Genomic DNA, 54,543 nt, shown 5'->3' with positions numbered 1-54,543 from the left:
CAGGGCGACCCGCTCGGCGCCGTGCTTCTCCCGCGCATAGCGGGCCGCGATGGCGGCGTGGTTGAACAGGCAGAAGCCCATGGACCGGGTCCGCTCGGCGTGGTGGCCGGGCGGGCGCATCGCCACGAAGGCGTTGCGGCACTCGCCGGCCATGACCGCGTCGAGGGCGTGGGTCGCCCCCCCGATCGCCCTCAGAGTCGCTTCCAGGCTGCCGGGAGACAGGATCGTGTCGGCATCGATCCCGACCATCCCGTGCTCCGGCACGGCGGCGACCAGCGCGTCGACGTAGTCCCGGGGATGCGCCAGCGTGGCGACCTCGACATCCGCACGCGGCGCCGCCACCCGCACCAGACCCACGAAGCGCTCGTCTTCCAGGGCGCGCTCGATCGCCCGCATCCGCGCCGGCCGCTCCGGATGCCCCTCCGGCACTTCGTGGTCGAAACTCGCGGGATGGCTCACGTAGAGGGTGGTCACGACGGTCGCTCCCGGATGCGGTCCTGTCGCGCGCCTGCAACAGGAGCCGGCAATGTGCCATGGGCGGAACGCGCGGACTACGGCGGGGTGCCCGCCCTGGTTATAGTTGATCAAATCTTCCGCGGGACGAGACTCGACCGGGCGGTACGCCCGAGCTCCGGAAGCTGTCCGAGGAAAGCCGCATGCGCACCATTCCGTTCATCGCTTGCGCCATGCTGCTCGCGGGCTGCACCTTCAAAGCCGTGCCGGACCCGAAAGTCTCGGCCCGCGATACGGAGTTCATGGCGCTCGTCCCCGAGGCCGAGCTCGACCCGCTCTTCGCCCGCTATCAGGTCAGCGATCCGACCGGGCAGCCCCCGGGCACGATCGTCGTGGAGACCAAGGAGCGCCAGCTCTACCTCGTCCTGCCGGACGGCAAGGCGATCCGCTACGGCGTGTCGGTGGGCGACGAGGCCTATGGCTGGACCGGCACCGCCACGGTCGACCGCAAGGCGGAATGGCCGGCCTGGAATCCGCCGGCCGAGATGATCAAGCGCTGGCCGCACGTCCACGCGATGCAGGGCGGCCCGATGAACCCGCTCGGCGCCCGCGCCCTCTACCTGTCGGATCACGGCAAGGACACGCTCTACCGGATCCACGGCACCAACGAGCCGGAGAAGATCGGGCGAGCGGTCTCCTCGGGCTGCATCCGCATGCGCAACATCGACGTGGTGGACCTGTTCAACCGCGTGCCCGTGGGGGCCACGGTCATCGTCCGGTAACGCAAAGGGTCAACGTCCCAATAAGCCTGCTTGCTCGGTCCGTGTTTACCTGAACTTCCGTTCAGATCTTGCCGTTAACTTCCGGCAGGGGTGCCGTCCCGTAAGTTCACATCACACCGGGACAAGCACCGACCACAGCAAAGGTCGGAGGAGCAGGCAGCCATGACCATGATCTCCGTTCAACAGTTCTGCAACCATGCCGTTTCCACCGGCACGATCAGCGACGAGGACCTCCTGGTCCTCAAGCGCGAGGTCCTGCCGGAGGGGATCATGAGCCGCGACGAGGCCGACATGCTGATCGCCCTGGAGCGGGCGGTGATCGCCTCCGACGCCTTCGCGGACTTCCTGGTCGCGTCGGTGGTCGACTTCGCCGTGTGGGGCCTGCGCCCGACCGGCTATATCGACCGCGAGGTCGCCGCCTGGCTCGCCGGCTCGCTCACCGGCCGCGACGGCCCGAGCCCGGTCGGCGCCCGGATCGCCATGGAGATCGTTCGCGAGGCGCAGGGCAGCGCCGAGGCCCTGATGGCCTTCGCGCTGGATGCCAACCGCTGGACCCGCGAGGCGAACCCGGCTCCGCGCATCACCTTCGCGTTGGCGGCTTGACCCTCAGACCAACGCGCAGCTTCCGTCTTCGGCGCAACTGATCTATCGGGACAGTCAAGCCGGTGTGCAATCCGGCGATCTCGAAAGCGATGCGCCAGCGATGTTCGATAAGATCCTGATCGCCAACCGGGGCGAGATCGCCTGCCGGGTCATCAAGACCGCCCGGAAGATGGGCATCAGGACGGTCGCGGTCTATTCGGACGCCGACCGCGACGCGGTCCACGTCGCCATGGCCGACGAGGCGGTCCATATCGGCCCCGCAGCCGCGGCGCAGTCCTATCTGGTCATCGAGAAGATCGTCGAGGCCTGCCGCCAGACCGGCGCCCAGGCGGTCCATCCCGGCTACGGCTTCCTGTCCGAGCGCGAGGCCTTCCCGAAGGCGCTGGAAGCCGCCGGCATCGTGTTCATCGGCCCCAATCCCGGCGCCATCGCCGCCATGGGCGACAAGATCGAATCCAAGAAGGCGGCCGCGGCCGCCAACGTCTCCACCGTCCCGGGCTTCCTCGGCGTGATCGAGAGCCCCGAGCACGCCGTCGAGATCGCCGACGGCATCGGCTACCCGGTGATGATCAAGGCCTCGGCCGGCGGCGGCGGCAAGGGCATGCGCATCGCCCATTCCTCAGGCGAGGTCGCGGAGGGCTTCGCCCGCGCCAAGTCGGAGGCGTCCTCGTCCTTCGGCGACGACCGCGTGTTCGTGGAGAAGTTCATCACCGACCCGCGGCATATCGAGATCCAGGTGATCGGCGATAAGCACGGCCACGTGATCTATCTCGGCGAGCGCGAGTGCTCGATCCAGCGCCGCAATCAGAAGGTGATCGAGGAGGCGCCGTCGCCGCTGCTCGATCCCGAGACCCGCCGGAAGATGGGCGAGCAGGCGGTCGCCCTGGCCAAGGCGGTGAACTACGATTCCGCCGGGACGGTGGAGTTCGTCGCCGGCCAGGACAAGTCGTTCTACTTCCTCGAGATGAACACCCGGCTCCAGGTCGAGCATCCGGTCACCGAGATGATCACCGGCCTCGACCTCGTCGAGCTGATGATTCGGGTCGCGGCCGGCGAGACGCTGCCGCTGACGCAGGAGCAGGTGAAGCTCGACGGCTGGGCGGTGGAGAGCCGTGTCTACGCCGAGGACCCGACCCGCAACTTCCTGCCCTCGATCGGCCGGCTCACCACCTACCGGCCGCCCGAGGAGGGCCGGCAGGGCACCGCGATCGTGCGCAACGATACCGGCGTGGAGGAGGGCGGCGAGATCGCGATCCACTACGATCCGATGATCGCCAAGCTGGTGACCTGGGCGCCGACCCGCGCCGAGGCGATCACCGCGCAGGGCGACGCGCTGGACGCCTTCGCGATCGACGGCATCCGCCACAACATCCCGTTCCTCTCGGCGCTGATGGCCCATCCGCGCTGGCAGGCGGGCGAGCTCTCCACCGGCTTCATCGCCGAGGAGTTCCCGAACGGCTTCGTCGCCCCGGAGCCCGCGGGTGCGGTGGCGATCCGGATGATGGCCGCGGCGGCGGCGATCGATCACAAGCTCAACCAGCGCAAGCGCGGGATCTCCGGGCAGATGCGCGCGCCCGGCCTGTTCGCCTTCGAGCGCGACCGCGTCGTGATCCTGGCCGGCCAATCCTATCCCGTGACCATCGAGCCCGAGGGCGAGGACCTGACCGTCACCCGGGACGACGGCACGGCGCTGACGGTGGCGAGCGCGTGGCGCCCGGGCGAGCCGGTCTGGATCGGCACGATCGGCTCCGAGCGCGTCGCCATCCAGGTGCGCGGCCTGCTGAACGGCGTGTTCCTGCAGCATGCCGGCGCGGCGGCCGAGGCCCGGGTCTTCACCCGCCGCGAGGCCGAGCTCGCCGCCCTGATGCCGGTCAAGGAGCAGGCCGGCTCGGGCAAGCAGGTGCTCTGCCCGATGCCGGGTCTCGTGAAGCAGATCCTGGTGACCGAGGGCCAGGAGGTGAAGAACGGCGAGCCGATCGCGGTGGTCGAGGCGATGAAGATGGAGAACATGCTCCGCGCCGAGCGCGACGCGACGGTCGCAAAGATCCACGCCAAGGAAGGCGACAGCCTTGCGGTCGACGCGGTGATCCTGGAGTTTGCTTGAAGGTTCTTTCGCCCCCGCGTCGTCATGACTGCCGCATCCAACGAGCAGACGAAGCTGTTGGCGACCGCCATCAACAACGTGGCGGTCTCCTTCGTCGTGATCGGCTTTGTGACGCCGGTGGTCGCAGTGAGCTTCGGTGGGCCAGCGGGCGTTATCCAGCGCGTTGAGAACGTAGTCTTCGCCTTCGCCTGGCTTTGCACCGGTTTCGTACTACATTGGACGGTGAGGCAGATTCTGCGGGGGATCAAGCCATGAGCGCCGACTGGCTTTTCGTCACATTCGTGATCCCGGCGGTGGCCATCATCGTCGCCTACGCGGCGATGCGTGCAAACGAATGGTCCATTCAGCGCGACGAGCGCAATTCCGGGAAGTGAGTCACCGGCGCGGCCGCTAATTGTAGCTGCATGCCCCTCTACTTCGCCTACGGCGCGAACATGGATGCCGCCGCGATGGCGCTGCGCTGCCCGGTCTCGCGGCTGATCGGCGGTGGGCGGCTGCCGGGGCACCGGTTCATCATCATGCGCGAGGGCTATGCCTCGGTGGTGCGGGATCCCGCCCGCGCCGTCCACGGCGTCCTGTGGGAGCTGGCACTCGACGACATACCGGCGCTGGATCGCTACGAGGGCGTCGCCGGCGGCCTCTACGCCAAGGCGACGCTGCCCGTGACCACCGCCCGCGGGGTCAAGCGCGCCCTGATCTATCTCGGCCGGTCCGCAGCGCCTGGCCGGCCGCGGCCGGGCTACCTCGACGCCGTGGTGGCGGCCGCGCACGCCGTCCAACTACCACCCGCCTATATCCGCGAAATCGGTCGTTGGATGCGCGGCCCGCCCGCCTGAACCGCCGGCAACTGGTACGCAACCTGCTTGCTCGCGATCGACCGGGGCGACACCAACACCATGAGCCCCGGCCAGCTGTCGTGATTGCGCAGCGTGCCCTTCGGTCAACGGCGATCGGCGGCCGCGTGCGGGGAGAGGTTCGCATGTCCTATCTGGCGCCCGCCGATTTCGTGAAGAAGGCCGTCGATGCCGGTGAATCGAAGGTCTTCATGGCCACCAAAGACACCTTCATCCGGGCCTATATGGCCGGCGCGATCCTGGCGCTGGCCGCCGCCTTCGCGGTGACCATCAACCAGACCACCGGCCAGCCGCTGGTCGGGGCGCTGCTGTTCCCGGTCGGCTTCTCGATGCTGTACCTGCTGGGCTACGACCTGTTCACCGGCGTCTGCGTGCTCACGCCGCTCGCCCTGATCGACAAGCGCCCGGGCGTCACCGTGGCCGGTGTCGCCCGCAACTGGGCGCTGGTGTTCTTCGGCAACTTCGCCGGCGCGCTCACCACCGCCTTGATGATGGCGATCGTCTTCACCTTCGGCTTCGCTACCGAGCCGAACGCGGTCGGCAAGGCGATCGCCGGCATCGGCGAGGCGCGCACCCTCGGCTACGAGAAGTACGGCGCCGCCGGCATGCTCACCCTCTTCGTGCGCGCCATGATGTGCAACTGGATGGTCTCCACCGGCGTCATCGGCGCGATGCTGTCCACCTCGGTGCCTGGCAAGGTGATCGCCATGTGGATGCCGATCACGGTGTTCTTCTTCATGACCTTCGAGCACTCGGTCGTGAACATGTTCCTGTTCCCGTCGGCGATCCTGATGGGCGGCCACCTGACCGTCATGGATTACCTGCTGTGGAACGAGATCCCGACACTGCTCGGCAACATCGTCGGCGGCCTCGCCTTCACCGGCCTGATGCTCTACTCGACCCACGTCCGCACCGGCCAGACGCGCTCGGCCCCCGTGGGCGCCGGTGTCCGTCGCCCGATGGCGGCCGAGTGAGGCTTGCGAGTGAGGCTTGACGGCCCGCGCCTCGGCGCGGGCCTGTTTCGAGGCGGTGCCGATCCGATGAGCGCGACGCGCACCGTTTCCGTGATCGTCAAGGGGCGCGTCCAGGGCGTGTCCTACCGGGCCTGGACCCAAGCCGAGGCGCGCTCCCGCGGCCTGTCGGGCTTCGTGCGCAACCGTGACGACGGCTCCGTCGAGGCCGTGTTCAGCGGGCCGCCGGAGGCCGTCGATCAGGTCGTGGCCCAGTGCTGGTCGGGCCCGCCCGGCGCCCGTGTTTCCGACGTCACCGTGCAGGAGGGCGGCGATCCGCCGGCATCGGACCGCTTCGAAATCCTGCGGGGCTGATCCCGTCGGACCGTTACCGGAAGACAATTCGGGCGGGTTCTGTCGCGAGGGCAGGACTGGTAAGGCCCACGGGCCGCTTCCCGCCGCTGGCCGCTCCCGAGATCATGACCGACCTGACCACAGGCAGCGCCGCCTTCTCGCCCCTCGATATCGGGGCGCTGGCGTATTTTATCCTGGCCTGGGTGGCGTACGGCCTCTCGGTGGGTCGCCTGCGCGGACGGATGGTTTCCCTCAGCCAGATCATGAACGTCCACCGCTCCAACTGGGCCCGGCAGGTCATCGGCCGCGACAACCGGGTGGTCGACACGCAGATCAACGCCTCGCTGCAGAACGGGACCGCCTTCTTCGCCTCCACCTCGCTGATCGCGCTCGGATCGGTGCTGACCCTGTCGCGCTCCGGCGACGACGTGCTCAACCTGTTCGCGACGCTGCCGTTCGGGACCGTTGTGAACCGCACCACCTGGGAGCTGAAGGTCGCCGGTCTGGCTCTGGTGTTCGTCTACGCCTTCTTCAAATTCGCCTGGTCTTACCGACTGTTCAATTACGCGGCGATCCTGCTCGGCGCCGTGCCGCCGAAGGGCTCGGGCGCGAGCGAAACGGAGATGCTGCGCGCCGTCCGCCGGGTCGCGGCGATGAACGTGAGTGCCGGCCGGCACTTCGCCCGCGGGCAGCGGGCGTTCTTCTTCGCGCTCGCCTATCTCGGCTGGTTCATCAGCCCGTATGTGCTGATCGCCTCGACAACGGCCGTCGTCGTCATCATGTGGCGTCGACAGTTCGCCTCGGAGATCCGCAAGGCGCTGCTGGAGGCCGGTGAAGGGCCGCACGAGGGTCCGCTCCTGGCCCCCGCCGAGGAGGCACGGACATGACCACGAACAAGGCGGACGAGGCGGCGATCGAGGAGACCCTGCTGGGCCTCGTGGCCGAGCGCGGGGCCGGCAAGACCATCTGCCCGTCCGAGGTCGCCCGCGCTTTGGGCGGCCCGCATCCGGATGGATGGGGACCTCTGATGCAGCCGGTGCGGCGGGTCGCGGTGCGGCTCGCCCATGCCGGCCGGGTCGCGATCCTGCGCAAGGGCAAGCCGGTCGACCCGGACGATTTCCGCGGGATCTACCGGCTGGCGCTGCCGGGTGAGGCCGCCGGCTCGGGCCCAGGCAGCCAATCCGGCGTGTAGCCGGCGAGCCGGTAGGCCACGAGGCCGATCCATTCCTTCACGGCCAGATCGAGCTGCAGCAGCCCGTCGGAGGCGAAGCCGTGGAACCGTGCGATGTCGCCCCAGCCGCGGGTCCGGTAATCGACAGGGTAAGCATCGACCGTGAAGCCGGCCTGCCGGAAGCATCCGACTGCCCGGGGCATGTGCCAGGCGGATGTGACCAGCAGCCAGCGCTCGCCCGGCTTCGGCTGGACCAGGGCGGCCGAGAAGAGCGCATTCTCGTAGGTGTTGCGGGAGCGGTTCTCCAGGATCAGCCGCGTTCGCGGCAGACCGATGACGTCGGCTTGGCGGCTGACGATGTCGGCCTCCGCGATGCCGCCGCCGACGAAGCCGCTTCCGCCCGAGAAGACCAACCGGGCCTTGGGGAAACGTCTGGCCAGGTCGGCGAAATAGATCGGCCGCTCGCCGGCATCGTTGACAATGACCTGATCGCGTGACTCGGACAAACCAGCCTCGATGCCGCCGCCGAGCACGATGATCCCCACCGGGGCCGGCCCGTCTGTCGGGTAGGGCTCGAAGCGCTGCTCCAGGGGCAGCAGGGCGATCTCCGACACGGGCGCCAAGCCGCCGAGCGCAAGCCCGAGCAGGCCGAAACCGGCCAGCCCGAAACCGAGGCGGCGCAGGCGCGTCGCGGCCAGCAACAGCAGCCCGGCCAGTGCCGAGAAGATGAAGAAGTTCGACGGGGTGATCAGGAAGTAGATCACCTTCGAGAGCGTGAAGAACACGCCTCAGGCCGGCTTCGTCTCGGCCTCGAACCGGGCCAGGGCCGCGGCATCCGGCGGCAGCAGGCTGGCAAGGCTCTCGCCCTTCTCGACCTCGCGCTGGATCCACAGGTCCAGGCGCTGCTGCTCGACCGCCTCCAGGGCGACCCGCTCGGCGAGGTCGCTGGGCAGCGCGACGATCCCGCCGGATCCGCAGACGACGATATCGCCGGGATGGATGGCGGCGCCGCCGCAGGAGATAGGCTCCTGCGCGCCGACCAGGGCCAGGGTGTCGCTTCCGGCCTCCGGCGCGCACCAGACCGGCAGCCCGACTGCATCCGGCAGGGCGCCGTCTGTGACGAGACCGGCCACGCCGCGCTGGGCGAGCCGCGCCGCGACGATCGCCCCGAAGGGCAGGGCCAGGCCGGAGGCGGCCGCATCGATCATCAGGACCGCGCCCTCCGGAACCGCATCGATCGCGGCGGCGAGGTCGCCGGCGGCGTCGTTGCGGGCCGGGATCATCCGCAGGGTGTAGGCGGGGCCGATGGCGCTGCCGCCGCGACCGGATAGGCCGCGGGGGCTGAACGCCTTCACGCCGGCCCGCATCAGCGCCCGGGCCAGGCTGGCCGGTGTCACGGCGGAGAGCGCGTCGCGCAGGGTCGGATCGATCGCCATCAGGGTCTCCGTGGAAGGCTGGCGCCGGACGGATCGGCGAATCCGCTCAAGGTGGATCGCAGGGACACGCCGGCAAGGCCGAGCTCAGACTCAGGCGATCGGTTCGCCGAGCGCCCGAGCGGCTCCGGGCCGGGCGGCGATCCGCTCGTACCAGCGGCGCAGGGCCGGGCGCTCGACGCGCTCGGCCGGAAGATTCAGCCACCGATGCGCCGCGCAGCCGAGGGCGATGTCGGCGATGCCGAAGGTTTGACCGACCATGTAATCCCGGTCGGACAGATGCGCCTCAAGGATCGCCGCGAAGGCCTCCGTGCGCTTCAGCGAGGCGGCGATCACGGTCTGGTCCGGGTTGGCCGACCGGTAGAGTTGCCAGAAAGCCTCGCGCATGGCGGGGGTGAAGCTGGTGGACTGCCAATCGAGCCACTGCTCAATAAGGGCGCGCGCCCGCGGATCGGTCGGCAGCGCGAGGGCGGGCGCGGTGGCCGCGAGGTAGCGCAGGATGGCGTTCGACTCCCAAAGCACGAACCCATCTTCCTCCAAGGTCGGGACCAGCCCGTTCGGGTTCATGGCGCGGTAGGCGGGATCCGCGACGATGCCGTGCGCGCCGCCCGCATCGATCCGCTCGTAGGCGAGCCCGGCCTCGTCCAGCGCCCAGACCGCCTTCTGCACGTTCACCGAGGTCAGCCGGCCCCAGAGCTTGCGCATCGTCACCAGAAACTCTCCGTCATGCCTTCGGTGGATAGGCGTGCTCGCACCCGCCCGGATCGGTCACCCGCGTCTCGCCCTCTGCGTCGCTCAGGTAAGCGGGTCCGACCGGCACCTTGCCGTGGCCGCCGGGGATGTCGAGCACGTAGGTCGGCTGCGCCAGGCCGGAGAGGCGGCCGCGCAGGGCGCGCATCAGGTCCTGCCCCTGGGTCAGGCTGGTGCGCAGATGGCCGGTGCCGGGCGCGAGGTCGCCGTGATGCAGATAGTAAGGCTTGATCCGGTTCTCCACGAAGGCCCGCATCAATGCTTCCAGGGTCGTGGCGTCGTCGTTGACCCCGCGCAGCAGCACCGACTGGCTGACCATCGGGATCCCGGCATCGACCAGCCGGGCGCAGGCCGCCCTGGCGGCCGGGGTGAACTCGCGCGGGTGGTTGGCGTGCAGGGCCACGAACACCGCGCGCCCGAATGTCTTGAGCGCCAGCACCAGGTCGTCGCCGACGAGATCGGGCTTCACAACCGGCACGCGGGTGTGGAACCGCATCACCCGGACGTGCTCGATCTCAGCCAGACGCTTGGCGATGATTCCGAGCCGCCGGGCCGAGAGCGCGAACGGGTCGCCGCCTGTGACGACGACCTCCCAGATCCGCGGATCCCGGGCGATGTAGGCCAGGGCACCGTCGAGCTCGGCCTCGGTCAGCGAGCCGAGCCCGTCCGGCCCGACCATCTCCCGGCGGAAGCAGAAGCGGCAATAGACCGGGCAGATGTGCAGCGGCTTCAGCAGAACCCGGTCTGGGTAGCGGTGGACGATCCCCACCACCGGAGCGTGAGCCGCGTCGCCGATCGGGTCGGCCCGCTCCTCCGGCGCGACGACGCTTTCCGCGATCCGCGGGACGAACTGCCGGGCGATCGGGTCGGTCGGATCCTCCGGGTCGATCAACTCGGCCATGTCGGGGGTGACTGAGACGGCGTAGCGGGCCAGCACATCGTGCAGCGCGTCCGCCTCGGGGCCGGACAGCAACCCGGCCGCCGCGAGATCGGCGGCGCTGCGCAGGGTGCGGTTCACGGCAGGGTCTCCGCCACCGGCGTCCAGATGACGTCGTCGATCCGGTTCGCGCCGCAGGCCAGCATGGCCAGGCGATCGAATCCGAGGGCAATGCCCGAAGCGTCGGGCATCACCGCCAAGGCTTCGAAGAAATCCTCGTCGATCGGATACGCTTCGCGGTAAACGCGCAGCTTCACCGCCATCTCCACTTCGAAACGCGCGCGCAATGTGACCGGATCGGTCAATTCGCCGAAGGCATTGGCGAGTTCGACCCCGCAGGCATAGAGCTCGAACCGCTCGGCCACCCGCGGATCGCCCGGGGCCGGCCGCGCCAAAGCCGCTTCGCTGATCGGGTACTCGCACAGGATCGTCGGCCGCCCGATGCCGAGATGCGGCTCGATTCGCGCCACCAGCACCCGGGAGAACAGGTCGGCCCAGGTGTCGTCCGGCGCGACCCGCAGGCCAGCCTGCGCTACGGCGGCGGCAAGGCCGTCGCGGTCGGTCTCGCCGGGGGGCGATACAGTGGCGAGCAGGTCGATGCCGGCGAAGTGCGTGAACGCTTCGGCCAGCGTCAGCCGCTCGGGCTCGGCATACGGGTCGGCTTCCCGGCCCCGATAGGTGAAGCGCCGGGCGCCGGCGGTGTCGGCGGCGAGCGCCAGCAGGTCGGCGCAATCGGCCATCAGGTCCGTGTAGGGCACCCCGGCCCGGTACCATTCCAGCATGGTGAATTCCGGATGGTGCAGCGGCCCGCGCTCGCGGTTGCGGAACACCCGGGCGATGCTGAGCAACCGGGTCTCGCCGGCCGCCAGCAGCTTCTTGCACGCGAATTCCGGTGAGGTGTGCAGGTAGAGCGGCGTCCGCACACCGCTCGCGCCGATCGCCTCCGTGGCGAAGGCCGAGAGATGCGCCTCGTTGCCCGGCGATACCTGCAGGCAGGCGGTCTCGGCCTCCACGAAGTCGCGCGCGGCGAACCAGGCTCGGAACGCGGCCAGGATACGGTTGCGCAGGAGCAGGCGCGGGCGCCGGTCGGCGTGGCGATCGGGCGACCACCAGGGGGAGGCGGCTGCGGTCAAAGCTCGGCACCCGGGCGGCCGAGCAAGACTCGACGGGCGTGGCTTCGGGCGTGCAAGGCAATCCTGAGCGTCGTCATCGCGCGATCCTGACAGGCTCCCGGTCGGACTTGCCGAATTCCCGCGCCGCGTCATTCGCGAGCCGATGTGCAACTATCATAGCTTGGTCGAGCGTGCGCACCGCGCACACGCGTCCCGGTTGATGGCCGCCGGCTGGCAACGGCGCCGCAGATGCGATAGTGGCGGGGCCTGAGATCCCGTGCACGCGCTTGGCGCGTGCCGACCCGCCTTGTCAATGCAGGACGCAATTCCGTGAAGGTGATCGCCTCAACGCTCCGTAAGGGCAACGTCGTCGATAAGGACGGCAAGCTCTACGTGATCCTGTTCGCCGAGAATATCCATCCCGGCAAGGGCACCCCGGTGACCCAGCTCGACATGCGCCGGATCACGGACGGCGTGAAGGTGTCGGAGCGCTACCGCACCACCGAGCAGGTCGAGCGGGCCTTCGTGGAGGATCGCGAGCATACCTTCCTGTACAGCGACGGCGAAGGGTTCCACTTCATGAATCCCGAGAGCTACGAGCAGGTCGCAGTGCCGGCGGACGTGGTCGGCGATGCCGCCCCCTACCTCCAGGAAGGCATGGCCGTGATGCTGGCGAGCCATAACGGCGTGCCGCTGACCATCGAGCTGCCCCAGCGCGTGACGCTGGAAGTCGCCGAGACCGAGCCGGTGCTCAAGGGGCAAACCGCCTCCTCGTCCTACAAGCCGGCCACGCTGTCGAACGGCGTGCGCACCACCGTCCCCCCGCACATCGCCGCCGGTACCCGGGTGGTCGTGATGACGGCGGACGGCGCCTACGTCGAGCGCGCCAAGGATTAGTTTTTTGCGGTTTCTCGCCGTGGGACGGCAGTCGCGTGTGCGAGAAACCCCTTTCCATCCGTGCCCCTATCCTGAGGTGATTGGGTTGGAGGCCGCAGGGCTGTCGCCGCGTTTTCCGACCCAATGCCTCACCGCGGCATCCGTGCCGCCGCCTCGAGCGCCCCATAGCATCCCTGGGATAGGGCCTGCGCCCGCAGCCGCTCTTGCGGGCTGAACGGCCGACCATCCTCCCGGAACAGATCCTCCTTGAGCAGCGCCTCGGAGGTGCAGCGGGCCGCGATCCGGCAGAGCGGCGGCTCACCTCCGGTGCGGGTGCAGATCGTCACGTAATCGGCTCGGAACGCCCGCAGACCGGCAAGCGGGTTCGGGCCGGCCAAGGTGACGAGGCCGGTGAGCATCCCGAGCAGCACCGGCTGGTGGACGAGGTACACGACGAGGCTGTGCCGCCCGGCGAAGGTTGCCGCGCGTGAAAGCGCCGAACGCGGCGCCCAAGCGCCGAGGCAAGAGCCCGCCAGACGGGTCAGCCCGAGCCGCCCGAGGACGATCCCCGACAGGACGAACCCGAACCACGGGAATAGCGGCACGTAATCGTTGGTCCGTGGCGTCCCGGCGCCGAGGCCGAGGAAATACAGGATCGGGGCATCGAGCGAAGGCGCGTGCACCAGCAGGGGCGCTGCGAAAACGGCCGCGGCGGCGAGCGCCGTCACCGGCACCGGCGCGAACAGGAACGGCAGGCCGAGCACGCTCGCGACCGCGATGCAGTGCAGGATCCCAAAGAACACGTAAGCGTCGGGGAAGGCGAACCAAGTCCCGAGGGTGACCAGCAGCGCCGCACCGCCGATCCGGGCAAGCCGCAGCAGGGTCGGCTGCAGGCGGATGCCGCGCCCGTTCATCAGCGCCAGCCCGACGCCGACCAGCGTCAGGAACGTGCCGGCGATCGCCTCGGCCGCCCGATGCCCCGCCGCCGTCAGGGCGTAGTTCTCCGCGGTCAGCCGCAGATACCCGAGATCCCAAAGCGTGTGGTAGGCCGCCATCGCCAGGAGCGCGGCCGCCCGCACCGCATCGATGATCGGCAGGCGGCGATGCGTGGCAGCCGGGGCGGCGCGAGATGCATTGGTCGACATGCGACCGGCTCAAACCACGCCGACGCCCAGGGCGCCACCATCACGAGGGTCGGCGGCAGTGACGATATCCGCGGATCGGCGGCCCTCTCGAAAACGTGAAGCTCATCACGCACCGGTCGCGAAAACCTGATTGGACGCGGTCGCAGCGGCCATCCAAACGGCGCGATCGGCGTCAAAACGCCTTTACCCGGCCCGCCTGCGACCGATCGACTGTTGCGGGCCTGCCTCCCCCGGGGAAGATTGCAACTCGGCAAGGCTCCCATGCCGGTCATATGGGCTTTCCGGGAATCAGGACTTCGTTAATCTTGCTGTGAGAGCGCGCGGCGTGATTCGGTGTAGGTTGCTCGGCCATGTCTGACGAACGCGGATCCGGGCCGGAGAACCCCAATCGGATTGAGGATCCCCGGGGCACCGAGGCGGCGCAGGACGAGGCGCTCGATCTCGTCGAGGTCTCCGGCCGCATCAAGTGGTTCGACGTGTCCAAAGGATTCGGCTTCATCGTTCCCGATGACGGCGCCCCCGATATCCTGCTGCATGTCACCTGCCTGCGGCGCGATGGCTTCCAGGCCGCCAGCGAAGGCGCCCGCATCGTCGTGGAGGCGGTGGAGCGTCCGCGGGGCTGGCAGGCGTTCCGGGTGCTGTCGCTCGACCAGTCGGCGGCCGTGCACCCATCCGAGATGCCGATGCCGCGCACCCATGTCTCGGTCACGCCGACCAGCGGCCTGGAAACGGCGGTGGTGAAGTGGTTCAACCGGCTGCGCGGCTTCGGCTTCCTCACCCGCGGCGACGGCACACCCGACATCTTCGTGCACATGGAGACCCTGCGCCGCTACGGCATCGCCGAGCTGAAGCCCGGCGATGCGGTGCTGGTGCGTTACGGCGACGGCTCCAAGGGCGTCATGGCTGCCGAAATCCGGCTGATCGACGGGGCGCTTCCGACCTCGCACTGACGGCCCGGTCCGAACGCGCTATCTGCTTCCGCACCGGGCGCCCCGCCTGCACGCGTTTCCCCTGACGCGCTTCCCAAAGAGGCATGAGCCCGTGAGAGCCCTATCCCGCGTCGCGCAGGCGGCAGCCATTGCCTGCCTGATCCTGACCGTACCGGCCGCCGTTCCTTCCGTCTCCGCGCAAACGGCCGCGCGGGAGAGCGTGGCCGAGACCGAGCCGCTCAGCATCGTCACCAAGGCCGGCCCGAAGCGGTTCGAGGTCGAGGTCATGCGCGACGATGCCGGCCGCTCCCGGGGCTTGATGTTTCGCCGGCACATGGCCGCCGATCACGGCATGCTGTTCGATTTCGAGCGCACCGAACCGGTGACGATGTGGATGAAAAACACCTACCTGCCGCTCGACATGGTGTTCATCCGCCCGGACGGCGTCGTGAGCCGGATCGCGGCCGATACCGAGCCGCTTTCGACCGCGATCATCCCATCGGGGAGCCCGGTTTCGGCCGTGCTCGAACTCAATGCCGGCACGGCGGCCAAGCTCGGGATACAGGCCGGGGACCGGGTCGAGCACCCCTTGTTCAAGCCGCGCTGAGTCGGCCCGAATTTTTGCGAACGCAGCGGGAACAATCGCCTTGACCCCTGCCATCTTCCGCGCCAATGTTCCGGCATTGTTCCGGTGCTTCGGAATGCCGGCGCAGCGCGGAGGACCCGATGAGCGACGTGGCCGATGCCGAGCTGTTCGGCAATAACGACTGGTCGGTGAGCGCAGACGGGCTCGAGCACCGCGACACCGGCTATTTCATCAGCCGGGATGCCGTGGCGGCGCGGCGGGCCGAGGGCCTGTGGGACTGGCCGTTGCAGATGGCTGAGAAGAGCTGGTGCCGGCCGAGCCTGTTTCGCGAGGCGTTCCTGAGCGCCCTGGAGCAATTCGGGATCGCCCGGGATGCCGGCCTGACCCGCTCCTTCGCTTTAGGCTACGGCATCCGAGCGGTGGAAGCGCCAGTAGCGGACACCTTCGTCACCCTGGCCGATTTGATCAAGCCCCGCTCCGCCCCGGTGACGGCTCGCGTCATGGCCTCACGCCCGGCTCGTGCGCTCGCTGCGGCGGGCGCCTGAGGTGTCCGGTCATTTGACCGCGACTGTCTTCGCCGGATAGCCCTCTTCGCGCGATCGCGGGAGAGATGATCATGGCGAATGCTGATAATGCCGGGCTCGACGGGCTGATCACGTCACCGCTTTCGCGGCGCGGCTTCGTGATGACCAGCCTGATCAGCGGCTTGACGGCGGCGACAACCAGCGTCGAGGCCCAGGTGATCCACACCGAGGCGGCCGGCATCGAGGCCGGCGAGGTGAAGATCCCGGCTGCCGATGGCCCGATGCCGGCCTACCGGGCGGTGCCGGAGGGCGCGGGGCCGTTCCCGATCGTTCTGGTGATCGAGGAGATTTTCGGGGTCCACGAATACATCAAGGACATCTGCCGGCGGCTCGCCAAGGCCGGTTACTGCGCGGTCGCGCCCGAGCTCTATGCCCGGCAGGGCGATCTCTCGACCATGACCGATCCCAAAGTCATCATCCGCGACGTCATCTCCAAGACGCCGGACGCGCAGTGGATCGGCGATCTCGACGCCACCGCCGCCTGGGCGGCTTCGGCGGCGAAGGGCGATCCCGGGCGGCTCGGCGTGATGGGCTGGTGCCGGGGCGGGCGGGACGTATGGCTCTACGCGGCGCATCGTCGCGATCTGAAGGCGGCTGTCGCCTGGTACGGCCCGATCGGCGGCGAGCGGACCGACATCCAGTTGCGCACCGCGGGCGATGTGGCGGCCGAGATCAACGCGCCCCTGCTCGGCCTCTACGGCGGAGCCGATACGGGTATCCCGCCGGCTTCCGTCGAGGAGGCCCGGGACAAGGCGCAGCAGGCGGGCAGGAGCGTCGAACTGGTGATCTACCCGGATGCGCCGCATGGTTTCCACGCGGATTACCGCCCGAGCTACCGCAAGGACGCCGCCGAGGACGGTTGGAATCGGGCGCTCGCCTTCCTGAAAGCCCACGGCGTCGGCTGAACCAACGGGTCTCCGCCGTCTTGGCAGGATGTTCCTGAGTCGCTGTGCTTCCCAGGACACGGCCACAACTTACCGAATATGCAAGGGTTACGGGAGGATCTGTGCCTGCGCGGGTCCGGCCGGACGCTGCGATCGGGATATTGAACCGATCGACGCGACCGCCGTTCAGCCCCTGTAGAGTGTCCCGGCCCATGAGCGATTCGGTACAGCCCGGACGGAAGCCCGTGATTCTCGTCGTGGAAGACCAGCCCGACGAGCGCTTCCTCGCGGCTACGCTCCTGGAGGATACCGGCTTCACGGTGATCGAGGCCGAGACGGCCGACCGCGCGCTCGCCATCCTCAAGGACCGGGCCGACGAGGTCAGCGTCGTGTTCTCGGATGTCCGCACGCCCGGACCGATCGGGGGCTTCGAGCTGGCCCGGATTATCGGCGTGACCTGGCCGCGGGTGCGGGTGTTACTCACGTCGGGCGATGCGGGAGACCAGCCGAGCGACCTGCGCATGTCGGCGACCTTCATCCCGAAGCCCTGGCGCGCCGAGGATATCCTGGCCTGGGTCGAGCAGGCCGCGGGGCGTCCCTCGGGCACGACCGGTCCGGCGGTGATCGGGCCGGGAGGTAAATTAATGACTCCGGGCTTGGAAACCTGAGGCCAACTCCGGGTTGTACGCCACTCCCGGAGCGCACGGCGCCCGGTCCCGTGCAACGCCGTCGGCCCCGAAGAAACACCATGCGCATCGTCGCTGCCAATTACGCCGAGTCTCTCCGACGCCGTCCTTGGGACGATACGCCCGAGGTCCAAGTCGTCGACACCTTGAGCGACGAGTTGCGCGCCCATTACGGCGCAACGGGCGACGAGGTGCCGGACGAGATCCTGGCCCTGGCATTGCGCCTCGACCGGACGGAGGCCGAGCGAGCCTTCGCCGCCTGACCGATCGACACGAGTCGCCAAGGCGGGGGAATCTGCTATTCAGCGGGCCCTGACCTGCCGACGCATCGCGTCCCTCAGTCGAGCCCCCCATGCGTCTCAATGTACTTCGCGGATCGCTTGCCGCTGGCCTGATCCTGGCACTGGCCGGAACCCAGGTCGCGCAGGCCGCCGCCCCGCCGCCCCAGCCGGCCGAGGGCCCCGGCAGCGTCGGCGACCGCAAGGCAACGATCGTGAAGCGCCTGCTCGGGCGGGGGAGCGCGACCACCTTCGCGTTCCATGCAAGTGGTGCCGCACCCGAGGCGGGGCGACCCGTGGCGGTGTTTCTGCACGGCTGGGGCGTGGTCAATCCGCAGAGCTATGGCGGCTGGATCGACCACCTGACCCGCCAGGGCTGGCTCGTGCTCTATCCCCGCTTCCAGGATGTGAACCGGACCCGGCCGGCCGACGCGCCCGGGATCGCCGAGGGCCTAGTCAAGGCCGCGCTCGCCGACCTTGCGGCCGACATCGATGCCAAGCCCGATCTCGGCCGCGTCGCGGTGATCGGCCATCTCGCCGGCGCGCCCATCGCCTTCGACATGGCCGCCGACGCCAGGTCGCGGGGGCTGCCAGTCCCGAAGCTGATCTTCGCGGCGGCGCCGGGCGGCATCGCCAGCGGGCCGAAATCCCGCGGCATCGCGCTCACCGAACTGTCCGGCATCGACCCGTCCACGCTGATCATCACTATGGTCGGCGACAAGGATACGCGGGCAGCCGACCTCGCGGCGAAACGATTGCTGCGCGAGGCCAGTGCCGTCCCCATCGAGCGCAAGCTGTTCGTCCGCGCCCTCTCGGACGATCACGGCTTCCCGGCGCTCACGGCGACTCTGGCGGCGCCCGCCGGCACCGACACCGGCTATGATGGCGGCGCGATCAAGCCGGGTCCGGAACCGAAGGAGGCGGCCAAGGACGCTCCGAAGCCGCCGCCGTTCCGCTGGTCGGCCGACATGGCACTCACCGGCGAGCAGCAGACCCTGGTGTCCCAGATCAACGTCGCTCGCGTCGACGCGCTGGATTACCTTGGCTTCTGGAAGACCTTCGACATCGCAGCGGCGGCGGCCTTCGCCGGGTCCGACGCGAATGCGATGAAGAACAACCCGCGGCTCGCCGATATGGAGCGCTGGAGCGACGGCTGGCCGGTGAAGCGGCTCGCGGTCGAGACTCCCCGCCTCGCGCCGGCGGTCCAGGCCGGGACCCCGGCGGCGGCGGCGCGCAAGCGCTGACCCGACGCAGTACCGGCCTTTCCCTTGGCGTAGGGCTTGCTAGTCTCGCCGTGTTCGACACGGGGGATCAGCCCATGCCCGAGTTCGTCGCCAGCCTGCTCGCCGCAGCGGCCTTCTGCCTGACGTTGCTGGCGCTGAATGCACTGACGCGGCTTCTGATCCAGGCGCATGGTGCGCCGCCGGATCTCGGCGAATCCGGCTTCCTGCAAATCGGCGGCGCTCTCGTGGTCGCCAGGGCCGCCTATCGCCGAGCGCCCCACCGCCAGCTCGACTAGAGTATCGTCCCGAAAGGTGGTTTCCGGCTTTCGGGACGATCCAAAACCAACGACCTAGCGCAAGAAATCGCCGAAGGCGCGCGGTCCGTTCCCGGTCGGGATGGTCGCCAGCACCTTGAGCGTGCGCGCGTCGAGAACGCTCAGCGTGTTGTCGCCCCAGTTGGCGACGTAGAGCCGGCCTTCGCCATCCGCCGCGATGCCCTCGGGGTGATCGCCGACATCGATGTCGGCGATCGGCTTGAGGGTGGTGAGGTCGAAGGCCGTGACGCTGCCGGCATATTGGTCGGTGACGAAGCCGCGGCCTTGAGCCAGCGCGATCACATAAGGCCGCCGTCCAGTGGGGATCCGGGTGATCTCGCGGCCGCCCGCGAGGTCGATCACCGAGACGTCGTCGCTGGTGACGTTCGCCGTGTAGGCGCGACCGCCGGCGGCATCCAGGGTAATGCCGAACGGGTGCTGCCCGACCGGAATGACTGTCGTCTCCGTGCGGGCCTTGGCGTCGACCACCGAGACCGTATCGGCCTCCCGGTTGGCGACGTACAGCGTCGCGCCGTCGAGGGAGACGGCGATGCCGGAGGGCGAGGCGCCGACCGCGATCTCGCCGTCAGGGACGAGCGTGCCGGCGCGCTCGGTCAGCACGAACAGCCGGTGGCCGTACCAATCCGCCACGTAGACCGTGCCGCCCTTCGGATCGGCGGCGACGCCGAGCGGTCCGCCCGGCAGCGGCACCTCCGCGACGATGCGTCCGGCATCGAGGTCGAGCACGGCGAGGCCGTGGCCCTCGGGCCGCGTGACGTAAGCCCGTTTGCGATCCGGCGACAGGGCGATTCCGGCTGGCGCGCCGTCCACCGGAATGCTGCGCACCACCTTGCCGGCGGCGAGATCGACGATCTCGACCGCGCCACCGAGCTGGGCCGTCACGATCGCCTCCCGCGCCGGGTCGGCGCGGGCCAGCGTTGCAAACAGGGCGAGGGCGGCGGCGAGGGCCGCGCCGCGCCTGTCGAGGCTCACGAGCCCTTCTCGACCTTGGCCTTCAGGTTGGCGAGGCTCGCCTTGATCCAGTCGCCGACGCCCTTCTCGGAGGCCTCGTCGTTCAGCTCGGGCGGCGGATCGTTGTTCATGTAGCCGCGGTAGAACGCCGCCTTCCACTCGACTTTGGACTTCGCGTCGCCCGCAGGCTCGACCGTGATCGAAGCGGAATAGTCGTTGGCCGGCAGATCCTTCACGTCGACCTTATCGATGTAGTATGAGAACAGCTTGTCGTCGGGCTTGTACTTGTTGCTGGTCTCCTGGATCTGATCGCCGTTCTTCAGCGTCAGCGTGCGCTTGAACTTGTTCGGCACGTCGCCGGTCACTTCGGTCTTGGTGACGTTCTGGACCCAGTCGGCATTCTTCACGTCGCCGACGACGGCCCAGACCTTGTCGGCCGGCGCGTTGATCTCGATCGACTCGGAAATCTTGCGCCGGGTCGGGCCGTGGGCCTGCGCGGTCGCCGCCACCAGGGCGGCCGTGGCCGCCAGGGCCAGGGTCATTTTCTTCATCGTGTCCTGCTCCTCCCGCCTCCAGGGCGCATTCCGGTGATGGGAATACCGGTTCCGCGCCGCAGAGCGTGTCACAAGTAAGTGTCAGATCCGCATTCGATCCATCGGATACGGATCTAGCGTTCGTCTCGATCGAGGATGCGCGCCTCGGGGCCGAGGGCCGCCGCGACCTTGTCCTCGATCCAGCCCCAGGCCTCGCGCTCGCGCGGGCCCGCGGTCTTGGCGATGGCGATGGCGAGGTAGGCCATCTCCGTCAACACCTTGTCCGGCTCAAGCATGTGGAGCCGGGTCGAGAGGATCGCCGCTTCCAGCACCGCGGCCTGGGCGCGGTTGTAGCCGATGAACGGCGCGTGCGCGGCGGAATGGACCAGACGGCCGTGAAAGCGCGGCCGGGTCGCGTGGTCCTCGACCGAGGCGACCTCGAACTCCGCGTGTCCGAAACTGTCGGCGAGCCGCTGGCCGGGAATGGCCGCGCACGCCACGGTCGGCCATTCGCGCCGTCCCGTCACCGCGCCCGCAATGACTCGGATGTCCCGCGGGCTCGACGCTGCGAAACACGGATTGGCCTCGAGATTGGCGATCGTCGGCGACGGCCGGAACGGCGCCAAAACGTAGCCGTCCTCCTCGCCGATCAGCCCGAAGGGCACGAGGTGCAGCTCGCCGGAGGGCGCGAGCGTGGTGACGATGGTCTCCAGGATCAGCGGCATGGCTCAGGCCTGGTCCGCCGGCACAAGCCGGCCGCAGACCAGCTTGGTCGCCGGCTGCGGGCGATCCGGGACGGCCTCGTCCCGCGCCTCGGATTCCGAGATCGTTTCGGGAGCGTCGGCATCCGCCTCGGGCTTCACCAGCCGGGCGTCCCGGGTGCCGGGCGGCGGCGCGTCGGGGCCGGAATGACGGGTGTGACCGGCCTTCTTGAAGGCGGTGGAATTCTCCACATCGGCATCGGCGGCGCAGCCCCAGTCGAGTGGTTCGTCCTGGACGTAGCGCTTACCGAGCCGCCAGGCGGTCTCGGCCTTGGCGAGTTCCGCCCCGAGATAGAAGGCGTGGGCGCCGTCGCTCGCCACGTCGAGATCGGGGAAGAAGGCCATCGCGTCGGTGCCGACCCTGTGGATGTCGCGGTTGTAGACGTGGATCCCGTCCTCGGCGACCGCGATCCGGTAATTCGGGTCGCGGACCTCGACCGCGGCCTGGGCGACCTCCGCGGCATTCTGCACGAACGGACGCTTGTCGTGGAGGGCGAGCAGAGCCCGGCCGTAACCCTTGGGCAGGGCGGAATCGGCTTTCGCCGCGTACATCACCCGCCTTGCGGCGTCGTGCTCCTCGACGGTGCGGCGGGTATGGTTGGAGACCTGGACGATCAGCGCGTTGCCGATCGACAGCTCCGAGCACATCCCGACCAAGAGCGCGGTGACGCCCAGCGAATCCGCCTCGGTCAGCTCCGTCAGGTTGCCGGTGCCCATCATCATCTGGATGTCGGGCCAGCGGGCGCGGGTGTCGCGGTAGCGGCCGATCGAATCCACGAAGCCGTGGTGGATCGGCTCCAGGATCGGATCCGCCAGGAACGGTTTTCCGGCCTTCAGCATCCGCTCGATCGCCTGGTCGAGGGAGGGCAGGTCGTCCGGGCGCAGGGGCACCAGGATCGGCACCGCGTCGGTCTCGAAGGCGAGGTCCAGCGTGTCGATGTTCAGGCTGAGCAGGTAGTCGGCCCCGGCACGGGCGCCGCGGGCGAGTTCGTCGAGGGAGAACGAATCGACGCTGACCTTCAGGCCCGCGCCCTTCAGGGCGGCCACCGACTCTTCGAGGTGCGGGAAGGTCGTGTCCGGCAGGCCGCCCAGGTCGATCACGTCGGCGCCGCGGCGGGCGAGGTCGAGCCCCTTGGCCAGGATCTTGTCGGGCGTCATCTTCGAGGCGTCGACGATCTCGGAGAAGATCCGCAGGTCGTGCTTCGACAGGTCGACCTTGCGGCCGGCGAGTCCGAGCCAGACCGGCAGGTCGACCACCTCGTCCGGGCCGCGCTCGACCGGGAGGTGGAAATGCTCGGCCAACCGGGCGGTATCGGCCCGGCAGCGGCCGGGCAGGACTATCCGGGTCGCGCCCTCGGGGATGTCGACCCGGCGGCGGATGATTTCCTCGGTCATCAGCGCGGCGACCTTCACGCCGGCATCCGCGATGCTCCAACGGATGCTCGACGGCAGGCCGGCCGCGACCTTTTCGAGCCGCGCCCGGGCGAGGCGTCCGGTGACGAAGACGATGTGCTCGGCCGGACTCACGCGGCCACCCGCTGCCGGAGCGTGACCTGCTTGGTCGGACCCCAGATCTCGATCGGCCCACCGTAGCGGGCCGCGAAAGCCGGGAAGGCGGCATCGACCAGCCCGCGCCGGGCCAGGAGGGCAGGGGCCTCGTCGGCCCAAGCGTCGGCCGACTTCACCAGCACGCAGCGACCGGCGCGCAGGCGCGTGGCCAGCCAGAGGGCGAGGCTGTCGGAGGTGACGTCCCAGCTTTCGGGGATCTCGGGATGGCCGGCGCGTAGGGTCGCCGGGTCCCAGACGCTGGCCGCGGCTGTATCGGCCCAAGGCTCGACGCTGTGGGTCAGCCGCGGCTCCAAACTCCGAAAAAAATCGGCCATGCGGCCCATCGCGTCGAGGGCGCGGCGGTGAGCCTCGGCATCGTCGAAGCCGTCGCGGATCTGGTCGGCCCGCACGGCCTCCGCGAAGGCGCCGCCGCCCGGAACGACGACGCAGCGCCCGTGGACGCCCGCCGCCGCCTCCGTCAGCAGGGCGCCCAGCCGCACCGGGTCCGCTTCCAAGCTGCCGCCGATCTTGAGGATCGTCGTCACGCGGCATCCCGATGGGTCGGCCGGAGGGCGCGCACGGCTTCTGCGACCCGCAGGGGGTCGATGCCATTGTGCCTGTCGAAATCGCGGCACAGGCCACCGCGGAAGCCGAAATAATCCGGGCGATGGCCGCTCAGGACCGGGAGATCGGTGACACGCAGCGAGCCCGCCAACCCGCTCATCAAGCCATGGGCGCGGCAGGCCGCCGTAAAGGCCCCGAGCGTGCCCGGCTCGGCAAGGTCCGTAAGCCGCGCCCCGGTCTTCCCGGCAGTGTCGACCATCGCCCCCGCGAAACCGGCCCGCGCCAGGGCCGGGACTAGATCGGCCACCGGCCCGTCCTCGGCGAACAGAACGGCGATCAGGCGGCCGGGCGCGGCGGCGGTCAGCCCGCCGAGGGCTACCGTATCGCACCGCAGCGCCGGGCCGAGCCCGACCTTCACCCAATCGACCCTTGTCCGTGCCATGGCGGCGACGCACTCGAGCGTCGGGTTGGCCACCGCGCTGGTCACGGCCGCGCCCGCGACCCGGGCGACGATCTCGCCCACTAGTCCGGCGTCGAGGGCGCCGAGCGCCCCGCGCTCCGGGTCCTTGGCATCGATCAGGTCGGCCCCGGCGAGCAGGGCGGCCTCGGCCTCGGCCGGGTCGCGGACGCTGACGAGGAGCCGGGGCAGGGGGGCTGGCGAAACGGGGAACGCGGACACGGATCTCTCAAGGACTGGCTGCGCTAGGTCACGACTTGCCGGGCAGCGGCTCGGCGAGCAGGCGGTTCTTCACCACCCAGCGCATGGCATGCGCCCAGGTGTCGTCGGTATCGGCCCGGATCGTCACCTGCCCGCCGCGCACCATCTTGCCGGTCTGGGCCTCGGCGATGGTGACGGTCAGGTTGAAGATCTGGCCGGATCCCTTCTCCACATAGCCGGTCACGACGAGGTCCGCACCCAGGCTCTTGGCGATGTCCGCCGCGCAGCCGTTGCACTTGTAGAGCGGGCCCTCCTTGGCGACCACGTCGGATTTCGACGCGGTGTCGACGATCTCAAGGCCGGCCTGATCGTGCAGGGCGTTGCGCAGCTCGTCGGTGACCAGCGCGAGCTTCTTCGTGTCCATCGGCCGGGCCCTTGTGCCGTAAGTAGCGCCGGGATCGAACAGCTCGACGGGGAAGATCGCGGCCTTCTCGGCGGCGGCGGCGGGACCGGCGAGGAGACAGGCGGTCACCGCGCAGGCGAACAGGTGGCGCATCCTCGGGGCTCCCTCTCGATGATTGTTGCCATGGCGGTCGGCGCGTTCGAGTCACTATAGCTCGGGCGAAGGGACAAATTGGCAATGTACATCGCCGCGTCCTTGGCCCACGACGCGAACGTGAACGCCCGACGGAGAAGCCGCGGTTGAGCGGCCGGATCGGAAGCTGCTAGAGGCCGCGTACATGCACGATCCTGCACATGCTCCGGCCCAGCCCGTCCGTCAGCCCGCGCGCTATTGGCACCCCCGCGCGCTCAGTCTTCGCGTTCTCTTCGCGGGCTGCACGCTGCTGATGCCGCTCGCCGCGCCCGCCCAGCAGCCGGCGCCGCAGCCGATCGACACCCATATCGGGTTGCTCTACCGGCCCGAGCCGGCGCCGTCCTCGTATGACGCCGAGGCCGCCCCGGAGGACGAGGGGCTGGCCGGCGCCAAGATGGGCATCGCCGACAACAACACCACCGGCCGCTTCACCAAGCAGACCTTCGCGCTCGACGAGATCGCGCTCACCGACGAGAAGCCCGACGCCGTGGCCGCCGCCAGGGAGCTGGTGGCCAAGGGCGTGAACTATCTGGTCCTGGCTCTGCCCGCCGATGCGGTGCTGGCGGTGGCGGATGCGGTGAAGGGCACCGGCGCGGTGGTGCTCAATGCCGGGGCGCCCGACGACCGCCTGCGCGGCGCCGATTGCCGGGCCAACGTGTTCCACATCCTGCCGTCCCGGGCGATGCTGACCGACGCCATCGCGCAGTACCTGACGGTGATGCGCTGGCGGAAGATCTTCCTGATCGTCGGCCCGACCGAGGCCGACAAGGCCTATGCCGACGCGATGCGCAACTCCGCCCGCAAGTTCGCCCTGAAGCTCACCGCGGAAAAGCCCTGGACCTTCGGGCCGCTCGCCAAGGCGCGGGGCGATACCCCGACCCGGGCCGAGGCGATGGTCTTCACCCGCGGCCTCGACTACGACATGGCGATCGTGGCCGACGAGGAGGGCGACTGGGGCGATTACGTCTCCTACCGCACCGTCGATCCGCGCCCCGTGGGCGGCACCCAGGCGCTGACCTCGACCACGTGGTCGCCGGTGCTGGAGACCTGGGGCGCCGCGCAGGCGCAGAACCGTTTCCGGCGGCTCGCCTCCCGGTTGATGCGCCCGCTCGACTATCAGGTCTGGGCTGCGGTCCGGACCGTCGGCGACGCCGTGACCGCCAAGAAGACCAACGATCCGGCCGTGCTGACCCCGTACCTGGTCGACCCGGCTTTCAACCTGCCGGCCTACAAGGGCGTGTCGCTGAGCTTCCGTCCCTGGGACCACCAGCTGCGCCAGCCGGTGATCGTGGTGCAGCCGAAAGCCCTGGTCTCGGTGGCGCCCGAGCAGGGCTTCCTGCACCAGCGCACCCCGCTGGACACGCTGGGGGTCGATCTGCCCGAGACCACCTGCAAGTTCAAATGAAAGCGTGCATCGCCTGCGGCGTTGGCGAGGGGCCTGCGCCCTCGCAACGCGCGGGCGATGCTCTACAATCGGACTTCGAGAACGTCCTTCGAGGACGCCGGGACGTCACAAGGGAAGGAAGTCGTATGCGCCGCCGCGTCGAGGCAGGTCTGAGTGGTGTCGCCCTCGGAGCGTGGTTCGCCCTCTGCGGGCCGGCCCTGGCCTTCACCGCCTACGTGACCAACGAGAAAGGCAACTCGGTCAGCGTCATCGACACGACGACGATGGCCGTCACCGCGACCTGGAAGGTCGGGCGCCGGCCGCGCGGGATCACCGTGTCGAAGGACGGCAAGGAGGTGTTCGTCTGCGCCAGCGACGACGACCGGATCGACGTGCTGGATACGAGCTCGGGCAAGGTCGTCCGCTCCCTGCGCTCCGGCCCGGATCCCGAGCAGTTCATCCTCGATGCCTCGGGCAACCCGCTCTACGTCGCCAACGAGGACGACAGCCAGGTCACGATCATCGACATCGAGAAGAACAAGGTGCTCGCAGAGGTGCCGGTCGGCGTCGAGCCGGAGGGGATGGGCCTGTCGCCGGACGGGAAGATCCTGGTCAACACCTCCGAGACCACCAACATGGCCCACTTCATCGACACCAAGACCTTCCAGGTGATCGACAACGTGCTGGTCGATGCGAGGCCGCGCTTTGCCGAGTTCACCGCCGACGGCAAGTTCCTGTGGGTCTCCGCGGAGGTCGGCGGCACGGTCAGCGTGATCGACGTGGCCCAGCGCCGGGTGGTGAAGAAGATCACCTTCAAGATCCCGAGCGTGAACGACGAGGCGATCCAGCCGGTCGGCATCCGCATCACCAAGGACGGCACCAAGGCGTTCGTCGCGCTGGGACCCGCCAATCGGGTCGCCGTGGTCGATGCCAAGACCTACGACGTGGAAAAGTACCTGCCGGTGGGCCAGCGCGTCTGGCAGCTCGCCTTCACGCCCGACCAGAAGATGCTGTTCACCACGAACGGAACCTCGAACGACATCTCGGTGATCGATGTGGCCGCCGAGAAGGTGGTGAAAAGCATCCCGGTCGGCCTGCTGCCCTGGGGCGTCGCCATCTCCCCGAACTGATCTTTTGGGTTTGGCACCGGAGACCCGCACGGCGGGCGCGTCCGGGTGGGACCGCACGAACCACGACACGACCGCCGAACCGGCGGCACAGGGGTAGGAACGACATGGATCGGACGTTTCGGATCGCAGCCCTCACCTTGGCCGGCCTGTTCGCGGCCGGGCCGGCTTCGGCGCTCGACCTGACCAAGAAGCGCGAGAACCTGCCCGACCTCGTCCTCGGCGACGATCAGGGCAACGATTTCGTGGTCGAGAACAAGGACATCACGCTCGAATCCGGCAAGGCCTACCGCCTGCGCATCGTCGCCAAGGGCCACCAGGAGTACAAGTTCTACGCGCCCGAGTTCTTCCGCTACATCTGGTTCAACCAGATCGTCATCGAGCACAAGGAGATCCACGGCGGCGGCGCGCCCGATCACTTCGAGTTCGACGATCCGGGCGAGATCGCCGTCGAGTTCGTGGCGATCAAGCCCGGAACCTACACCTGGGCGGCGCGCGGCCTGGAGGCGAAGGGCATGACCGGCACGTTGACGGTGAAGTGATGGGCGCATTGATTCCGGCCTCGCGCCTCGCCGCGCGCATTGCCTTCCCTCACTGCGGGGTAGGGTACCCTGCGGAGCAGGAGGAGAGTGGGGCAGCGCGACGGTTCAGGATTTCACGCCTGTCGCGACCTGCCCGGCACCGGCGCTCCCCCCTCCCGACTTGTGCTGACGCGGCGGCCACCCTGCTCGGAAGTGGCTACCGGCTTCACGCATCGAGCTTGCCCACACGAGAGGCGGGTGAAGCGCGGGTCCCCTCTCCCGTGCGGGAGAGGGGGCGCGTCGCGCCTCGCCGCAGACGATGCGGGAACATCGTAGCCCGGAGAGGGGGGAAGGCGTTCGCGTTCGCGCTGTTCAGCCTTGTTCTGACCGCACCCGCCCTCGCGGCCGACGACGCCGCCTCCTGCGCCGAGGGCATCACCATGATCCGCGACGCCCTCGCGGCGAACCCGCCCGAAGCTGCGTCGCCCAAGCTCAAAAAAGCCCTCCGGGTCGCCGAGCGCGAGCAGAAGGAGGCCGAGTTCGACGAGTGCCTCGACGCCGTCGCGGATGCCCGCAAGGTGTTGGGCCGATGAGCGAAGCGGCCCTGCTGGTCGAGCATGTCGGCCACCGGTTCGGCGCGCGGACGGCGCTCGACGACGTGTCGATCACGGTGGAGCGCGGGCGCTTCGCGGCCCTGCTCGGGCCGAACGGCGCCGGCAAGACGACGTTGTTCTCGGTGATCACCCGGCTCTACGCCAACCAGAGCGGCCGGGTCGCGATCTTCGGCCACGGGCTCGACCGCGAGCCCTCCCGGGCGCTGGCCCGGCTCGGCGTCGTGTTCCAGGCCCGGACGCTGGATACCGACCTCACCGTCGAGCAGAACCTGCTCTATCACGCCAGCCTCCATGGGATCGTCCGCAAGGCCGGGAAGCTGCGGATCGGCGCCCTGCTCGACCGCGTCGGCCTGGCCGACCGGCGCCACGACAAGGTCCGCACGCTCTCGGGGGGGCAGTCGCGCCGGATCGAGATCGCGCGCTCGCTGATCCACCGGCCGGACCTGCTGCTGCTCGACGAGCCGACGGTCGGGCTCGATCTCGAATCCCGGGCCGACATCGTGGTGATCGTCCGGGCGCTGGTGCGCGAGGAGGGGCTGTCCGTCCTGTGGGCGACCCACATCTTCGAGGAGATCGCTCCGGAGGACGACGCCGTGGTGCTGCACCGCGGCCGGATCGTCGCCCGGGGCCGGGCCGGGGATATCGGCGCGCCGGGCGAGGGCCTGGCCGACGCGTTCCGCCGTCTCGTCGCCGAGCCGGGGAGGGCGGCGGCGTGATGGACGACCGCACGATACGCGCGCTCTCCCTCCCCCCTCTGCGGGGGAGGGTGGGCCGGCCGTCAGGCAGGGTCGGGAGAGGGGAGCGCCGTATCCGGAAGGTTCGCGACGCCGACCACATCCTGCACCGTCGCGCTGCCCCTCTCCCGACCCCCTCCGGGGGCCACCCTCCCCCGCAGAGGGGGGAGGGGAAGGCGCGTGTTTCTTGCCGTAGCCCTCGCTACGAAATCAAGCGCGTCTGCCTGCGTATAGGTCCGCTCACATGACGACGCCCCTCGCCACGGCTGTTCCCGCGACCCCGTCCCAAAAAACCGCCCGCCAGATGGGCCGGCTCGATACGGTCGGCTACCTGATCTGTCTGGGCGGCATCGTCCGGCGGGAATTGCTGCGCTTCTTCAACCAGAAGGAGCGGTTCTTCTCGGCGCTGGTCCGGCCGCTGGTGTGGCTGTTCATCTTCGCGGCGGGCTTCCGCAACACGTTGGGGGTCTCGATCGAGCCGCCCTACCAGACCTACGTTCTGTACGAGGTCTACGTGGTGCCGGGGCTGGCGGTGATGATCCAGCTGTTCAACGGCATGCAGTCCTCGCTCTCGATGGTCTACGATCGCGAGGTCGGCTCCATGAAGGTGCTGCTGACCTCGCCGTATCCGCGCTGGCTGCTGCTGCTTGCCAAGCTGATCGCCGGCGTCTCGGTGTCGATCGTGCAGGCCTACGCGTTCCTGGCGGTGGCGTATTTCTGGGAAACCGACATCCCGACGCTCGGCTACCTCGCGGCGCTCCCGGCCTTCCTGGCCTCGGGGCTCATGCTCGGGGCGATCGGGCTGTTCCTGTCCTCGCTGGTCCGCCAGCTCGAGAATTTCGCCAGCGTGATGAACTTCGTGATCTTCCCGATGTTCTTCGCGTCCTCGGCGCTCTACCCGCTGTGGCGGATCCGGGAATCCTCGGAAACGCTCTACTGGATCTGCGAGTTGAATCCGTTCAGCCACGCGGTCCAGCTCGTGCGCTACGCCCTCTATGTCCAGTTCGAGCCGGTCGCCTGCGCGGTCGTCATCGGCGTGACCCTCGCCTTCTTCGGCATGGCGGTCGTCGCCTACGATCCCGGTCGCGGCATCATGGCCCGCCGCGGCGGCCCGGCCGGCGATACCAACTGACGGAACCTGAGCGATGAACCGCCTTGCTGCCCGCGTCCTGTTCCCCGCCCTCGGCCTCGCGCTGATGGCAGGACCCGTCCTCGCCCAGCCCCGGCAGGACCCGGACTGGCCCTGCGTCCAGCGCAAGGTCGCGACCCTGAGCTCCGGCCAGTTCTGGACGGGGCCCGACATCGCGGCGGCCGGCGACTGGGGCACCGACAACGACGCGGCGGTGCTCGCCCAGAAGATCGCTTCCAGGCGCACCGAGCTGTCCGAGGTCGGGCCGCTGCTCGACGGCTTCGTCGGCAAGCTCGGGGCCGACAAGGACACCAGGGACAAGTCCCTGACCCACGTCTACGCGGGGGTGTTCGAGATCATCAACGGCGAGCGCGACAAGGTCATGGGCGGGATCGCGCGCTACGCCCAGGGCCAGCGCCGCATGGCCGAGCGGATCCGCGACGAGGCCGACACGATCAGCCAGACCAAGGACGCGCCGAGCGCGACGGACGCCACCGAGCTGCCGAAGGATCAGTCGGACCTGGAGACCAAGTTCGCCTGGGACCGCCGCATCTTCCAGGAGCGCAGCCAGTCGCTGACCTATGTCTGCGAGGTGCCGCAGCTGCTGGAGCAGCGGCTCGGCGAGATCGGCCGGATGATCCAGGCGCGGCTCTGAGGCGAGGCGCGCGGGCCGCGCGGCGGCATTGCCGAAACATCCCGCTCGATTTGCCGAAATGTCCCTAAGCTGCTGAAATCATTATAAAAACTGTTGCCGTTACATCACGGCCGTTCGCGTTCGACTTCGGTATTTCCGAAAGGTTGCCGAAACCGGGCGCCCGTGGTGTCCAGTCAATTGTGTCTATTTCCGTCACCCGCCAAGAAAGACCGCAAGCTCGACAGCAACGGGCGCGGGTTCAAGGCAAGGGGATTGGAATGTCACTGAGGGCGCTTCGGAGCAGCCTGGTCGCGTCGGCGTCGGTTCTGGGCGGGGTGATGCTGCCCTGCGCCGCGCAGGCTCAGAACGCCGTGACGCTGGGCGAGATCAGCGTCGTGTCGACCTCGCCGGTCGGCGCGGGCGGCGGCAATTCCAGCGGCGCTCAGAACCTGAACACGCTCGGCCAGGTCGTTCCGACCGCGCCCGTGGGTCCGGTCCGCCTGCGCGGCTCCGAGCAGCCGCTGAACAAGATCCCCAGCACGGTCGAGACGGTGACGCCGCGGCAGATCGATGTCGATCGCGGGACCGACAACATCCTCGCGACCTTCGCCCGCGAGACGCCCGGGGTGAACCTGAACGATTCGCAGGGTACGGCGAACCGCGCCGACCTCAATTATCGCGGCTTCACCGCCTCGTCGGTGCAGGGCGTGCCGCAGGGTCTCGCCGTCTACCAGAACGGCATCCGCATCAACGAGGCCTTCGGGGACGTCGTCAACTTCGACCTGATCCCGCCGCAGGCGATCCAGCGCATCGATGTGGTCACCGGCAACCCGGTCTTCGGCCTCAACGCCATCGGCGGCGCAGTCAACATCCAGATGAAGAACGGCTTCACCTGGCAGGGCACCGAGATCACCGCCTTCGGCGGATCCGATGGCCGCACCGCGGGCTACCTGGAATACGGCAAGGTCTCCGACAACTGGAGCCTCTACTTCACCGGCGACGGCTTCAACGACCGCGGCTGGCGCTACGAGAACCCGGCGACGATCGGCCGGCTCTACGGCGATATCGGCTACCGCTCGCAGGACTCGGAGTTCCACCTGATCGGGCTGGCGGCGCGCAGCTTCTACGGCGCCGCCGCCGCCACCCCGGTGGATTTCACCCATGTCGACCCGCGGGCCATCTTCACCTACCCGCAGACGCAGACGACGGAGGTCGGCTCGATCCAGCTGACCGGCCGGGTCGACATCTCGCCGACCTGGGACCTCGCCGGCAACGCCTACTTCCGTCGGTTCAGCGAGTCCTATGTCGACGGCAACGACGGCAATTTCGAGCAGTGCAGCTCGCGGTCGAGCTTCCGCGGCTTCCTCTGCTTCCAGGATGACGGGTTCAGCCCGTCCGCCGGCCAGTCACAGCTGGCTTTCCGCAACCAGTTCCTGCTGCTGGGCCAGCAGAACCAGCGGATCCCCTACCGGGCCAACATTCCCTACGGGACGATCGACACCACGCAGACGCAGGCGACCGGCTACGGCGGCTCTTTGCAGGCGGCCAACCGGGACCGGATCTTCGGCCTGCCCAACACCTTCGTCATCGGCGGCAGCGTCGATGCGGCTGACTTCTCGTTCAAGTCCCAGAGCCAGCTGGGCGTGATCAACCCGAACCTGTCGATCACGACCGATCCGAACAACCCGTATTACGGGAACATCCCGGGCCTCGGCACGGAGATGATCCGCACGTTGGGTGCGATCGGCATCGCGCCCACGTCGGTCCAGGGCTCGAACCTCTACCTCGGCCTCTACGCCACCGACACGCTGGACCTGACCGACCGGCTGTCGCTCACCGCCGGCTTCCGCCTCAACTACGCGCACATCCAGACCCGCGACCTGACCGGCTTCTCGCCGGACGTGAACGCGACGAACGAGTTCTTCAAGGTCAACCCGCTGGCGGGCCTCACCTACCAGTTCGACCCGGCGCTCAACCTCTACGGCAGCTACTCGGAGTCGAACCGCGCGCCGACCCCGTTGGAACTGGCCTGCGCCAACCCGAACCAGCCCTGTCTGCTGCCAAACTCGCTGGTGGCCGATCCGCCGCTCAAGCAGGTCACCGGCCAGACCTACGAGGTCGGCTTCCGCGGCGTGATCCCGAGCTTCCTCACGGGCGGCGCCCTGACCTACAAGGCCGGCGTCTTCCGCACCGATCTGAAGAACGACATCATCCAGATCGCGGTCAGCGGCAATGCCGCCCGCGCCTACTACACCAACGTGCCGGCGACGCGGCGCCAGGGCATCGAGGTGAGCGCCGAGTACGTCGTCAACCCCGACCTGCTCGTCTACGCCAACTACGCGCTGATCGACGCGACCTACCAGTTCAACGACACGCTGTCCTCGCCGAACAACCCGCTGTCCGACGACGGGGCGATCTTCGTCAAGAAGGGCAACAAGATCCCGCTGATCCCGGATCACCAGATCAAGGCCGGATTCGAATACAACATCACGCCGAACTGGCGCTTCGGTCTCAACGTGTCGGCCTTCTCGTCGTCCTACTTCCGCGGAGACGATTCGAACCTGAACCGCAAGCTGCCGGCCTATTACGTGATGAACTTCACGACGAAGTATCAGGTCACCAAAAATCTCGAGATCTTCGGCCTGATCACCAACCTGACCAACAACCGCTATGCCACCTTCGGCACCTTCGCGGAGACAGGCGCCGTGACGAACAGCCTCTCGATCAGCGACCCGCGGACCACGACCCTGGCGCAGCCGCTGTCGGTCTATGCCGGCCTGACATACCGCTTCGGTCCCGATCCGGTCGCGATGGCGCCGGAGCCGATCATCCGCAAATACTGACGCACCACGCGGTCAGGGCAGGGCGCTCCACGCGGTCTTCGGACCGGGCGGGGCGCCCTTCGCATTTTCGACGCCCGAAACGGGACGCCGTGCGGCCTCACGTCTCAGGAACGTGCCCCGGCGCCCCGCGTCTCTTCCCGGAGCGACAGACGCCTCGGCCGGCCCTCGGCGATCCCCGCGGATCGCGGCCGGGCACATCCCGAACCCTGTGGAGAAACGCCTCGATGATGATGAGATTCGCCCTCGCAGCCCTGGCTCTCGCCGCCGCTACCCCGGCCTGGGCGACCCCGTGCGCCGACGAGGTGTCCACGCTGCAGAAGCGCCTGGACAGCGCGGGCGCCGCCTCGGTGACCGGCACGACGCCGCCCGGCGGCACGACCTCGTCGCATTCCGACAAGGCGCTCGCGACCCCGCCGGCCCTGACCAAGGGCGACGCCGCCGTGAAGCCCACCGCGTCCGGCGTCGACGAGGCGAAGAAGCTGGTTGCGAAGGCCGCCGCCGAGGACAAGGCCGGCAATGCCGAGGCTTGCCGCAACACGATCCTGCAGGCCAAGGAGAAGGCCGGCGCCCTGCCGTAGGGCCTGACGAGGTCGGTGTCCCGGAGGGACGCCGACCGATCCGCTCAATACGCGTTCTCGGTCTTGAACAGCGCGAACGGCGTGGTCAGCAGGATCTGCAGGTCGAGCAGCACCGACCAGTTCTCGATGTAAAACAGATCGTGCTCGACGCGCCGCTGCAGCTTCTCGGAGGTGTCGGTCTCGCCGCGCCAGCCATTGACCTGAGCCCAGCCGGTGATGCCGGGCTTGACCTTGTGGCGGGCGAAATAGCCGTCGACCACTTGGTCGTACAGGGTGTTGGCGGCCTTGGCCTGGAGCGCGTGCGGACGCGGCCCGACCAGCGAAAGGTCGCCCTTCAGGACGTTGAACAGCTGCGGCAGCTCGTCCAGCGAGGTCTTGCGGATGAAGCGCCCGACCGGGGTGACCCGGGGGTCGCCGCGCGTGACCATCCTGGCGGCGCCGGCATCGCACTGATCGACATACATCGAGCGGAACTTGAACACCTCGATCAGCTCGTTGTTGAAGCCGTGGCGCTTCTGCCGGAACAGCACCGGCCCGCGCGAGGTCAGCCGCACGGCGAGCGCCACCGCGATCATGAGCGGCGACAGCGCCAGCAGCATCATCAGGCCGACGCAGCGGTCGAACACGGCCTTCACCACCACGTCCCAGTCGGCGATCGGCCGGTCGAACACGTCGAGTACCGGCACCGAGCCGAGATACGAGTAGCTGCGCGGGCGCAGCCGCAGCTTGGCGGCGTGGGCCGAGAGGCGGATGTCGATCGGCAGCACCCAGAGCTTGGCGAGCATCTGGAGGATCCGGGCCTCGGCGGTGATCGGGATCGTGAACACGATCAGGTCGAGCCGGGCGTGCCGGGCATAGGCGACCAGATCGTCGACGTTGCCGAGCTTCGGATACCCGGCCACCACGTCGGAGGACCGATCGGCGTTGCGGTCGTCGAAGACGCCGACGATGCGGATGCCGCTCTCGCTCTGGGTCTCCAGCGCGGCGATCAGGTCCTCGGCCGGCTTGCCGCCGCCGACGATGGCCGTGCGGCGATCGAAGCGGCCGGCGCGGGTCTGCCTGTCGATGATGCGGGACAGGGCGAAGCGTCCAGTCAGCAACGCGGCGAGGCCGGTGCCGTAGAACGCGCCGAGCCACAGCCGCGAGTAATGGTCGGCGATCTTGGCAAGCACCAGGATGGCGGCGACCATCAGGAAGGTCATCGACCAGGCCGCGATCAGCCGGACCGCCGCCTTGGCGAAGGTCCGGAACGCGGCAATCCGGTAGCCGCCCGCCGCCTGGATCAGCGCCACGGTGAGGATCGCAACCAGCCCGATCACCCCGGCATAGGTCAGCCCGAACGGGACCCGGCCGCGCAGCATCAGCAGATGCAGGAGGGCGCCGAGACTAAAGATCAGGGCGGCTTCCAGGGCCCGCACCAGCCCGGCCACGACGACCGGCGAGATCGCCGCAGGCCCGGGCGCGAGCGTCTCCGCGGACGGGACCGCGCTGCCGCCACGGGCGACGGCAGCCTGCCCGCCGAGAGGTCCGGTGGCGTCAAGAAGATCGCGGATATCGAACGCGCTCATCGATCGGCTCCTCCCGGGCACGTTGCCGGGTCTCACGCTGCCTCATCTGTTTCCGAGACCTGGAAACAGATGAGGTTCTGAGCGCGGACCCTTGCACGGGGCATAATAGAAAACCTTAAACCCGAGCCGATCGGCGTGTACGTCCCTGAAAGCGGGCTCGGAATTGAGCTCACAGGCGCGTGCCGCCGCGTTCAGGCCGTGCGCGCCTGGGCAAGCTTGCGCGATCCGACGGTGAGGCGCTCCTCCCGGGCTTGGAACGCCGCGGCATAGCCCGACACGACATCGGCTCCCATCCGCTCCAGCGAGAACCGCTCATGAATGGATTCGCTGAGCGCCCGGACGCGCGCCGCCAGCATGTCCGGAGCTTCGTCGAGAACCTGGCGGATCGCGCCGGCGAGCGCCTCGGAATCGCGGGACGGGACGAGATCATCGGCCAAGGGCCCGAAGATTTCCGGGATGCCGCCGACCCGCGTGGCGACCAAGGGCTGGCACGCGGCCGCAGCTTCGAGGACGACGTAGGGCAGGGATTCCGCCAGCGACGGCACCACCAGGATGCGGCCGCGGGCCAGCACCGACCGGATCGCCTGCGGCGGCTCGAAGGCGGCCACGTCCGAGAGGCCGAGCCGCTGGACCATGGTTTGCAGGCTCTCGGCGTCCGGCCCGGAGCCGACCATCAGCAGGCGCAGTGCCCGGCCCTCGGCGCGCAGCCGGACCAGGGCTTCGAGCAGGTAGGGCAGACCCTTTGCCTCGCGCAGCTCGCCGACATAGAGCAGGTCGGCGGCGTCCGGGGCCAGGGGGACGGGGGCGAACTCGGCGTCGGCGATGCCGTTGTGGACGATGCGGGTCACCTGCACCGGCCCGCCGACGAAGGCCCGGTGCCGGCCAGCGACGTACTCGCTCTCGAACAGGAACGCATCCGTCCGGCGGGCGAGCACGGCTTCGGCCGCCATGTAGGTCCGGTGGAGCGCGCTGCCCGGCCGGTAATTGTAGCTGCCGCCATGCGGCGTGTAGGCCCGGATCGCCGAAGCGGGCGCGAGCCGCGCGTAGACACCGCCCTTGGCGCCGTGGCCGTGGAGCACGGTGGCACCGACGGCGCCGGCCCGGCGCGCGACGGCGCGCAGGCAGGTCCAATCCGAGAGGTGAGGGTTGCGCCGCATCGGAACCCGGAGAAGCCCGAGTTCGAGGGACGGCATCAGTTCGGCGAGGGCGCGCGCGCCGCGCTCGCCGCCGGTCGTCGCGTCGCAGACGATGCCGACGGCGTGGCCCGCCGCGGCCTGAAGGCGGGCGAGGTCCATCACGTGCCGGAACAGCCCGCCGACAGGCGCGCGGAACACGTGCAGGATACGGTGACGCTGAGGGATTCGGGTGTCGTTCGGCTTCGCAGCCACGGTGTCGCTCCCGGGAATAACAGTCCCGATAATGTGGAGCCTTGATCGTCGCAGTAAACTTAAACGGCCATCCGCTCGATCGGCCTTTTCAGCGAGAAGGTAAGCGGAGTTTTACTGCTGTGGATCGATTTACGTCAGCTGCAGGCCGTTCAGGCTGGCCCAGATCGTTCCGTAATGGCAGGCCGTCGCGGCGAGCACGAAGCCGTGCCAGATCGCGTTCTGAAACGGCAGGGTCCGCCAGACGTGGAACAGCACGCCCACCGAGTAGAGCAGCCCGCCGATCGCCAGCAGCCACAGGGCGGTGGGCTGCAGGGCCGCGATGACCGACTCGTAGGCGAGCAGCCCGCTCCACCCGAGCAGCAGGTAGAGGGCGATGGACAGGCGATCGTACCGGCCGGGCAGGAAGAGCTTGACCGCGATCCCGACCAGGGCGACCAGCCAGATCACCGCCAGCAGCAGATAGGCGCGGGTGCCGGACCCCACCAGCGCCACCAGCGGCGTGTAGGTGCCGGCGATCATCAGGTAGATCAGGGCGTGATCGGCCCGGCGCAGGAGCCATTTCCGCGGGCTGACCGGATACAGGTTGTAGACTGCGGAGACGCCGAGCATCAGCACCAGGGCGGTGGCGTAGAGGACCACCGCGGCCCGCTCGCCGAACCCGAGATGCGCCGTGAGCGCCGTGGCCACCAGCGCCACCGCGCCGGCGAGGCCGAGGACGACCCCGAGGCCGTGGATCACACCGTCCGCCACGATCTCGCGCGGCGTGTAGTGCCACGTCAGAGTCAGCGGGCGACCATCCTCCGCGAGAGACATCATGAAGCCTCCTGCTACGCCTGCAGCCTAAAGCTTAAGAGCGCTCAGTCGTTCCCTATGCAAAGTGCTGACACGGAGATTATCCCAAGGTTCTATTGCTCCATGGTAAAAGTCTTGTTCGGCGTGGCTGCGCCGCCGCACCGCGGATCTCAGGCGCCGCGCCCCGCCAGCCCCTCGAAACCGAGGGCCGATTCCCTGGCCGATGGCCGGACCAGGCGGGCGCCGCGGCTCAGCCGGGCATGCACCACTGCCATGGTCAGGACCGCCATCGCCAGGACCTGATGACCGAGTGCCGCCCAGAGGGGCACCGCCAGCAGCAGCGTCGCGATTCCGAGCGCCATCTGCGCCAGTGCCAAAGCCGCGACGCCGGCGGCGCGCCCGGCCGCGCCGGCCAGACCGGTGAGCCGGGCATCGATCGCGTGCAGGAGCGCGACCACGACGATCAGGTAGCCGGACACCCGGTGGTCGAACTGGACCAGAGCGTGGTTGTCGACGAAATTCTCGATCCAGGGCCGGATCGCGAACAAGCTGTCGATCGGCGGGACGAGAGCGCCGTCCATGCTGGGCCAGGTGTTGAACACGAGCCCGGCATGCGATCCGGCGACCAGGCCGCCGAGGAAAATCTGCACCAGGACCAGCGCCGGCAGCAGCGCCGCGACGGAACGGATGCGGCCCGGCGCGGGCTCGGGGGCGCCGTTGCGCTCGCCGGCCGCGAGCCAGACCAGGCCGGCCAGGATCAGGCTCGCCATGGTCAGGTGCAGGGCGAGCTTCAGGGGCGCCACCGCGGTCATGCCCGGCTGCAGCCCGGACGCGACCATGATCCAGCCGATCGCGCCCTGGAACCCGCCGAGGATGCCGAGGCCGAGCAGACCGAGCCCGAGGCGCCGGCTGATCATCCCGCGCCACCAGAACGCAATCAGTGGCAGGAAGAACGCCAGGCCGATCAGCCGGCCGAGCAGGCGATGGCCCCATTCCCAGCCATAGAGCACCTTGAACGACGGCAGCCCCATCCCCTGGTTGAGGATGTTGTATTGCGGCGTGTCCTTGTACTTGGCGAATTCCGCGGTCCAGTCCGCCTCCGACAGCGGCGGCACGATCCCGGTCACGGGACGCCACTCCGTGATCGACAGGCCGGACCCGGTCAGGCGCGTCGCGCCGCCGACCGCCACCATGGCGACCACGAGGGCGGCCACAAGGTAGAGCCAGGCCCGCACGGCGCCCGATCGATGGTCGCCCGAGACTTTCATCGTGCATCCCTCATGCGGATGCCGGGATGTCCCGGCCCTCGCGACGCGTTAGGGGAAGCGCGGGACGCGGGCAACGTCGGCGCTGCCGCAGCCCGCGGCAGAGCGCGCGTTGCCAACCGGACCCGCGAGCGATAGCCGTCTCGGCACAGGGAGAGACGAGGCTGTGGGAATCGTGATGCGCCGCCGCACCCGCACGTTGATCGGCACGGTCGCGATGCTGGCCTTCGTCTGCCTCTACGGGCCGCTGGCGATGGCGCTGGCCGACAGCCGCATCGCCGAGACCCCGGCCGCGATCCAGGCCGTGCTCTACTCGATCCTCGGGATCGCCTGGATCTTCCCGCTGATGCCGCTGATCCGCTGGATGGAACGGCCCGATCGATAGCGGCGACCCCTCGATTTCGCCGCACTCGGCCGCCAAAAGCGTCCGATCCGCTGTCGAGACCCCCGTCCGTGTATCGCTTGCCCATGCGCCTCAAGCATCTGGCCGCACTCGCCGTGCTGCTCGCGCCGCTGCCCGCCGTCGCGCAGGGCACGCCGCGCTCGATCGCCGAGTGCGAGCGGCTGAAGAACGATCTAGCCTACAACCAGTGCCTGGCGATGTTCGGACCGGCCGCCAAGAACGTGGCCGGCGGCTACGCCTCGGCCGACGCGGCCGCCGCGCCGGCCTTGGCCGAGGCGCTGCCCCAGGCCGATGAGGCCGTCGAGACCACGCCCAGCCGAAGGGGCCGCTACCGGTCGCGACGCGGCGGCCGGCAATACGCCTCCTTCACGACCGGCTACCGGCATCGTCGCCGACGCTGACGCTCGCGGGTCCTGGGCGACGGCAACCTTCAAGGCAGACGCCGCTCCTGAGCCCTCTCGTGACGACGTTGGTTACGGGGTGCGCGAGGCAGGAGATCCGGCTTCGGGATTCCAAGGCGACCGTGTCGGCAATCATCGACCAAGGCCGTTCCCGCCGCCGACCTGATCGCCTGGATGGATCGCAACAGCGCCGGCCTTCACCCTTCGGTGGTCACCATGGCCGAGAGCGTGGACGGCATCGCCAAGAGCCATCGGGAGGGGGCTTCTCTCGGAGTGGCTAAAGACCCTGCTGCATCTGTATGGCGCCAAGGTGCTGCCGATCGATCCCGCTATCGCAGGGCACATCGGTCGGCCGGCCGATCTGGCTCGCGGACAGGGGCATGCGCCCGGCTCGGCCGACCTTGCGATCGTCGCGACGGCTTGGCGTCATGGCTGGACGATCTTGACCCGTCACGTGCGGCGTTTCAGGCCGCTGGGCGCATCCGCGCACGATCCCGTCGACACGCTCCCGCCCGATGCGTCGTGAGCGCGGTCTTGGGTCAGGCCTGTTTCGAGTGCCGGACATGCTCGGCGTCCGGCAAGAACCGTCAGGCGACGTTGAGCCGCCGGCCCCGGTTCCAGGCCAGGAACGGCACCCCGGACAGCAGCCCCGCCAGCGCCGCGCGCGATTGATGGCAGCCGTTGATCGAAACGCGCGGCAGGGCATGCAGGTGGCCGGCATGCTCCGCGAAGAGGTGCCCGGGCCGGGTGGTCACGGCGGTGGCGAACCCGTGCTCCTGGGCCAGGGCGAATTCCCGGGGGCCGGCCGAGGTCGGGTCGCCCACCGGGTAGGAGAGATGCTGCACGGGCCGGCCGAGCTCGGCCACGATCCGGGCGCGGCCCTCGGCGATCTCGCGCGCCGCGGTCGCCGCATCGTGCTTGGCGAGCATCGGGTGGCTGACCGTGTGCGCCCCGATGGTCACCGCCGGGTCCCGGGCGAGGGCCCGCAGCTCGGCCCAGGACAGGCACAGCTCGGCCGCGACGGCGCCCGGCGCGAAGCCGGCCTGTCGGCAGAGGTCGGCGATCCGGTCCAGCAGCTCCGCCTCGTCGCGAAGCCGCAGGTCGCGATAGATGGCCTCGAAGGCAAGCGCCTTCTCCTGGGGGCTGCGGGCCGGGAGATCGAGGCCATGCGCGCCGATGGCGATCCGCACCCGGTCGAGCTGCGCGATCGCCCGCTCCAGCTCGATCCACCACAGGCGGCCGCCCTGGTCGGCGAAGCCGCTGGTGACGAACAGGGTCCAGGGGACGCCGTGGCGTTCCAGCACCGGGCGCGCATGCGCGACGTTGTCGCGATAGCCGTCATCGAAGGTCAGGACCGCGAAGGGCGGCCCGTAATCCCGCGCGGCGAGCCGTTCCGGGACCGCGTCGAGGCCGATGATGTCGAAGCCGCGGGCGTCGAGTTCGCGCAGGGTCTGGTCGAGGAAGTCGGGCGTGATGCTCAGCAGCCGGTTGGGCGCGAAGGCCGGGACGGGATCCGGGCTGACATGGTGGAAGGTCAGGATCACCCCGAGGCCGCGGGAGGCGGGGGCCAGCCAGCGATCCGCCCCCAGCGCCTGGATCGCGCGGAAGCCGGACGCGAACACCCGATGCTTGGCACGCGACGAGATCATGGCACGGACCCGTTCGGGCCGCACGGCCCGGGCGGAACAGCCATCACCCGCCGAGGTAAAGAAACGCCGAATTCGCGCCCGGTCTGCAGTTCAGCCGGAAGGTTGTATTAGCCAAGGTCGCGATTTGCCGGGTCACGCCGCGATTCCGTGCCGTCGAAGTCACCGGCCATTCAGCGCATGACGTTCAGGATCGGCCATGGGTTTGGACCTTGCGCGGTTCAGCGGGGAGATCGGGTATGGCGACCGGCGTCCAGGTGGCGGGAACGGACATGATCGGTGCGCGTGCGTCCGGAACCCTGACCGCGGAGGTGTTTTCCGATCTCGCCGCGGTGGAGGCCCTGTGGCGACGGCTCGAATCCGATCCGGCGAGCCTGCACACGCCGTATCAGCGGTTCGATTGGGTCCGCGCCTATCTGCGCGCGACCGGTACCGCGGCCGAGGCCCGCATCCTCGTCCTGCGGGATGCCGAGGGCCGAGCCCGGATCCTGCTGCCGCTGGTGCTCGAGCGGACCTTCGGGATGACCGTGGCGCGGATCGTCGGCGAGACGCACGCGAACTATCACATGCCGCTCTTCGCCACCCGCGACGCGGCCGCGATCGCGCCGGGCGAGGTCACCGCCGCCCTGATCCGCGCCGGCCGGCCGGCCGGCATCGACGTCTTCGCGCTGCAGCATCAGCCCCGGATGTGGGAGGGCGCGGCCAACCCGTTCGCGGAGGGCGGCGAGCCCGAGGCCAGCGACGCCTATGGGCTGATGCTCGGGCCCGATCCCGAATCGACAATCCGCCGGGTGTTCAGCGCCGATGCCCGCAAGAAGCTGCGCTCGAAGGAGAAGCGCCTGATCGGGGCCCAGGGCGCCCTGGCCTATCGTCGGGCCGAGACCCCGGAGGAGGCGGCCCGGTATCTCGCGGCGTTCTATGCCCACAAGGCGGTCCGGTTCGCCGGGATGGGCATCGCCGATCCCTACGCCGCCGAGCCGATCCGCCGGTTCCTGTCGGCGGCCGCGTCCGGCGCCGAACCGGCGGTGGAAATCCATGCCCTGTGCCTCGCCGAGAGCGGGCGCGTGCTGGCGACCTTCGGCGGCGCTGTCAGCGATCACCGCTTCAGCGGCATGATGACGGCGTTCGATCCCGATCCGGACATCGCCCGGTTCAGCCCCGGCGACCTGCTGCTGCAGCACCTGGTCGGCGACCAGACGGCGCGGGGCCGGCAAGGCTTCGATCTCGGGGTCGGCGAGGCGCGCTACAAGGCGAGCATCTGCGACGAGACGATCGGGCTGGTCGAGACGATCGTACCGGTGAGCCTGCGCGGCCGCGCCTACGGGCTGGCCAAGCTGGGCCTGACCCGGGCGAAGCGGCGGATCAAACGCGATCCGCGCCTCTACGCCGTCGTGGCGCGCCTGCGGAAGCACACGTGGCGGTCGTGACGCCGGTTTCGATCCCGGTGCGCCACGGGCCACGACTGGGGCTCGCCTGATCCCGATCGGTGCCCCCCAAACGATCCCCTCGTCCTGAAAGGTTGTGCGTCGTCCGCGACGTGGCTCGCGGCGGACGACCCAGCGCCCCTCGGAAGGTCCATCCTGGCTGACGAAGGCAGGGGGGGGGCACGTTCCCCGAAATTGAGCGCCGAAGCCGATGACGAAGCGCGACGCGCCCCCTCTCCGGTGCGGGCCACGTGGTTCACACAGCTCCTGCTGCGAGGCGCAATGCGCCCTCTTCCGCCTTGCGGGGAGGGGAAAGCGCCTGCTTTTCAAGATGTGAGTGTCAACCTGAGAAGTATGAATCCCCTAGAGCGCTCGCCGCCGAAGTGGATACCGGTTCGGCGTAAGCGAGCGCGTTACATCAAAGACTTAGAGCCGTTCCCCGTCGCAACGCGATCGGGAACGGCTCTAGCCCGCACGAGAGAGGGGGCCAGCGCCTTGCCCCAAAGCACATCCCGAAATTTGACGGCCGGCTTACGGGCGATGCTCTCGTTTCAGGCGGCGTTGAGCCGAAGTTCCGGTGCCGGGCGGTCGGCGACGGATCCGAGCTCGGCCGAACGGTCCTGCGCCACGAGGATCTGGCCGGCGCCGGCATCCTCCGCGATCGCGTAGAGATCGGCCAGGGCCGGATTCTCGGCGGAGGCGTTCGACGCGATGACGACGCTGTCCATGTAGCCGGCCACCAATTCGAGCAGGTCGACGGCGCCCGGCGCCGCCTGGACCCGGCAGACGACCCAGTCATAGGCCTCCGCCATGGCCTCGAAGGTCAGGCTGAGGGCGTCCGGCGCGTCGAACAGCACCTCGGCCTCGGCGCGCCCGGCGGCGATCCGGTGCAGGCCGCTGTCGCGCGCGGGCTGGATCACGTCGAGGAAGGCGGCATCCCCCGCCACGAGATCGGTGAAGCCGAGTTCGGTGCTGGCGCCGTTCAGACCGACGGTGACGAGGCTCGTCCTGCGGCCCAGCGCATGCACCAGCGCATCGTGCAGGGCTCGGTCGCCGCGGGAGACCTCCGTTTCCATGACCAGGATCCGGCGACCGGAGCGATCGCCGGGTTCGCGGGCCACCGCCGAGATGCGAGCGATCAGAGGCGCGAGGTCGTAGGCCTCCGCGGGCGCCCGCGGGGCGGCCGGCGCCGCCGCCGGAGCCATGGCGGCCGCACGCTCGGCATCGTCCGCAGAATCGGACCAGTGCGCCGGCGGCATCGCCTCCGGAAAGGCGAAACCCGGACGGTCCAGCTCCGGTTCGCGCCGCGCGCGCCGGTCCGCCGGATCGAACGTGGAATCCGAATCCCGCGCGTTGCGGCTTCCCTCGGCCAGGAGGGCGCTGGCGAGCACGGCACCGACTGCCAGCATCAGCGTCACGAGCGTCGTGAAACCGATGATCGGCAGCTTCTTGGGGAAGGAGGGCAGTTCCGGGGTCACGGCGCGCGAGACGATGCGGGCATCGGCGGGCGTGGCGCTCTCGCCATCGCGGGCGGCCGCCTCGCGGTAGCGGGACAGGTAGGATTCGAGCTGCTCGCGCTGTGCCTTGGCCTCGCGCTCCAGCGCGCGGAGCTGGATCTCGCTGGCATTGCCCTTCACGACCACGTCCTGCTGGCCGTCGACGGCGGCCTGCAGGCTCTCGACCCGGGAGCCGGCGATCTTGGCGTCGTTTTCAAGCGTGCGCACGACGCGCTCGGCCGAGGTCTTGATCTGGGCGTCGAGATCCTCGAGCTGGGCGTGCAGCTCCTTGATCCGGGGATGGGCCGGCAGCAGCGTGCGCGATTCCAGCGCCAGCTGCGCCCGGACGGCGATCCGGTTGTCGACGATGCGCCGGATCACCTCGTTGTTGGCGACCTCGGTGATCTCGAAGGCGCGGCCGTCCTTGATCAGGTCCTTGATCGCCTTCACCCGGCCGGCGAGGTCGGCCTTCAGGATCCGGGCCTGGGAGAGCTGACTCGACAGCTCGCCGAGCTGCTGCGTCGTCAGGGGCTGGCCGGTGGCGCCGCCGCTGCCGACCAGGCCGTTCTTGGCGCGGAACGCCTCGACCTTCGCCTCCGCCTCCGCGACGCGCTTGCGCAACCCGTCGATGTTGCCGCCCAGCCAGGAAGACGCGTAGCGCGCGGTATCGACCTTGTCGGCCTCCAGCGAGGAAATGTAGAGCTGCGCGATGGTGTTGGCGCCGTCGGCCGCCAGCTTGGCGTCCTTGGCGCGGAACTCGATCGCCAGGATGCGCGACTTGCCCGCCGGATAGACCAGCAGGTGGTCGAAATAGGCATCGAGCACGCGGTCCTCGGCCGGGCGGTCGAGGGGGTTGGCGCCGATGCCGAGCATCATCAGCACGCGCTGGACCGGGCCGATGCCGCTTGAACCGGGATCGAACTCGGGATTGCCGACCAGCTTGAGCCGGCGGATCGCCTCGCGGGCCAAGTCGCGCGACATGACGACCTGGACCTGGCTCGCCACCGCCTGCTCGTCGATCGGCGCGAGTTGGTCGGTGCGCTCCTGGGCGGTCCGGGCGAAGGCCGGGTCCCGGCTCTCCAAGATCAGCTTCGCCTCGCCGGTGTAGCGCGGACTCACCACGTTCACGAAGACGCTCGCACCCAGCGCCACCACCAGCGTCGGCCCGACGATCCAGCCGATCGACCGGCGCAGGATCTGCGGCACCTGCGCGAGGCCGACGCCGTCCCGGGCGCTGGACTGCTGTGCGGGCGCGGCAAGGGGCGAGCGCAGGCTGATACGGGACATGAGACGCTCTGAGCACCAAGGACGACGGGACGACAAGCAATGCCGTCCGGCCGCTATTAGAGGTCGTTAAGGTTGCTTGAGAGTTAAGGCCGGCCGCGCGCCGATCTGTTCGGGATAGGGCCGGCGCGTGATCAAGGTTCATTAACCTTAACGGCCTAGACCGAGCTGAATTGGCACCCATGACGGCGATGGTGATGAACCGGCGCGCTCTGCTTCTCGCTCTTGGCTCGACTCTGGCGCTCGGCGGCTGCCTGCGTCCGACCTTCCGCACCGACCAGCTCGATGCCACCGGCACCGGCTCGATCGGCGCGCGCTACCCGCTCTCGGCGGGCGACAAGCTGCGGGTGATCGTGTTCGGCCAGGACAACCTGTCGAACATTTATGCGGTCGACGGCGCCGGCAAGATCGCGATGCCGCTGATCGGCACCGTCCAGGTCGGCGGTCAGACGACCGGGCAGGCGGCCCGGGCGATCGAGGCCAAACTGTCCTCGGGCTTCGTGCGCGAGCCGCACGTGACCGTGGAGGTCGACACCTACCGGCCGTTCTACATCCTGGGCGAGGTCACGACCTCAGGCCAGTACCCGTTCGTCAACGGCATGACGGTGGAGACCGCGGTGGCGATCGCGGCGGGCTTCGGGCCGCGCGCGGCCCGGGACTACGCCGTGCTCACGCGCGATACCGGAAGCGGTCTGGTCTCGGGCATCGTGCCGATGACCTATTCGGTCCGGCCCGGCGACACGATCGTGGTCAAGGAACGTTTTTTCTAAGCGGACGCGGCCGTGGATTACGGCGCGGTCTTCCAGACGTTGATCACCCGCATCGCGGTCTGCTGGGGCGGGATCGGCGTCGCCATCGGCGGCGTGGATTGCGGTCCGCGCGCCACGACCCGGCGCGCCTCGCTGGCGGGCGACGCCCCGACCGGCGTGAACAGACCGGCCAGCTGCTTGCGGGTCCCGTTGCTGACGAAGCGCGAGGTGTGCACCGGCTCGAAATCCCGCATGGCGTGGCGCGTATCGGGATTGCCGGTGAACACCTTCGCGCCGGTGTTCAACACGACGATATCTCCGGGCAGCAGCGTCTCGTCCTTCATCAGGGCGGCCGCCGCGCCGCCCTTCATGTCGATGGGCGTCTGACGGTCGCTGACTTCCGCCTCCTTGGCGCGGATCCGCACCGGGAGCGCCGCGTACCGGGTCTGGAGGCGGTGGCGGGCGCTGCCGAGCCGCGGCGTCGCCCGCCGGTAGACGGCGCGGTCCTGGAGCGCCGCCGGGGGCTGGGCCTGCTGGACCGGCTGGGGCGCCGGCCGTGCGCCGAACAGCATCTCGAGGAAGCCGACCTCGGCCGCCTGCGCCCGGCAGACTGTTCCGGCGAGGAGCCCGGCGGCGGTGATGACGGCCAACGTGCTGCCCGTACGAAACCTCATAACGTCCTCCGGAACCGGCGTCGCGTTCGAGCGCCGGGCATTCAACCGCAAGCTGCGCGGGAGGGTTCCGGAATATTCAAGGTCCAGCGGCGAACTTCGTCGAACTTAAATACGGATGCGGTCTTCGACCGGTTCGACGCGCGATCTATTGTGCAAAATCGTTCTTCCGCCGGACCGTAATGGACCCGACGGCGGCGCGGTGCGCAGGCCGATCCGGCCTAAAGCCGTTCCCGATCGCGTTGCGATGGGGAACGGCTCTAAGTCTTTGATGTAACGCGCTCGCTTACGCCGAACCGGTATCCGCTTCGGCGGCGAGCGCTCTAAGCCGGGGCGACCTGCTCGCCCTCGCCGATGCAGTCGAGGGCCCGCTCCACGGCGCCGACCGCGTCGAGGAGATGCTGAACCGTGCGCTCGACCTCGAGCGCCGGACGGCCCATCGCTGCGGCGCGGGCACTCACGTCCTCGAGCTGCTCCAGCAGGGCGAGGAGGTCGCCGGCCACGGTCACGACCTCGCAGCGGGCGAGGCGGGTGACGGTCGGGCGCGGCCGGAAGGGCAGGACGTTGCTCATCGCCGACGGTTCTGGCCCGAAAGGACCCGGATTCGCCAGGGGGCGAGGCCGTACTTCCGGCAATTGCCGTCCCCTATCCGCCGCTAACGCGTGGAAAGGTAGATTTTCCGTGGCCGCCGCGCATCGGAGGCGGCGGAATCGGTTTACGCCTCGCCGCCGGTCTTGACGGACTTGCCGCCGCCCTGACCATGCCGCCTCCGACTTTTCACCTTTCGATTCGGCGGCGGATAGCAATCCCTCGCGCGGTTCGGCAGCGCCCAGGATCAATCATGCGCTTTACCCTTCTCGCGGCCTCGTTCCTGGCTCTCGGCGGGCTCTGTGCCTGCAACACCGACAGCCCGGATGGGCGCAGCGGCCTCGCCGAGAGCTTCAAGCTCGACAATTACCGGGCCTCGAACGACACCAACGGCACCCAGACCCGGCGCGACGTGAACCGGGCCTACACGCAGCCGACCCTGCCTTCGATCGGCAACCGGGGCTTCTGATCCCCAGCGCCGCGTCCCGGATCTCAGATCCACGACGCGGCGCTCGGGTTTTGCTCACGCATCGTCATCTTCCGAAAGCCGGCTACCACCTTTCGGGACGATGCTCTGGCCGCTCAGCGCTTCGCGATCGCGTCGGCGAAGGCCGTGATGCGGTTGCGGGCGTAGACCGGCAGGCCGGCGCTGATCGAGTTGCCGGTGTTGAAGCTCGAATTGCCCATCAGCACCTGGGCCGGCAGCAGGTTCTTCAGCACCGGCACCCGGGCATATTCGGCCTTGCGGTCGAGGACATCGGCCTTGATCGCCAGCGCCATGTAGGTGGTGACCACGGTCTTGGTCGGATCGTTCGGCATCGGCTGGAACACGGCCAAAAACTTGCCGAAGCGCAGGATCTGGTTGACCCAGAAGATCGTCTGCTCAAGGCCGCCGGTGACGGTGGTGTCGATCTTGGTCAGAGCCTTGAGCGGTGCGCCCTGGTCGGGGCCGAGGACCCGCAGCTCGCTCTGGAACGAGACGTACTCGGCGATCTTCTTCGCCGAGCCCTCTTCGAGCTTGTTGGCGAGCTTCACGCCCAGCGGCAGCTTGCCTTCGAGGTCGTAGCGCGATTCGATGCAGGCGCCGGCCCCCTCGCACCACGGCCGATCCGGGCGCTTGGCGAAGGCGGCGGCCGGGTCCTTGTTCGGCGTCACCTCGCCGACGGTGATCGCCTTGTGCTTGATCGCCGGGTCCATCTTCTGGACGAAGCCGAGAATGGCGAAGGCCTGGAGGTCGATCGCCTCGGGCGGCCGCGGCACCACGAACCGACCCTCGGCCACGTAGACCTTGAGGGTCTCATGCCGCGGCTTGGTCACGCCGTTCACCGTCACCGTGTAGTCCGGCTCCTTGTAGCCGGGGAACGGCGCCAGCACCGCGGCCTCGGCCGGACGCGTCCGCAGCCAGTCCAGGTATGGGATCAGCCCATTCTCCGGCGCCGTGGGGTTGTCGCGGTGATCCGTGAACAGGACCTGCCCGGGCTTCAGCGTCGCCGGATCGAGGGCGGTGACGGACGGCACCTCCTTGATCCGCTCCGACCCCTGCGCGGTGTTTGCGGCGGGCGTCTGGGCGCAGACCGGGGCGGCGGCCGTCAGGGCGAGGGCGAGGGCGGCAGGAAGCTGCGTGCGCAACGGGCGTCTCATCGATCGAGGGGCGGTCAGTAGCCCGGGTCTTCGCCGAACAGGTAGTCCGGATCGCGGCGGCGCGGGCGGCGCGCATCCTCATCCCCGAAGGGTGAGCGTGCGGTCTGGCCGGGCCAGGGCCTGTAGGCGTCCTGACCGTAGGAATCCAGATCGCCCTGCGCACGGCGGCTGCGCGGTCTCTGGCGCTCGCCGAACGGATCCAACGGATCCGGCGCTGCGCGCTCGCCGGTCATGGTACCCTCGACATCGCCTGCGACGCTGGCCCCGTCCTCGCCGCCGGTAAGGTCGCCGTCCCCGGCATCGGGCCGCATGGCGTAGAGGGTCTCACGCGGCACCAGGCGGAACTGGGTGTCGGCCATCTTGCCGTCGCCGCTGGTGCGGAAATGCTCGACGAAGCCGCCCCCCGCGACCCGCTGGCCGCTATGCGGGTCGATCGGCAGGTCGGCGATGAACGGGCGCGCCTCGGAGGAGGGGCCCCGCAGGGGCGTCTTCGGAATGCCGTTCGCCCAGGCCGCCTGCAGGATGCTGGAGGCGATCGGCACCGAGACATGGCCGCCGGTTTGGCCGCGGCCTAGCGTCTTGCGGCTGCCGTCGGCGTTGTCGTAGCCGACCCAGACCACCACGGTGATCTCGTTGGTGAAGCCCGCGAACCAGGCGTCGTTCTCGTTCTCGGAGGTGCCGGTCTTGCCCGCCACATAGGCCGAGATCTTGGAGAGCGCGGCGGCGGTGCCGTGCTGGGTCACGCCCTGCAGCATGGTCTTGAGCTGGTAGAACGCGACCCGGTCGGCCGAGCCGATCCGCACCGGCTCGCGGGGGGCGTGGGTGTAGAGCGCCTTGCCGTCCCGCTCGACCGATTCGAGCGCGTAGGATGCCGGGCGGGCGCCCTCGTTGGCCACCGCCGCGTAGAAGCCGGCGAGATCGAGCATCCGCACCGGCTGGGCGCCCAATACGAACGGGTAATAGGGCTCGCACTCGGCATAGATCTGCGCTTCGAGGGCGATGTCGCAGACCCGCTTGAGGCTGGCCGGCGCCTTCGGGGCGATACCGCCCTGGAGCAGCCGGGCGGTGACGAGGTTTTTCGAGAATTCGAGGCCTCTGCGCAGAGTCGTCGGGCCGGAGCCGCCGCCCTCGTAATTCTTCGGCGACCAGGATTCGCCCGAACCGCTGATCGGCGGGAGGGTGACCGCCGAATCGAGGACCAGGGTGTTGGGCTGGAGCCCGGCATTCAGCGCGGCCAAGTAGGTCAGCGGCTTCAAGGTCGAGCCGGGCTGGCGCACCGCCTGGGTGACCCGGTTGAGCTGGCTCATCGGATAGGAGAAGCCGCCCGCCATCGCCAGGATGCGGCCGGTCTGGTTCTCCAGCACCAGGGCGGCGCCCTGGACGGTCGGCCGGACCCGGAGCTGCGCCCGGGGCGCGCCGCGCCCCTCGGCGAGCTTCACCCGCACCACGTCGTAGAGCTGCAGCTTGCCCCGGGCGATGCCCGGGTCGAGGATGGCGGTGCGGCCGTCGGCGAGGCCGACCTTCACCGGACCGCGGCCGGCTTCCAGCACCACCGCGACGGGCCAGTGCACGTCGTACAAAGTCGGCCGAGCGCTCTCCAGCGCCCGCAGCCAGACGGGCTTGACCTGGGGAACCGCCGCGACCTTGGACCGGGACGCCTTGCCGCCCGGTTTGGCCACCTCCGTGGGTGCGTCCTTGGCGGCTTCCGCCCGGGCGCCGGTCACCCCGGGTGCGGCCTGGACCGCGCCTTCGGGCGCGGGCGTCGCCGCCTGGATGCGGCGGATGCTGTCGGCGAGGTTGAGTTCAGGGCCACTATAGGTCTGCCGTCCGGTGCCGCGCTCGTAATTGGCGAGCCCATCCTGCAAGGCCCCCTCGACGGCGCGCTGGAGCCCGGCATTGATGGTCGAGCGCACCGTGAACGAGCCGGCGGTCAGGGAGTCGACGCCTGCGAAGGTGCGCGCCTCGCGGTTCAGGTAGTCCACGACGTAGAAACCCGAATCGCGCCGTGTCGCTTCGACCGGCTTCAGCCCGAGATCGGCGTTGACCGCAGCGGCCATCTCGGCCTCCGTGATCGTGCCTTCTTCCTTGAGGCGGGCGAGCACGTAGGCGCGCCGCTCGCGCGCCCGCTCGGGGTATTTGTCCGGGCTGTAGAAGTTCGGACCCTTGGGCATGCCGGCGAGGAGGGCCGCCTCCGGCAGGGTCAGCTGCCCGACCGACTTCCCGAAATAGCTCTGCGCCGCCATCTCGATGCCGTAGGCGCCGCGGCCGAGATAGATGCCGTTGAGGTAGAGCCCGAGGATCTGCGGCTTCGTCAGGATCCGCTCCAGGCGCGACGCCACGATCATCTCGCGGATCTTGCGCTCGTAGGTGACGTCGTCGCCCACCGAGAGGTTCTTGACCACCTGCTGGGTGATGGTCGAGCCGCCGGCCGGACGCCCGGGCGAGGCGAGGTTGCCGATGAAGGCGCGGATCACCCCGCGCTCGTCGATGCCGTGGTGGCTCTCGAAGCGTTTGTCTTCCGCGGCAATGAACGCCTTCTGCACCAGGTTCGGCACCGTCGTGATCGGCACCACCAGGCGGCGGCCGTTCGGCTCGAAGGTCTCGGCGAAGGGCTTGCCCGACCCGTCGAGGATCCGGGTCATGCCGGGCAGGACCTTGTCCCGCAGCGCCTCGGCGGTGGGAAGGTCCTTGGTGGCGTTGTCGTAGAACTCGATGACCTCGCGGGCATTGAACGGCGAGATCGCCGGATTCTCGCCCTTGCAGAACTGCTTGTAGCTCGTGTTCAGCTCGTCGAGGTTGAGCCCGTGCAGGATCTTGGGCGCCCCGGGCCCGGCGACGCTCGTCGGATCCTCCATGGCGGTGGTAATCAATTCGTCGAGGTTGATGTCCTCAATGTCGAACGCCTTGCGCATATGGGCGCAGCCGTCGCGCAGCAGGCGCACGACCTCGGCCTGGTCGGTGAACGGATCGAACTGGGTCCGCACCGCGTCCGGCCGCGTCGTGACCTGGCTCAGCGTCAGGGCCGTCGCGAACAGCTTGATCAGGATGGCGTTCATGCGGTCCGGATTCGAGGGACGAGATCAGTTCACGGCTGGAGTCGCGCCAGGCCGAGGCTGGTGGATAGGCGCTCCACAACGCGGCTGATTTGAGACAGCCCACGGCAACGCTTTCGCGAGGCTCGACGCTCGTCGTGCGCGGCGACGACGAGGAGCGGCCTGATCACCGATCTCTCGTACAGGAAGGCGGTCATTTCCTGCCTCCGCAGAGGGCGACCGGCCCCAGGTTCACGGCCAGAGTGACGTGTTGCTGCCATACCCAATCGGACTACAATTCCGGGCGTAGGCAGGAGGTGCATATGGCACGCGACGGTATGGAGATGCAGGTTCGGACCGACACCGCTCTGACGACGGCTTTCACTGAAGCGACACAGCGGGAGCACACCACACCCAGCGACGCCGTGCGCAGATTCATGGAGCTGTACGTGCGCGACAGCCTGCAGCGCGAGGCTGCACGGCAAAGCCGATTGGTGGCTGCCGCTCCGGATGAGGCAGAGAGTATGGCGCTGCTTCAGAAGGTTCAGGACTTCGGGGATGATTGATCGGCAAAAGATCGTCGCGCTCGCCGTCAAAGGTCCCTATACGAGTAAGCCCCGCCCCTGGCTGATCGTCCAGAGCAATGACTTTCTGGAAACGGATAGCGTTACCGTTTGCATGCTGACGGGTACGTTGGTGCAGGGGGCGCCCATGCTGCGCATCGACGTGGCGCCGAGTCGAGAAAATGGGCTCGACCATGTGAGCCAGGTGCAGATCGACAAGATCGCCACCGTGCCACGCGAAAAGATCGATCACTATATCGGACGGCTGGAAGATCACATCATGAAGCCGGTGGAAGATGCCGTTGTATTCCTCCTCGACCTCAAGCCCTGATCGCCTCCGCAACGGGGTCTGTCATCCTTTGATGGCATGGGGGCGCACCCGTCACCGGCTCGCCCTCGCCAGCCCGGCGCGGTAAGGCTCGCGCCGCAACGAGGTGACGCATGGCCCGGATCAAGCACTACCCCCCGGACGCGACGATCGCGGACGTGCTGGAGAACCTCGAAGATCCCGAGGGTTATCTCCGCCAGGTGCTGGTGACGATGCGGATGTGCCAGAAGCATTACGGCGACGCCTGGGTCCGGATCGGGGTGACCGGCAAGGCGCTGGCGCCGTCGTACCGGATCGATCGGCCCGACGCGTCGTCCGCCCCTACGGAGGCGGGAGCCGGCGAGCCCGGCACGGCGATCTTCGGCGCCTATGGCGGGCGGTCCCACGACCGGTTCACGCAAGTGAACACCGCCGAGACCCGCTGGAGCAGCCGGTCCCTGGGCATGGCCGAGATGCTGGCGCTCCACGACAGCCTGCGCCGGCCCAAGGACGGCACGGCCTGACCGCACCCGGCGGGGTGCCGCGCGCTTCCTTCTGCGCTAGAAGCGGATCGAGAGCGCCGACGGCGGCGCGGCCAACCCGCGGAACCCCATGCCAGGAACGCCCCGCGCCGGGATCATCCCGGTCACGCCCTTCCAGCAGAACTGCACGCTGATCTGGGACGACGCCACCAAGGTCGGCGCGGTCGTCGATCCCGGGGGCGATCTCGACCGGATCGAGGCCGCCATCCGCGAGCAGGGCGTGCGCGTGGAGAAGATCCTGCTGACCCACGGCCATGTCGACCACGCCGCCGGCGCCGACGAGTTGCGCGAGCGCCTCGGCGTGCCGATCGAGGGCCCGCACTTGGCCGACAAGTTCCTGCTCGATTCCCTGCCCGAGACGGCGGCCAATTACGGGCTCGGCGAGGCTCGTTCCGTGACCCCCGACCGCTGGCTCGACGACGGCGACGCCGTCACCGTGGGCGAGCTCGGCTTCGACATCCTCCATTGCCCGGGCCACTCGCCCGGCAGCGTCGTGTTCGTGAGCCGGGACGCGCGCTTCGCGCTGGTCGGCGACGTCGTGTTCAAGGGCTCGGTCGGCCGCACCGACCTGCCGGGCGGC

62 protein-coding genes (2 of these 62 running past the window's edge) are annotated in these 54,543 nt (G+C 69.1%); 38 read left to right on the top strand and 24 right to left on the bottom strand.

Annotation, left to right across the window (positions count from 1 at the left end):
* Positions 1-474, bottom strand: partial view of a histone deacetylase family protein gene (locus MKL11_RS05550; RefSeq protein ID WP_243941041.1) — the 5' portion only. The gene continues 456 nt to the left of window position 1, outside the view; only the first 474 of its 930 coding nucleotides appear in the window; it begins with the start codon at positions 472-474; its stop codon lies beyond the left edge, outside the window.
* A gap of 182 nt (positions 475-656) precedes the next feature.
* On the opposite strand from MKL11_RS05550, the gene MKL11_RS05545 reads away from it, so the two are divergent.
* The 10 genes from MKL11_RS05545 (at position 657) to MKL11_RS05505 (ending at position 7,292) form a co-directional block, all read left to right on the top strand.
* Complete coding sequence (locus MKL11_RS05545) at positions 657-1,235, top strand: L,D-transpeptidase (RefSeq protein WP_243941039.1); 579 nt, start codon at positions 657-659, stop codon at positions 1,233-1,235.
* Between the two features lie 162 nt (positions 1,236-1,397).
* Positions 1,398-1,838, top strand: a complete 441-nt coding sequence (locus MKL11_RS05540; RefSeq protein WP_243941037.1) for a hypothetical protein — start codon at positions 1,398-1,400, stop codon at positions 1,836-1,838.
* Between the two features lie 100 nt (positions 1,839-1,938).
* A complete protein-coding gene (locus MKL11_RS05535; RefSeq protein ID WP_243941036.1) occupies positions 1,939-3,942 on the top strand; it encodes an acetyl/propionyl/methylcrotonyl-CoA carboxylase subunit alpha in 2,004 nt (667 codons plus the stop codon).
* A gap of 24 nt (positions 3,943-3,966) precedes the next feature.
* On the top strand, positions 3,967-4,197 hold the full coding sequence (locus MKL11_RS05530; RefSeq protein ID WP_243941034.1) for a hypothetical protein: 231 nt from the start codon (positions 3,967-3,969) through the stop codon (positions 4,195-4,197).
* Positions 4,194-4,316, top strand: coding sequence for a hypothetical protein (locus tag MKL11_RS33015; protein WP_279600280.1), 123 nt, complete (start codon positions 4,194-4,196; stop codon positions 4,314-4,316). Before MKL11_RS05530 ends, MKL11_RS33015 begins: the two co-directional genes overlap by 4 nt.
* A 30-nt stretch (positions 4,317-4,346) precedes the next feature.
* A complete protein-coding gene (locus MKL11_RS05525) occupies positions 4,347-4,778 on the top strand; it encodes a gamma-glutamylcyclotransferase family protein (protein WP_243941032.1) in 432 nt (143 codons plus the stop codon).
* A gap of 143 nt (positions 4,779-4,921) precedes the next feature.
* Positions 4,922-5,770: a formate/nitrite transporter family protein gene (locus MKL11_RS05520; RefSeq protein ID WP_243941030.1), complete on the top strand. Its 849-nt coding sequence runs from the start codon at positions 4,922-4,924 to the stop codon at positions 5,768-5,770.
* Positions 5,771-5,836: 66 nt separating this feature from the next.
* Positions 5,837-6,121: an acylphosphatase gene (locus tag MKL11_RS05515; protein WP_243941028.1), complete on the top strand. Its 285-nt coding sequence runs from the start codon at positions 5,837-5,839 to the stop codon at positions 6,119-6,121.
* A 104-nt stretch (positions 6,122-6,225) separates the two neighbouring features.
* The gene (locus MKL11_RS05510; RefSeq protein ID WP_243941026.1) at positions 6,226-6,987 is read left to right on the top strand and encodes a DUF599 domain-containing protein; all 762 of its coding nucleotides are present in this window, start codon (positions 6,226-6,228) and stop codon (positions 6,985-6,987) included.
* On the top strand, positions 6,984-7,292 hold the full coding sequence (locus MKL11_RS05505) for a DUF3253 domain-containing protein (RefSeq protein WP_243941024.1): 309 nt from the start codon (positions 6,984-6,986) through the stop codon (positions 7,290-7,292). Before MKL11_RS05510 ends, MKL11_RS05505 begins: the two co-directional genes overlap by 4 nt.
* On the opposite strand, the gene MKL11_RS05500 is transcribed toward MKL11_RS05505, so the two are convergent.
* The 5 genes from MKL11_RS05500 to epmA all read right to left on the bottom strand — a co-directional run bounded on the left by MKL11_RS05500 (position 7,229) and on the right by epmA (position 11,524).
* Positions 7,229-8,056, bottom strand: a complete 828-nt coding sequence (locus MKL11_RS05500) for a YdcF family protein (RefSeq protein WP_243941022.1) — start codon at positions 8,054-8,056, stop codon at positions 7,229-7,231. The genes MKL11_RS05505 and MKL11_RS05500 overlap by 64 nt on opposite strands.
* Positions 8,057-8,059: 3 nt before the next feature.
* Complete coding sequence (locus MKL11_RS05495; protein WP_243941020.1) at positions 8,060-8,707, bottom strand: dimethylmenaquinone methyltransferase; 648 nt, start codon at positions 8,705-8,707, stop codon at positions 8,060-8,062.
* 90 nt (positions 8,708-8,797) lie between these two features.
* Complete coding sequence (locus tag MKL11_RS05490; protein ID WP_243941138.1) at positions 8,798-9,409, bottom strand: glutathione S-transferase family protein; 612 nt, start codon at positions 9,407-9,409, stop codon at positions 8,798-8,800.
* Positions 9,410-9,428: 19 nt separating this feature from the next.
* Entirely contained in the window at positions 9,429-10,472 is a 1,044-nt protein-coding gene (locus tag MKL11_RS05485; RefSeq protein WP_243941018.1) for a lysine-2,3-aminomutase-like protein, read from the bottom strand.
* Positions 10,469-11,524, bottom strand: a complete 1,056-nt coding sequence (epmA, locus tag MKL11_RS05480) for an EF-P lysine aminoacylase EpmA (protein WP_243941016.1) — start codon at positions 11,522-11,524, stop codon at positions 10,469-10,471. The genes MKL11_RS05485 and epmA overlap by 4 nt, the downstream gene beginning before the upstream one ends.
* 309 nt (positions 11,525-11,833) lie before the next feature.
* Between epmA and efp the strand changes: the two genes are divergently transcribed.
* Positions 11,834-12,400, top strand: coding sequence for an elongation factor P (gene efp, locus MKL11_RS05475; RefSeq protein WP_243941014.1), 567 nt, complete (start codon positions 11,834-11,836; stop codon positions 12,398-12,400).
* Positions 12,401-12,528: 128 nt separating this feature from the next.
* Here efp and MKL11_RS05470 read toward each other — a convergent pair whose 3' ends face one another.
* A complete protein-coding gene (locus MKL11_RS05470) occupies positions 12,529-13,524 on the bottom strand; it encodes a heparan-alpha-glucosaminide N-acetyltransferase (RefSeq protein WP_243941012.1) in 996 nt (331 codons plus the stop codon).
* A 350-nt stretch (positions 13,525-13,874) separates the two neighbouring features.
* On the opposite strand from MKL11_RS05470, the gene MKL11_RS05465 reads away from it, so the two are divergent.
* The 8 genes from MKL11_RS05465 to MKL11_RS05430 all read left to right on the top strand — a co-directional run bounded on the left by MKL11_RS05465 (position 13,875) and on the right by MKL11_RS05430 (position 18,990).
* Complete coding sequence (locus MKL11_RS05465) at positions 13,875-14,474, top strand: cold-shock protein (protein WP_243941010.1); 600 nt, start codon at positions 13,875-13,877, stop codon at positions 14,472-14,474.
* A gap of 91 nt (positions 14,475-14,565) precedes the next feature.
* Positions 14,566-15,060, top strand: a complete 495-nt coding sequence (locus MKL11_RS05460) for a DUF192 domain-containing protein (RefSeq protein ID WP_243941008.1) — start codon at positions 14,566-14,568, stop codon at positions 15,058-15,060.
* Positions 15,061-15,179: 119 nt separating this feature from the next.
* A complete protein-coding gene (locus tag MKL11_RS05455) occupies positions 15,180-15,584 on the top strand; it encodes a hypothetical protein (protein WP_243941006.1) in 405 nt (134 codons plus the stop codon).
* Between the two features lie 71 nt (positions 15,585-15,655).
* On the top strand, positions 15,656-16,528 hold the full coding sequence (locus MKL11_RS05450; protein ID WP_243941004.1) for a dienelactone hydrolase family protein: 873 nt from the start codon (positions 15,656-15,658) through the stop codon (positions 16,526-16,528).
* A gap of 191 nt (positions 16,529-16,719) precedes the next feature.
* Positions 16,720-17,175, top strand: coding sequence for a response regulator (locus tag MKL11_RS05445; RefSeq protein WP_243941002.1), 456 nt, complete (start codon positions 16,720-16,722; stop codon positions 17,173-17,175).
* An 80-nt stretch (positions 17,176-17,255) separates the two neighbouring features.
* Positions 17,256-17,456 carry a hypothetical protein gene (locus tag MKL11_RS05440; protein ID WP_243941001.1) on the top strand — a complete coding sequence of 67 codons (201 nt, stop codon included), beginning with the start codon at positions 17,256-17,258 and terminating at the stop codon, positions 17,454-17,456.
* A gap of 89 nt (positions 17,457-17,545) precedes the next feature.
* The gene (locus MKL11_RS05435) at positions 17,546-18,715 is read left to right on the top strand and encodes a chlorophyllase/cutinase-like alpha/beta fold protein (protein ID WP_243940999.1); all 1,170 of its coding nucleotides are present in this window, start codon (positions 17,546-17,548) and stop codon (positions 18,713-18,715) included.
* A gap of 74 nt (positions 18,716-18,789) precedes the next feature.
* Positions 18,790-18,990, top strand: a complete 201-nt coding sequence (locus tag MKL11_RS05430) for a hypothetical protein (RefSeq protein ID WP_243940997.1) — start codon at positions 18,790-18,792, stop codon at positions 18,988-18,990.
* A gap of 54 nt (positions 18,991-19,044) precedes the next feature.
* On the opposite strand, the gene MKL11_RS05425 is transcribed toward MKL11_RS05430, so the two are convergent.
* From MKL11_RS05425 to MKL11_RS05395, 7 genes are all read right to left on the bottom strand, one after another.
* Positions 19,045-20,001, bottom strand: coding sequence for a YncE family protein (locus MKL11_RS05425; protein WP_409565815.1), 957 nt, complete (start codon positions 19,999-20,001; stop codon positions 19,045-19,047).
* Positions 19,998-20,531 carry an SRPBCC family protein gene (locus MKL11_RS05420; protein ID WP_243940995.1) on the bottom strand — a complete coding sequence of 178 codons (534 nt, stop codon included), beginning with the start codon at positions 20,529-20,531 and terminating at the stop codon, positions 19,998-20,000. Before MKL11_RS05420 ends, MKL11_RS05425 begins: the two co-directional genes overlap by 4 nt.
* A gap of 116 nt (positions 20,532-20,647) precedes the next feature.
* Positions 20,648-21,238 (bottom strand): DUF447 domain-containing protein, encoded by a 591-nt coding sequence (locus MKL11_RS05415; RefSeq protein WP_243940992.1) that lies wholly within the window; start codon positions 21,236-21,238, stop codon positions 20,648-20,650.
* Positions 21,239-21,241: 3 nt separating this feature from the next.
* Complete coding sequence (locus MKL11_RS05410) at positions 21,242-22,801, bottom strand: DUF6513 domain-containing protein (protein ID WP_243940990.1); 1,560 nt, start codon at positions 22,799-22,801, stop codon at positions 21,242-21,244.
* On the bottom strand, positions 22,798-23,367 hold the full coding sequence (locus MKL11_RS05405; RefSeq protein ID WP_243940988.1) for a uridylate kinase: 570 nt from the start codon (positions 23,365-23,367) through the stop codon (positions 22,798-22,800). Before MKL11_RS05405 ends, MKL11_RS05410 begins: the two co-directional genes overlap by 4 nt.
* The gene (locus tag MKL11_RS05400) at positions 23,364-24,065 is read right to left on the bottom strand and encodes a (5-formylfuran-3-yl)methyl phosphate synthase (protein WP_243940985.1); all 702 of its coding nucleotides are present in this window, start codon (positions 24,063-24,065) and stop codon (positions 23,364-23,366) included. Before MKL11_RS05400 ends, MKL11_RS05405 begins: the two co-directional genes overlap by 4 nt.
* Before the next feature lie 28 nt (positions 24,066-24,093).
* Entirely contained in the window at positions 24,094-24,600 is a 507-nt protein-coding gene (locus MKL11_RS05395; RefSeq protein WP_243940982.1) for a DUF3280 domain-containing protein, read from the bottom strand.
* Positions 24,601-24,784: 184 nt separating this feature from the next.
* On the opposite strand from MKL11_RS05395, the gene MKL11_RS05390 reads away from it, so the two are divergent.
* The 9 genes from MKL11_RS05390 to MKL11_RS05350 all read left to right on the top strand — a co-directional run bounded on the left by MKL11_RS05390 (position 24,785) and on the right by MKL11_RS05350 (position 34,203).
* Positions 24,785-26,044, top strand: a complete 1,260-nt coding sequence (locus tag MKL11_RS05390; RefSeq protein ID WP_243940980.1) for an ABC transporter substrate-binding protein — start codon at positions 24,785-24,787, stop codon at positions 26,042-26,044.
* Between the two features lie 125 nt (positions 26,045-26,169).
* Positions 26,170-27,153: a YVTN family beta-propeller repeat protein gene (locus tag MKL11_RS05385; RefSeq protein WP_243940978.1), complete on the top strand. Its 984-nt coding sequence runs from the start codon at positions 26,170-26,172 to the stop codon at positions 27,151-27,153.
* Positions 27,154-27,257: 104 nt separating this feature from the next.
* Positions 27,258-27,692: a hypothetical protein gene (locus tag MKL11_RS05380; protein ID WP_243940976.1), complete on the top strand. Its 435-nt coding sequence runs from the start codon at positions 27,258-27,260 to the stop codon at positions 27,690-27,692.
* Positions 27,693-28,000: 308 nt separating this feature from the next.
* The gene (locus tag MKL11_RS05375) at positions 28,001-28,264 is read left to right on the top strand and encodes a hypothetical protein (RefSeq protein WP_409565816.1); all 264 of its coding nucleotides are present in this window, start codon (positions 28,001-28,003) and stop codon (positions 28,262-28,264) included.
* Positions 28,261-29,001, top strand: a complete 741-nt coding sequence (locus MKL11_RS05370) for an ABC transporter ATP-binding protein (RefSeq protein WP_243940974.1) — start codon at positions 28,261-28,263, stop codon at positions 28,999-29,001. The genes MKL11_RS05375 and MKL11_RS05370 overlap by 4 nt, the downstream gene beginning before the upstream one ends.
* 262 nt (positions 29,002-29,263) lie before the next feature.
* On the top strand, positions 29,264-30,151 hold the full coding sequence (locus MKL11_RS05365) for an ABC transporter permease (RefSeq protein ID WP_409565814.1): 888 nt from the start codon (positions 29,264-29,266) through the stop codon (positions 30,149-30,151).
* A 13-nt stretch (positions 30,152-30,164) separates the two neighbouring features.
* Positions 30,165-30,803 (top strand): hypothetical protein, encoded by a 639-nt coding sequence (locus MKL11_RS05360; RefSeq protein ID WP_243940972.1) that lies wholly within the window; start codon positions 30,165-30,167, stop codon positions 30,801-30,803.
* Between the two features lie 257 nt (positions 30,804-31,060).
* On the top strand, positions 31,061-33,625 hold the full coding sequence (locus MKL11_RS05355; protein ID WP_243940970.1) for a TonB-dependent receptor: 2,565 nt from the start codon (positions 31,061-31,063) through the stop codon (positions 33,623-33,625).
* A gap of 224 nt (positions 33,626-33,849) precedes the next feature.
* Entirely contained in the window at positions 33,850-34,203 is a 354-nt protein-coding gene (locus tag MKL11_RS05350) for a hypothetical protein (RefSeq protein ID WP_243940968.1), read from the top strand.
* A gap of 44 nt (positions 34,204-34,247) precedes the next feature.
* On the opposite strand, the gene MKL11_RS05345 is transcribed toward MKL11_RS05350, so the two are convergent.
* The 4 genes from MKL11_RS05345 to MKL11_RS05330 form a co-directional block, all read right to left on the bottom strand.
* Positions 34,248-35,771 (bottom strand): undecaprenyl-phosphate glucose phosphotransferase, encoded by a 1,524-nt coding sequence (locus tag MKL11_RS05345; protein ID WP_243940966.1) that lies wholly within the window; start codon positions 35,769-35,771, stop codon positions 34,248-34,250.
* 191 nt (positions 35,772-35,962) lie between these two features.
* Complete coding sequence (locus tag MKL11_RS05340; protein ID WP_243940964.1) at positions 35,963-37,159, bottom strand: glycosyltransferase family 4 protein; 1,197 nt, start codon at positions 37,157-37,159, stop codon at positions 35,963-35,965.
* A gap of 129 nt (positions 37,160-37,288) precedes the next feature.
* A complete protein-coding gene (gene trhA, locus MKL11_RS05335; protein ID WP_243941131.1) occupies positions 37,289-37,972 on the bottom strand; it encodes a PAQR family membrane homeostasis protein TrhA in 684 nt (227 codons plus the stop codon).
* Between the two features lie 149 nt (positions 37,973-38,121).
* Positions 38,122-39,219, bottom strand: a complete 1,098-nt coding sequence (locus MKL11_RS05330) for a COX15/CtaA family protein (RefSeq protein ID WP_243940962.1) — start codon at positions 39,217-39,219, stop codon at positions 38,122-38,124.
* Positions 39,220-39,394: 175 nt separating this feature from the next.
* Between MKL11_RS05330 and MKL11_RS05325 the strand changes: the two genes are divergently transcribed.
* The 3 genes from MKL11_RS05325 to MKL11_RS05315 all read left to right on the top strand — a co-directional run bounded on the left by MKL11_RS05325 (position 39,395) and on the right by MKL11_RS05315 (position 40,546).
* Positions 39,395-39,601 (top strand): DUF2842 domain-containing protein, encoded by a 207-nt coding sequence (locus MKL11_RS05325; protein ID WP_147857771.1) that lies wholly within the window; start codon positions 39,395-39,397, stop codon positions 39,599-39,601.
* Positions 39,602-39,684: 83 nt separating this feature from the next.
* Positions 39,685-40,020 (top strand): hypothetical protein, encoded by a 336-nt coding sequence (locus tag MKL11_RS05320; RefSeq protein WP_243941129.1) that lies wholly within the window; start codon positions 39,685-39,687, stop codon positions 40,018-40,020.
* 310 nt (positions 40,021-40,330) lie between these two features.
* On the top strand, positions 40,331-40,546 hold the full coding sequence (locus MKL11_RS05315) for a hypothetical protein (protein ID WP_243940960.1): 216 nt from the start codon (positions 40,331-40,333) through the stop codon (positions 40,544-40,546).
* A 61-nt stretch (positions 40,547-40,607) separates the two neighbouring features.
* Here MKL11_RS05315 and MKL11_RS05310 read toward each other — a convergent pair whose 3' ends face one another.
* On the bottom strand, positions 40,608-41,669 hold the full coding sequence (locus MKL11_RS05310; RefSeq protein WP_243940958.1) for a polysaccharide deacetylase family protein: 1,062 nt from the start codon (positions 41,667-41,669) through the stop codon (positions 40,608-40,610).
* Between the two features lie 236 nt (positions 41,670-41,905).
* Here MKL11_RS05310 and MKL11_RS05305 point away from each other — a divergent pair, with 236 nt between their 5' ends.
* Positions 41,906-43,093, top strand: a complete 1,188-nt coding sequence (locus MKL11_RS05305; RefSeq protein WP_243940956.1) for a GNAT family N-acetyltransferase — start codon at positions 41,906-41,908, stop codon at positions 43,091-43,093.
* 548 nt (positions 43,094-43,641) lie between these two features.
* Here the strand turns inward: MKL11_RS05305 and MKL11_RS05300 are convergent.
* Positions 43,642-45,873: a GumC family protein gene (locus MKL11_RS05300; protein ID WP_243940953.1), complete on the bottom strand. Its 2,232-nt coding sequence runs from the start codon at positions 45,871-45,873 to the stop codon at positions 43,642-43,644.
* Between the two features lie 188 nt (positions 45,874-46,061).
* Between MKL11_RS05300 and MKL11_RS05295 the strand changes: the two genes are divergently transcribed.
* On the top strand, positions 46,062-46,640 hold the full coding sequence (locus tag MKL11_RS05295; protein ID WP_243941127.1) for a polysaccharide biosynthesis/export family protein: 579 nt from the start codon (positions 46,062-46,064) through the stop codon (positions 46,638-46,640).
* A gap of 17 nt (positions 46,641-46,657) precedes the next feature.
* Here MKL11_RS05295 and MKL11_RS05290 read toward each other — a convergent pair whose 3' ends face one another.
* Positions 46,658-47,293: a hypothetical protein gene (locus MKL11_RS05290; protein WP_243940951.1), complete on the bottom strand. Its 636-nt coding sequence runs from the start codon at positions 47,291-47,293 to the stop codon at positions 46,658-46,660.
* Positions 47,294-47,613: 320 nt separating this feature from the next.
* The gene (locus MKL11_RS05285; RefSeq protein WP_243940950.1) at positions 47,614-47,862 is read right to left on the bottom strand and encodes a hypothetical protein; all 249 of its coding nucleotides are present in this window, start codon (positions 47,860-47,862) and stop codon (positions 47,614-47,616) included.
* 269 nt (positions 47,863-48,131) lie between these two features.
* Between MKL11_RS05285 and MKL11_RS05280 the strand changes: the two genes are divergently transcribed.
* On the top strand, positions 48,132-48,347 hold the full coding sequence (locus tag MKL11_RS05280) for a hypothetical protein (RefSeq protein WP_243940947.1): 216 nt from the start codon (positions 48,132-48,134) through the stop codon (positions 48,345-48,347).
* Positions 48,348-48,460: 113 nt separating this feature from the next.
* Here MKL11_RS05280 and MKL11_RS05275 read toward each other — a convergent pair whose 3' ends face one another.
* Together MKL11_RS05275 and MKL11_RS05270 are read right to left on the bottom strand one after the other, a co-directional pair.
* Positions 48,461-49,507, bottom strand: coding sequence for a hypothetical protein (locus MKL11_RS05275; RefSeq protein WP_409565813.1), 1,047 nt, complete (start codon positions 49,505-49,507; stop codon positions 48,461-48,463).
* Between the two features lie 26 nt (positions 49,508-49,533).
* Positions 49,534-52,575 carry a penicillin-binding protein 1A gene (locus MKL11_RS05270; RefSeq protein ID WP_243940943.1) on the bottom strand — a complete coding sequence of 1,014 codons (3,042 nt, stop codon included), beginning with the start codon at positions 52,573-52,575 and terminating at the stop codon, positions 49,534-49,536.
* Between the two features lie 299 nt (positions 52,576-52,874).
* On the opposite strand from MKL11_RS05270, the gene MKL11_RS05265 reads away from it, so the two are divergent.
* The 4 genes from MKL11_RS05265 to MKL11_RS05250 all read left to right on the top strand — a co-directional run.
* Positions 52,875-53,117, top strand: coding sequence for a hypothetical protein (locus tag MKL11_RS05265; protein WP_243940941.1), 243 nt, complete (start codon positions 52,875-52,877; stop codon positions 53,115-53,117).
* Complete coding sequence (locus tag MKL11_RS05260; RefSeq protein WP_243940939.1) at positions 53,110-53,445, top strand: type II toxin-antitoxin system PemK/MazF family toxin; 336 nt, start codon at positions 53,110-53,112, stop codon at positions 53,443-53,445. Before MKL11_RS05265 ends, MKL11_RS05260 begins: the two co-directional genes overlap by 8 nt.
* Before the next feature lie 110 nt (positions 53,446-53,555).
* On the top strand, positions 53,556-53,945 hold the full coding sequence (locus MKL11_RS05255) for a hypothetical protein (RefSeq protein WP_243940937.1): 390 nt from the start codon (positions 53,556-53,558) through the stop codon (positions 53,943-53,945).
* 88 nt (positions 53,946-54,033) lie between these two features.
* A protein-coding gene (locus MKL11_RS05250) for an MBL fold metallo-hydrolase (RefSeq protein ID WP_243940935.1) crosses the window boundary here: on the top strand, positions 54,034-54,543 show its 5' portion. Its footprint extends 135 nt past the window's final position; the window shows 510 of its 645 coding nt (coding positions 1-510); its start codon is at positions 54,034-54,036; its stop codon lies beyond the right edge, outside the window.

This window comes from Methylobacterium sp. J-077 (assembly GCF_022829365.1).
Taxonomy (GTDB): domain Bacteria; phylum Pseudomonadota; class Alphaproteobacteria; order Rhizobiales; family Beijerinckiaceae; genus Methylobacterium.
This window is presented reverse-complemented; position numbering and strand designations above follow the sequence as displayed.

Bases quoted from the DNA above. Each gene is read 5' to 3' on its own strand.
- MKL11_RS05255 (WP_243940937.1), top strand. From the start codon at position 53,556: ATGGCCCGGATCAAGCACTACCCCCCGGACGCGACGATCGCGGACGTG.
- MKL11_RS05365 (WP_409565814.1), top strand. From the start codon at position 29,264: ATGACGACGCCCCTCGCCACGGCTGTTCCCGCGACCCCGTCCCAAAAA.
- MKL11_RS05290 (WP_243940951.1), bottom strand. From the start codon at position 47,293: ATGAGGTTTCGTACGGGCAGCACGTTGGCCGTCATCACCGCCGCCGGG.
- MKL11_RS05285 (WP_243940950.1), bottom strand. From the start codon at position 47,862: ATGAGCAACGTCCTGCCCTTCCGGCCGCGCCCGACCGTCACCCGCCTC.
- MKL11_RS05355 (WP_243940970.1), top strand. From the start codon at position 31,061: ATGTCACTGAGGGCGCTTCGGAGCAGCCTGGTCGCGTCGGCGTCGGTT.
- MKL11_RS05465 (WP_243941010.1), top strand. From the start codon at position 13,875: ATGTCTGACGAACGCGGATCCGGGCCGGAGAACCCCAATCGGATTGAG.
- MKL11_RS05490 (WP_243941138.1), bottom strand. From the start codon at position 9,409: ATGCGCAAGCTCTGGGGCCGGCTGACCTCGGTGAACGTGCAGAAGGCG.
- MKL11_RS05265 (WP_243940941.1), top strand. From the start codon at position 52,875: ATGGCACGCGACGGTATGGAGATGCAGGTTCGGACCGACACCGCTCTG.
- MKL11_RS05260 (WP_243940939.1), top strand. From the start codon at position 53,110: ATGATTGATCGGCAAAAGATCGTCGCGCTCGCCGTCAAAGGTCCCTAT.
- MKL11_RS05305 (WP_243940956.1), top strand. From the start codon at position 41,906: ATGGCGACCGGCGTCCAGGTGGCGGGAACGGACATGATCGGTGCGCGT.
- MKL11_RS05390 (WP_243940980.1), top strand. From the start codon at position 24,785: ATGCACGATCCTGCACATGCTCCGGCCCAGCCCGTCCGTCAGCCCGCG.
- MKL11_RS05440 (WP_243941001.1), top strand. From the start codon at position 17,256: ATGCGCATCGTCGCTGCCAATTACGCCGAGTCTCTCCGACGCCGTCCT.
- MKL11_RS05435 (WP_243940999.1), top strand. From the start codon at position 17,546: ATGCGTCTCAATGTACTTCGCGGATCGCTTGCCGCTGGCCTGATCCTG.
- MKL11_RS05360 (WP_243940972.1), top strand. From the start codon at position 30,165: ATGAACCGCCTTGCTGCCCGCGTCCTGTTCCCCGCCCTCGGCCTCGCG.
- MKL11_RS05270 (WP_243940943.1), bottom strand. From the start codon at position 52,575: ATGAACGCCATCCTGATCAAGCTGTTCGCGACGGCCCTGACGCTGAGC.
- MKL11_RS05455 (WP_243941006.1), top strand. From the start codon at position 15,180: ATGAGCGACGTGGCCGATGCCGAGCTGTTCGGCAATAACGACTGGTCG.
- MKL11_RS05530 (WP_243941034.1), top strand. From the start codon at position 3,967: ATGACTGCCGCATCCAACGAGCAGACGAAGCTGTTGGCGACCGCCATC.
- MKL11_RS05430 (WP_243940997.1), top strand. From the start codon at position 18,790: ATGCCCGAGTTCGTCGCCAGCCTGCTCGCCGCAGCGGCCTTCTGCCTG.
- MKL11_RS05505 (WP_243941024.1), top strand. From the start codon at position 6,984: ATGACCACGAACAAGGCGGACGAGGCGGCGATCGAGGAGACCCTGCTG.
- MKL11_RS05520 (WP_243941030.1), top strand. From the start codon at position 4,922: ATGTCCTATCTGGCGCCCGCCGATTTCGTGAAGAAGGCCGTCGATGCC.
- MKL11_RS05320 (WP_243941129.1), top strand. From the start codon at position 39,685: ATGCGCCTCAAGCATCTGGCCGCACTCGCCGTGCTGCTCGCGCCGCTG.
- MKL11_RS05395 (WP_243940982.1), bottom strand. From the start codon at position 24,600: ATGCGCCACCTGTTCGCCTGCGCGGTGACCGCCTGTCTCCTCGCCGGT.
- MKL11_RS05310 (WP_243940958.1), bottom strand. From the start codon at position 41,669: ATGATCTCGTCGCGTGCCAAGCATCGGGTGTTCGCGTCCGGCTTCCGC.
- MKL11_RS05325 (WP_147857771.1), top strand. From the start codon at position 39,395: ATGCGCCGCCGCACCCGCACGTTGATCGGCACGGTCGCGATGCTGGCC.
- trhA (WP_243941131.1), bottom strand. From the start codon at position 37,972: ATGTCTCTCGCGGAGGATGGTCGCCCGCTGACTCTGACGTGGCACTAC.
- MKL11_RS05525 (WP_243941032.1), top strand. From the start codon at position 4,347: ATGCCCCTCTACTTCGCCTACGGCGCGAACATGGATGCCGCCGCGATG.
- MKL11_RS05385 (WP_243940978.1), top strand. From the start codon at position 26,170: ATGCGCCGCCGCGTCGAGGCAGGTCTGAGTGGTGTCGCCCTCGGAGCG.
- MKL11_RS05495 (WP_243941020.1), bottom strand. From the start codon at position 8,707: ATGGCGATCGATCCGACCCTGCGCGACGCGCTCTCCGCCGTGACACCG.
- MKL11_RS33015 (WP_279600280.1), top strand. From the start codon at position 4,194: ATGAGCGCCGACTGGCTTTTCGTCACATTCGTGATCCCGGCGGTGGCC.
- MKL11_RS05330 (WP_243940962.1), bottom strand. From the start codon at position 39,219: ATGAAAGTCTCGGGCGACCATCGATCGGGCGCCGTGCGGGCCTGGCTC.
- MKL11_RS05445 (WP_243941002.1), top strand. From the start codon at position 16,720: ATGAGCGATTCGGTACAGCCCGGACGGAAGCCCGTGATTCTCGTCGTG.
- MKL11_RS05515 (WP_243941028.1), top strand. From the start codon at position 5,837: ATGAGCGCGACGCGCACCGTTTCCGTGATCGTCAAGGGGCGCGTCCAG.
- MKL11_RS05510 (WP_243941026.1), top strand. From the start codon at position 6,226: ATGACCGACCTGACCACAGGCAGCGCCGCCTTCTCGCCCCTCGATATC.
- MKL11_RS05540 (WP_243941037.1), top strand. From the start codon at position 1,398: ATGACCATGATCTCCGTTCAACAGTTCTGCAACCATGCCGTTTCCACC.
- MKL11_RS05450 (WP_243941004.1), top strand. From the start codon at position 15,656: ATGGCGAATGCTGATAATGCCGGGCTCGACGGGCTGATCACGTCACCG.
- MKL11_RS05415 (WP_243940992.1), bottom strand. From the start codon at position 21,238: ATGCCGCTGATCCTGGAGACCATCGTCACCACGCTCGCGCCCTCCGGC.
- MKL11_RS05380 (WP_243940976.1), top strand. From the start codon at position 27,258: ATGGATCGGACGTTTCGGATCGCAGCCCTCACCTTGGCCGGCCTGTTC.
- MKL11_RS05345 (WP_243940966.1), bottom strand. From the start codon at position 35,771: ATGAGCGCGTTCGATATCCGCGATCTTCTTGACGCCACCGGACCTCTC.
- MKL11_RS05350 (WP_243940968.1), top strand. From the start codon at position 33,850: ATGATGATGAGATTCGCCCTCGCAGCCCTGGCTCTCGCCGCCGCTACC.
- MKL11_RS05295 (WP_243941127.1), top strand. From the start codon at position 46,062: ATGGTGATGAACCGGCGCGCTCTGCTTCTCGCTCTTGGCTCGACTCTG.
- MKL11_RS05370 (WP_243940974.1), top strand. From the start codon at position 28,261: ATGAGCGAAGCGGCCCTGCTGGTCGAGCATGTCGGCCACCGGTTCGGC.
- MKL11_RS05535 (WP_243941036.1), top strand. From the start codon at position 1,939: ATGTTCGATAAGATCCTGATCGCCAACCGGGGCGAGATCGCCTGCCGG.
- MKL11_RS05545 (WP_243941039.1), top strand. From the start codon at position 657: ATGCGCACCATTCCGTTCATCGCTTGCGCCATGCTGCTCGCGGGCTGC.
- MKL11_RS05300 (WP_243940953.1), bottom strand. From the start codon at position 45,873: ATGTCCCGTATCAGCCTGCGCTCGCCCCTTGCCGCGCCCGCACAGCAG.
- MKL11_RS05280 (WP_243940947.1), top strand. From the start codon at position 48,132: ATGCGCTTTACCCTTCTCGCGGCCTCGTTCCTGGCTCTCGGCGGGCTC.
- MKL11_RS05420 (WP_243940995.1), bottom strand. From the start codon at position 20,531: ATGAAGAAAATGACCCTGGCCCTGGCGGCCACGGCCGCCCTGGTGGCG.
- MKL11_RS05470 (WP_243941012.1), bottom strand. From the start codon at position 13,524: ATGTCGACCAATGCATCTCGCGCCGCCCCGGCTGCCACGCATCGCCGC.